Genomic DNA, 57,671 nt, shown 5'->3' with positions numbered 1-57,671 from the left:
GCGTGCTGAATGCTCCCGAGTCCACGCAGAAGGGTACCAGCTATGGCGCTCTCGTCGGGCGTGACAGCCTGCTCTCAAAGAGCCCTTGGGCGCGTCGCCTGAAGCAGGAAGCTGAGCAAGAGCGTGAGCTGGCTCGCTTCCTCCTCAGCCCTGATCATACGACCACGAGCGATCAGCTCCTCAAGCGTCTCGGCGACCTACAGACCTCCGACGGCCTGTGGGCGTGGTACCCAGGTATGGAGGGTAGCCTCTATACCACCGAGTACGTCCTGCGTACGCTGCTGCGCATGGCCGCCTACTCCGATCTGGAGTCCGCCCTGCGTCTGCGCCTCGAGGAGATGATCCGCCGAGGGATGAAGGCACTGGACAAGCAGGCCGTACGCGATCACGCTGAGCTCGTCAAGGCTAAGCGTGCGGGGAAGAGCGCCTACGTCTACACCGACGTCGACTACCTCTACCTCGCGGCGCTGGCGAAGACGCGCGGCCTGCGTGATGCCTCCGAAGAAGCCAAGAAGGCAGAGAGCTACTTCCTCCGCGAGCTACGCACCAATCTCCGTGATATGCCGCTGGACGACAAGCCTCGTGCAGCGCTTATCTTCCTCCGTGCAGGGGAGAAGAAGCTCGCCATGGAGCTCGTCGAGAGCATCCGTGACTACCTCGTCGAGGATGAGACGGGCCTCTTCTTCGCCCGCCTGCAGTCAGGGAGCTATTCGTGGATCAGCCGTGCACTGCCCGCTGCCGTCGAGACGCTGGAGCTCTTCTCCGACCCCTCCATCATGGATATCGAGCGTATCAGCGGTATCAAGCGCTGGATCGTCGCTCAGAAGCGCACCAACTCATGGGGGCGTGACCTCCCGACGGCCGAAGCCGTCTACGGCCTCACGCTCGGCGATCCTATCGCTCATGAGCTGGATAAGGACGCACAGGCACGCATCGATCTGCCCGTCGTAGGGGGTGAAGCCATCCGCCTCGAGGGTGACCGCCTGCAGGTGAAGATGCCCTTCACGAGTACCGTCCACCCCGACACCGTCCTGACGCTCTCGCAGTCGCAGCCTGCCGTCCTCTGGGGGAGTGCTACGGCGACCTACACCCTGCCCACGGCAGAGGTAGAGGCACGTGGCAAGCAAATCCAGATCACGCGTGAGACCTTCCTCCTGCGTCGAGGGAGCAAGGGCGACGAACTCCTACCGCTCGCCGAAGGGCAGGAGCTGCGTGTCGGTGACCGCCTCCGTACGCGTCTCACGATCCGCCTCGAGCAGTCCCTCGACTTCGTCCAAGTCATCGACCCCCGCCCTGGCTTCACGGAGCCCATCATCCAGAAGCCCGGCTATGAGTGGGGCGAAGGCACGGGCTACTACGTCGAGCCGAAGGACACGGAGACGAACTTCTACATCGACCACCTCAACCGCGGTACGTACCTCCTCAGCTACGACCAGTATGTGGCACGTGCTGGCCGCTTCGCTGGCACCGTCGCCCGCATCGTCTCGTGCTATGCACCAGACTACAGTGCGCACACGGCAGCCGGTATCGTGACGAGCGTCCTACCTCTCAAGAAGTAATTTCCCCCGCCGAATCGCTAAGCCCCCCACAAGCTCACTTATGCGAGCTTGTGGGGGGCTTTCTTTATGCTCTACGAAGGGGGGAGAGCGACCAGTAGTGGTTCGTGCTCCGACCAGTAGTGGTTGCATATAGTGACCAGTACTGCTTCGCTTCGTGACCAGTACTGGTTTGCTTGCGGACCACTACTGGTTTCTACCACCCTCCACTACGGGTGCGCACCCCCGATATCGTGATGCAGTACCTTTTCACTATCTTTGCAGTACAGACCTTACGGGGATGACCTGGCTTTGACAGCATGAAGAAGTGGTTTGTAAGCATGTAGTGCAAGGCTTGTGAGCACTCTAATCTCACAGAGCAAAAATTCAACTGGCGAAAATAACTACGCTCTCGCTGCGTAACCGAATAGAGTAGGTTCGACGCTTCATCACGACGACAGACTGTTGTGACGAGACATCACTCAGGTAGCCGTTCTCACCGAGGCGACTTGATCATAGTGGTGCCGGAAAATCGGAGACTGGCCCAATGCTTGCCCTTGGCTTGGGAGTGTATTTAGAGGGATAAGGCACTGCCTATGGTAGCCTCAGTCGCGGGCGGTGCACGAAAACCTAAAGTGAGGATAAACATGTAGAAAGCAGATTAGTTCCATGTTTGGACCGGGGTTCGAACCCCCGCATCTCCACTCATTAAGGATCCGATCAGGCGACAATGGTGGCAACCGCCCCGTTGTCGCCTGATTTCTTTGTATAGACTACCTTTGTCAGAGGTACACTCACTTCTTACTAATCCGTTGCCCCACAAAGTGCCCCACATATATGAACCGATCGCTACACCGTGCGCTCTATAGCTGCGCCCTTCTCCTCCTTACCCTGATGATGACTCAGACTGCTGCCCTTGCCCTCCCCTCCGATACGCTGACCCTTAGCCGTGGCTGGACCTTCAGCGAGCACGGCAGCTCCGAGGTGCATCCTGCGACGGTGCCTGGTGTCGTGCAGCAGGATCTCATCCGCCTGGGCAAGCTCCCCGATCCCTATTACCGCCTCGCTGAGGACTCTATCCAGTGGGTCGGTGAGCGTGACTGGGACTATGCTTGCACCTTCGCCCTCAGCCCCGAGCAGCTCCAGCGTCCGTCGATTCACCTCCTCTTCGAGGGGCTGGATACCTACGCTTCGGTCTATCTCAATGGGCAGAAGATCCTCGAGGCGGGGAATATGTTCGTAGCGCACGAAGTCGATATCCGCCCGTATGTGAAGGCCTCGAATCGCCTGGAGGTGCGCTTCCGTTCGCCTCTCACCGCTGCCCTCCCGCTCTACGAAGCTGCGGGCATCAACTACCCCGCGGACAACGACCATGCGGAGAAGCATCTCTCGGTCTTCACCCGCAAGGCACCCTATCACTACGGCTGGGACTGGGGCGAGCGCATGATCACCATCGGCATCTGGCGCCCTGTACGAGTGCTCCTGCGTGGGGCGACCTTCTTCGCTGAGCGCCCCGTCGTGACCTATCACCCCGAGCGAAGCCTGCCCATCGAGGTGCGCCTCCCCGAGGGTGCTGTCCGAGGGAGCGAAGCGACGCACCTCAGCTACCGCCTCTATGACGCTACGGGGCGACTGGTCTTCGAGCGTACGGCACCTCTTGCCGACTTCATCACCCCGACTGAGCGTGGGGGCTTGCACGCTCTGGCTAATCCCCAGCTGTGGTGGCCCAATGGCTTAGGGAAGCCCTACCGCTATAAGGCACGCTTTGAGCTCCTCGAAGGCGAGCGTGGCCGTGTGCTTGACGTGGCGCAGTGCGCTGTCGGGCTACGAACGATTGAGCTGGTGCGTGAGAAGGATAAGGACGGGCAGAGCTTCTTCTTCCGTGTCAATGGTCAGCCGCTCTTCGCTAAGGGCGCGAACTATATCCCCGGCACCTTGCTTCTCCCGACCCGCACGGAGGCCGATCGCAAGCAGCTCTTCGACGACGTCGCTGGCTCGCACTTCAACATGCTCCGCGTGTGGGGTGGGGGGACGTACGAGGAAGATGCCTTCTACGACGAAGCAGATGCACGTGGTATCCTCATCTGGCAGGACTTCATGTTCGCCTGCACCGCCTATCCTGGAGATAGCGCCTTCCTGAAGAATGTCCACAGTGAGCTGGTGTACAACATCCGCCGTCTGCGTCAGCACCCCTCGGTGGCGACGTGGTGTGGCAATAATGAGATCCGCGAGGCGCTGAAGTACTGGGGCTGGGCAAAGCGCTATCCGAAGGAGGTGTATGAGAAGTTCTGGCGCGACTACGAAGCCCTCTTCTGCAAGCTCATCCCCGAGACGCTGCGTGAGGAAGACCCCCTGCGTCCCTATATCGAGAGCAGTCCCGACACGGTGAACTGGGGTCGCCCACAGGAGATGGGACTCGGTGAAAGCCACTACTGGGGCGTATGGTACGGCCGTCAGCCCTTTGAGATCCTGCGTGAGCGCATGCCCCGCTTCATGAGCGAATTTGGTGTGCAGTCCTTCCCCATGCTCCCGAGCATCAGCCGCTTTGCCCGCCCTGAGACGGACTACGATCTCGAGAGCGACGTGATGAAGGCGCATCAGAAGAGCAGCATCGGCAATGATGTCATCCTCCACTACATCCGTCAGAACTATCCCGAGCCCCGTGACTTCGCGGACTTCGTCTACCTCTCGCAGGTGATGCAGGGGCGTGGTATCGCCCTCGGCATCCGTGCTCAGCGTGCCGCAGCGCCCTTCTGTATGGGCAGCCTTTACTGGCAGCTCAATGACGCTTGGCCTGCTGTCTCTTGGTCGAGCATCGACTACTATGGCGAGTGGAAGGGCTTGCAGTACGAGGCTAAGCGTGCCTTTGCACCCATCATCCTCGTCCCCGACACAGCACAGGGCAAGATGCTACTCACCTACGACCCACTACCTCGCCAGCGTCAGGTAAGTCTCACCGCTGAGGTGCGTGACTTCTCGGGTCGCCTCGTAAGACGGCATACCTTCGCCCCCGAGACGCTCCCAGCGCGCCAAGTCGGTCGCCTTGAGGTCGCACTTCCGATGGAGAAGCTCTTCACGAGTGATGCCGAGCGCAAGGGAGCCTTCGTACACTACGAGCTGCGTGATGCACGGACGAAGGCGCTCATCACCGAGCTCACCGACTACGCTGCCCGCACCAAGGAGCTGCGCCTACCTCGCACGAAGGCAGGGGACTTCACGCTCAAGACGACCCGACGTGCTGGTACGCTCTTCATCGAGATCCAGAGCAAGACGCTCCTGAAGGACGCTTACATCGACCTTGGGGAGACGGGCTGGCAGCTCTCGGATAACTTTCTCGACATCCTCCCAGGTCGTCGCTACCGCCTGCGTGCTACGCGCCGTCAGAACGCCCCTGCTCGCACGACGACAGCCCTTCCCACCGTCACCCTCCGCTCCATCACGACGGTAGAGTAGGGAGGACTTCCCCGCTCAATCCTTGCTGGGAGGAAGCGTGTAGACGAGTTGGGCCCGCGTGCCATGACGCATAAGCAGGCCTTCTTCGGCGAAGGAGCGCAGCTCGGCAGAGGCTGCTGTGTGGGAGAGCGAGACGAGTTGCTTGTATTCCTTGACGCGGAGGACGCCGTGCTCGCGCAGGAAGGCTTGCGCCACGGTAAGTCGTTCGCTCTGCCCTGTGTGGGGGCTTGCGTAGACTTGGCGCTTCTGTCGGCTCAGGCGGCAGGCTTCTCCCGTGGCATGAAGGAAGGATTTGTCGGGGCGGAAGGCTATCCCAGCGACGCGAAGGCTCACGGCGTTGCGGTGCCCTTCGGCTTCTATCTCGGGCGTGACGTCCTTGCGATAGCCGAGCTTGGCACGGAAGGAGCCGAGCCCTTCGATGCGGACTGCGTAGCCAGCGGCGATACTGTCGCTCATGGCGTCGATGAGCAGGCCGACCATTCCTTCGACTTCGGCGGCGGCGAAGGTCGTGCCACGCGCGATTTGCTCTGCCAGATCCCGAAGGTTTGTCGTGCCCTCAATGAGGATGCGAGGGGAATGAAGCCGCTTCCCACGCCCGAAGGCCTTCGGCAGCTCTCTCATGATGTACTTTGCCATACGCTGTGTTTTAGAAGGTAATGTCCTGATGAAGGCGGGGCGAAATGCTCTGCGCCGAGGTGCTTTGCCTGTCGGATGCCCCACTTCCCAGCTGAGGAGGTGGGGCTTAATGCTTTATGGTGTAAGGCGTTTGTCGGCGAAATAACTCCCGTTCTTCCGTATCAAAAGTACATAACTCTTCGCAAGAAAACTATGATCCCTCCGAAGAAAAATCGCGCCGTCGCTCGTCGTCCCATACGCCGACGGCCGATACCGTGCACGCCGACGACCGAAGGCGCATAAGCCGACGGGCGAGGGCTAAGCTATTTCTCAGCACTCTTCCAACTTTTCGCCAGAGACCTTCGGACTTTTTCTAAGCTGTTTGAGCTCTTTTCTTCAGCTCTTTTCTTGCTCTTTTTGAGGTTGTTTCCCCCTCATTCTACCCACTACCTCCCCCTCGGAGAAGGCATTGCCCGCGCCTTCTCTGTCTCCTTCGTCAGGGGAAGTCCCGTCTTAGGCTCGGCGAAGCGATCCACTTGGCCCGCCTGCTATCCTTACGATTACACCGAAGAGGCGTATCTTTGTGCGGCTTTGTCCCCCTAAAAGATTACAGATGAACAAGAATATCACTCGCATCGCCCTCACCGGCGGCCCTTGCGCAGGTAAGACCACCGCCCTGGCGCAGATCATCGAGCACTTCAGTGACCTCGGTTACCTCGTCTACGCACTCCCCGAGACGCCTACGCTCTTTAGCAATGCGTCGATCAACTTTGGCACGCCCGACCGCCAGTACTTCTACAACATCGAGAAGGCCGTGATGAAGTACCAGCTGCAGATGGAGGATACCTTCCTCGAGCTCGCACATACTGCTCCGCATCCTGTGCTGATTATCTCCGATAGAGGGACGATGGACATCTCGAACTATATCGAGCGCACAATGTGGCAGGCCCTTCTCGACGAGCTGGGACTCTCGGAGATCAAGCTCCGTGACGCGCGCTACGACGCCGTCATCCATATGGTCACCGCAGCACAAGGCGCGGAGGAATTCTACACGCTGGAGAACAACGCTTCGCGCCACGAGACCGTAGAGGAGGCTCGTGACCTCGATGCTCGCATCCTCAAGGCTTGGACGGGACACCCCCATCTGCATATCGTGGAGAACAATGTGGACTTTCAGGAGAAGATCCGCCACGTCCTGCAAGCCATCCATGAGACGCTGGGCGACGATCCCGCTACCTTCACCGATATCCGCCGTCGCTTCCTCGTGCAGGTGCGCGGTGAGATCCCCTTCGGCGTAGAGACCGACCTTTATCAAGCATATATTGATATGGAAGACGGCTCGAGTGTCCGCATCCGTAAGCGCGGTCTGCGTGGCAACTACGTGTACTTCATGACGCGCAAGAGCCCCATCGAATCGCAGTCCATCATCACCGAGCGCCAGATCGGCCCCGACGAATATATCTCTTACCTCAACTCCATCCCCTCGCCTGACGACGTACTCGTGCACAAGCTCCGTCGCAACTTCGTCTGGGCAAAGCAGTACTTCGAGGTGGATGACTTCATCGAGCCCAAGCGCGACTACCAGGTCCTCGAGATCTCGTGCGCACCAGATCAGGAGGTGAAGTTCCCTCCCTTCATCGAGGTCATCAAGGAGGTCACAGGCGATCCCGTCTACGGACGCTTATAGTCCTTCGCCACTTCCCCATAGGCCATCGGCCCCGCAAGACGAGCGTCTTGCGGGGCCGATGTGGTATCAGATGGGTAGGAGGTGCGCCTTAGCAGCAGTAGAGGCTGGCCGCTAAGAAGAGTGTCAGGGCGAGCGTCAGCAGGAGTGTCGTCGGGACGACGATCCAGCGACTCTGACCATACTGCTGGCAGGCGATGAGAGAGAGGATGAGGGAGAGGACGAGTGGCAGGATCACTGCGGCGATGGCGACACCCATACTCTGGCCCAAGAAGAGCTGATTCATCATCTGCATCGAGAGCGAGATGAAGAATGCCAGCAGCGTGAGGGTGAAGATCACCATCAGCGTGAGGAGGGTTGGTTTGGGGTACACGATAGCTGAGGTATTGCGGCGGGCGTTGGTGCTTACAGCAGCGTGCGTCTGTCGGGTGTAGGGAGTGTGTGTGGCTCCCGGATTCAGTTCGATGCCAGGGTCTCTACCCATTGGCTAAGCAAATGTACAAGTATTTTTCTCGACAAGCCCCCACACGTGCGGAGCTAAGTCCCCGAAGGTAGAGCTCGCTCCCCCAGAGCTGAGGCGTGCTGAGGCTATGATGACTACTGGTATTGGCGTATCTTTGTATAGGCTGGAGTGGGCCAAGAGACCTTAGCCCCAGCCGAATTTACCCCTCTTCTCTCCCAGCCAATGGACAACAAACTTACCCTCGGGGAGGCGCAGCGCCTCGTCGACGAATGGATACAGAACTATGGTGTGCGCTACTTCGCACCCCTGACGAATATGGCTATCCTCACCGAGGAGGTCGGCGAAGTGGCTCGCCTGATGTCTCGTCTCTACGGCGAGCAGAGCTTCAAGAAGAGCGACGAAGACCATAACCTCGGCGACGAACTTGCTGACGTGCTGTGGGTCGTCCTCTGCATAGCCAACCAGACGGGCGTCGACCTCGAGGCAGCTCTCAAGGCGAATATCGAGAAGAAGACCCAACGGGACAGCGAGCGCCACCGCACCAATCCCAAGCTCGTCCCCGACACCCACCCCGAGACTCAACCATAATACCCACATACTGATGGCAGAAACAAATCAAACTAAGTACACCGAGGCATTCGGTGCCTTCGCCCCTGCTCTCACTGTCGAGGAGCTCGACAGCCGTATCGCCAAGATCCTCAAGGAGCGCTTCGAGAAGAACAATACCCGTGAGGTCAAGAAGTTCCTCCACTCGACGATCGACCTGACGACGCTCTCCGGTACCGATACCGAGGAGAAGGTCGCTCAGCTCGTCGCCTCTGTCAATGACTTCGAGGGTACGGAAGACGTCCCCTCCGTCGCAGCTATCTGCGTCTATCCGAACTTCGTCAAGACCGTCCGTGAGGTCCTCACTGCCGAAGGCGTGCAAGTAGCCTGCGTCAGCGGCTGCTTTCCTGCTTCGCAGAGCTTCCCTGAGGTGAAGATTGCTGAGACGGCACTGGCTATCGCTGCTGGTGCTGACGAGATCGACATCGTCCTCAACCTCGGCGCCTTCCTCGCTGGTGACTACCTCGAGGCTTCGACGGAGATCGAGGAGCAGAAGGCTACGGCTCGTGGCGCACACCTCAAGGTTATCCTCGAGACGGGCGCCCTGCGTGATCCCGAGCTGATCCGTCGTGCCAGCATCCTCGCACTCTTCTCGGGAGCTGACTTCCTCAAGACATCGACGGGGAAGGAGTTCCCTGGTGCCGACCTGCGTGCTGCCTACATCCTCTGCTCGGTGCTGCGTGAGTACCGCGAGAAGTACGGCGAAGTGCGTGGCGTGAAGTTCAGCGGCGGTATTCGCTCAGCCGAAGAAGCTGTGAAGTACTACTGCCTCGTCGAGGCTCTCCTCGGGGAGGAATGGCTGGACAACCGTCTCTTCCGCATCGGGGCAAGTAGCCTCGTGGGGAACCTCCAGCAGGAGATCCTCGGCTAAGCAGCCCTATCATTACCTCTAATATCGCACACAGGCTACCCCGACTCCGCACGAGCGGAGGGGGTAGCCTGTCGCGGTATGTAGGGCATTTTTTGTACGTTTGCCTACCGATAAGCATTTGACAATCCCACCACTTATGGCATTCAATACCTCCTCCTCCGAGGGCTCATTCCTTGGGCGCTACCTGCAGCGCCTCTATAGTCTGCGCTTCTTTGCGCTCCTACTCTTCCTGCTCCAGACGTGGGCTGCGGGAGATTACTACGTAGGGCAAGGGCGCTTGCCTTATTCGGGCGAAGCCATTTACCAGACGCTGAGCCTCCTGACTTGGAGCTCTATCCCTACGCTCATCATCGCGCTCTTCCCCTATCGCTGGCTGAGAAGGGTGCTGCAGGGCCTCACGATCTTTGCCTATAGCTACCTGCTCCTCTTTGAGTCCTTCCTCGTCTTCTCCTATAGTTCGCTCTATACCGACAGCATCGCGCTGAATATCCTGGCGACCAACCCAGGGGAAGCCTCTGCCTTCTTGGAGAACCTCAACTATAAGGTCTTCCTCCTCCCGCTCCTGGTGCTTCTCGTACTCTTTGCCCTCACCTATGCGCTCACACGCCGCTGGGGGAAGGAAGTGGGTACGTCGCTACGCCGTGGCCTCCTCTTCTGTGGGATGCTCGTGACACTGCCCATCTCGTGCTTTGTCGTGCGTCCTGCGCAGCTCTCCACGATGAGCTACCTCTATATGGCGCCCGTCGAGCGTATCTATATCGGTACGACGAGCTGTATCGCCGATGCGGAGCTACTGGCTAAGTACAGCGCGAATGCACGCAACTTCGATGTGGGTGCTATCGAGCATACACGTGATATGAAGGGCGTCACCGTCGTGGTCGTCCTCGGCGAATCTATGCGACGCAACTATATGCACTGCTACGGCTATCCACTGGAGAATACCCCTAAGCAGGACTCACTTGTCAAGACGGGCGACCTCGTCCTCTTCTCTGACGCTATCTCTTCGGCAGCCTGGACGACGGGCTCGATCTCACAGAGCATGAGCTTCTACACCCTCGAGGGCCCTGAGAAGGAGTGGTACAAATACCCCGCACTGCCCCTCGTACTCTCGAAGGCAGGCTACTATACCTACTGGGTCAGCAATCAGGAGAAGCAGGGTACGGGTATCCAGCCTATCCCCACGCTCGCCTCTACGTCCGACAGCACACGCTTCGTGCGCATCCGCACGGCTGGCGACTGGAATGCCTCTCCTGATAGCGATATCCTCCCGCTGCTCTTTGACCGCACGAAGACTCCCGCAGGGAAGGATCTCTTTGAGGTCGTGCACCTGATGGGCTCGCATACCCCCTATTCCGATCGCTACATCCACGAGAAGGCGCCCTTCACCGTAGACAACCTGCCGAAGACGCTCCCCAACGGGAAGCCAACTCCTACCGATGCCAAGCGCCGTGGCATCATCTGCGACTATGTGAACTCGATCCACTACAACGACCAGATCGTCGCACAGATCTTCCAGCGCTACAGCCAGACGCCCGCCATCGTCATCTACCTCTCCGACCACGGGCAGGCCGTCTTCGAGAATCCCGAGCGCCCCGACTACTACGAGCATGAGGTGTCACAGGCTGGGCTGATGATCCCCCTTATGGTGTACGCTTCGCCTGCGCTGCGCAAGGAGCACCCCGAGGTCTACGAGCAGATCGTAGCGGCGAAGGATCGTAAGATTATGACCGACCTCTTGGCGAACTCCATCTGTGGTCTCCTGGGCGTCAAGACGAAGTACTACAACGCACGTCAGGACTTCTTCTCCAGTGAGTACGACAATGCCCGCCGACGCCTGGTGCAGGCATACGACGGGCAGATGCGTGAGTTCTAAGTCTGGTGCGAGTGGGTGTGCCCTTAGAAGTCTAAGAGGCGGTAGCGCTTGCGCACCTCCGGCATCGACATACGCTCCTGATAGTGCCACCACTCTTTGTCATAAGGGCGCAGGCCCTCGGCTCCTAAGAGTCGCTTCATCAGCGCCCTATTCGTAGGGACCTCTGGGGCAAAGACGCCCTTCTTCACTAAAGCCCCTTCATCTCCGAGGTGAGCCTCCTCACCGAAGTGATCGAAGGGGCTTCCCATATCCAGCGGTTTGCCAGCGGCATCCACGATGGTGAGGTCCACCGCTACGCCGTAGTTGTGGCGTCCACCACGCTCGGGGGCGGCGACGTAGATCTTCTTCGGCGTGCCAGCTACGGCCTGATACATACGGCGCTGTACGCTCTGTGGGCGTGCGGCATCATAGATGAGGAAGGCATAGCCGGGCTTCTCACGCTCGAGAGCCTGCTGGGCACGGGCAAGTGCGCGTGCCAGATTGGGGTGGAGGTAAGCCTTGCGTAGCGAGCCGTACATATTCGCCCCGATGAAGTTGTCGCGCGTAGCGTACTTCAGCTCGACACGGATGCGGGGGGCGAGGCTGGTGACCTCGACGAGGCCATAGGCCTGCATAAGGGAGTCGAGGTTGCGAGCCGAGAGGCTCGTCGTAGTGAGGAGGAAGAGGGTGAGTAGGAGGCGATACATTGCTAAGTCTATGAGGGGGGAAATGCGACCAGTACTGGTCGGTGAAGTAACCAGTATAGGTCAGCGATCGGACCAGTACTGGTAACTAATAGTGATCAGTACTGGTCGAAGCAGTGACCAGTAGTGGTCGAAATTGTCCCCTCTATGAGACGCTGATTAGCAGCACTCTATGTGGGGATGTCGGGTGCAAAGATAAGAGGAAGCCCCGAGAGTCACGAGCGGACTCTCGGGGCTTCCCCTATGATGTAGTCGTCAGGTGCGGCTTACTTCTCGAGGAGCTCGAGGGTAGAGAGCTTGTAGACGACGGAGGCCTGGATCATCTGCTGGGCCTGCTCAGCAGCACCCATCTGAAGTGATTCGCCATAAGCCTGGTTGTAGTATTCGCGTGCCTGCTTGTAGTCCTTCAGCTCGCGGTAGGAGTCCCCGACCATGACGAGGAAGTTGATCTTATTCATCAGGGTCGTTTCGTTGGGGATAGCCTTCTGGAGCCAAGCGATAGCCTGCTTGTGGTCAGCGGCCGTGAGCTTCTTGCCTGCAGCGTTGTAGAGGGACTGAGCAGCGATACCGTAGTCAGCAGCGTTAGCGTCTTCGCCGAGGCCATTGAGGTAGCTGGACATGAGCTTGATGTACTGGGGCACGTCCTTATTCTTGTAGATAGCGAAGAGTGCACCGTAGTAGTCGACGGACTTCTGGTAGGGCGTGACGGTCTTGAACTTGATCACGTCGTAGGCCTTCTTGTAGTCTGTGCGGATCTTCTCGAGGTACGTCTTGTAGGACTCGTCGCCCTTCTTGACGAGGTCGAGCATGCGCTCATCGTTCTTCTCGATGACGTAGTAGGCAGCGGGCTCACCGACAGCAGCGATCCATGCGTCGAGGTTGGAGTTGATGTACTCGACGACACGTGCTACTTCGTCAGCGTCATCACCACCGAGGTTGCTGATGATCAGGTAATCCTTCTTGTTGATGAGGCTGTTGTCAGCCATCTTCTTCGCGAGGTAGTCCTTGTAGAGCTTACGGACACGTACGACCCACTTCTCAGCGTCCATGCCGTCCTGCGTGGTGAGGAAGCGTGGGGCGATGGTCAGCAGCTCCTGCTGGATCTTTAGATCGTTGGGCTGTGCGCGGTGCTCCTTGTAGAGCTCTTCGAAGCCCTTGACCTCACCGATAGCGGTCTTACCCATCTCGAGCAGCTCTTCGGCCTTCATAAAGCCGACGTTGATCTGGATAGCCTTGCCGTCGGGAGCGATGATCCCGAGGGTAGGGAAGGCCTCGACCTTGTACTTCTTAGCGATCTCGACGTTCTCGGGAGCCTCGGCATCCATCTGGAGGTTGACGAACTTCTCGTTGAAGAACTTCCCGACCTCGGGCTGGGTGAAGATGGTCTTCTCCATCTTCTTACAGGGCACACACCAGGTAGCGTAGAAGTCTACGAAGAGGGGCTTATTCTGGCGCTGAGCTTCAGCGAGGGCTTCGGCGAAAGTCCCCTTGAAGAAGCGTATGCCAGCCTCCTGAGCGGAGACGAAGGAGAAAGCGAGGAGAGCTACGACCAGAGAGGTCACATACTTGAGGTATCTCATAGGGAGCGTGTATTAGGCAGCGTCTTGGATAATGAAGGTGAAGAGGCCACGGAGCTCACGGCTGTAGCCTTCGTTGTAGACCCGTAGATTGACGGTATAGCGCCCATTGGGGAGGTTCTGCACCGCGGTGGGGAAGAGGTTGATGGTACCGCCATTGACGGTGATCGTACCTTTCTTGACGGCGGCAGCGAACTTCTCGGCATCGCCCCCATCAGCGACATCGACGCTGAGGAACTCATAGTTCACGGGGTTCGTGCCCGAGACCCCCTGGATACGCTGGGAGGTCCAGGGGGCGGGATAGGTCTGGGTCAAGCTGTGGGGATCGTCATCGTCGACCGTGCGGTAGACGTTGAGTTCCTTAGCGGAGAATGTGGCGTGCGTCGCATCGAGGTAGCCCACGGCCATCTTGCGGCAAGAGGGCAGCGCAAGGGCGAGGATCACGAGGAGCAGGCCATATATAGATCTTGCAGTCATCGGATGAAAAGGGTTTAGAAGTCCGTAGGCGTGAAGTCGTACTGGAGCGAGTGGACGACGCCCGTACGTGTCTGGATATCGTGCGAAGCGATATCACGCGAGATGCTGGTCGTGGGGGAGACGATGTGCAGGCGGTTCGCCCCTGAGCCCGCTACCCCTGCATAGGTGTCGCGGAAGGTGTAGAGCCAGAGCTGCTTGCCCGAGGCCATCGTGTAGGTCTTACCACCCGTACCGATGGTGCTCCCGTCGGCGGCCTTACGCCCAGCGGGGAAGTCCTCGAGGAGGAGCTTCTCCTGTGGGATGACGCAGTCGAGGATGATGCTGCGGCACGTAGCCACGCTCATACGGTCGATGAGCTTCATCGTCTCCTCGTCGGTGAGCGTGCTGGGGTCGACGGCATCAGCGGGAGAGGTGCCGTCCGCATTGATACCATAGGTGCGGTAGAGGTAGCGGCGGATGCTGTGGTTCGTGATCCCGAGGAAGGTGATGTTCGGGCCATACTGCGTGTTCGTCCCCTGGAAGAGATCTTCGAGGCCGGCACGCTTGGTCATATAGACGAGGTAGCTCCAGTTGTAGCTATCAGTCTGGAAGTACTCCCACATCGTCGTGTCGTGGTAGGACGTAGCCTTGCCCGTCTCGATGAAGTCATACTTCGTACACGAGGAGAAGAGACTGAGGACGAGTAGTGCGAGCAGATATATTGGATGCTTGATCGTACGCATAACGGATAGATCTTAGAGGGTACTACATGTAGCGGAACCAGTAGGGACGCTGCAGGATGAGGCCGTTGATGACCTTACCATCCTTGTCGCGCTGGGCGCTCGATGGGATAGGCAGGCAGAGGGCACCACCAGCGATATCCGCCGTGGAGAGCGTGGGGAACTTACCCGTGAGCTCGGTCTTGACGTAGCCGTTGCGCAGGATATCGTAGTAGCGGGTATCGTTCTCAAGGATGAACTCACGCTCGCGCTCACGGAAGATGGCCTTCTTCAGGTCGCTCTCACCCGAGGCGGGATAGGTCTTCGCACCGGCACGTGAGCGGATCTTATTGAGGTCCGAGATCGCCATGGAGGTGTCGCCCAGCTTATTCGCACACTCGGCGCGAAGCAGGTAGACATCTGCCAGACGCCAGTAGACGTAGTTGGCATTGATGCTGAGGAAGCTCTTGCCAGACTCAGCGCTCTGGTCGATAGCGAAGACTGCGTTGCGGAACTTGTAGGGCACAGCGTAGTTCACGCCCGATACCGTGTGGTCGGTATTGAACTCATAGAAGAAGGCCGTACGGCGCGCGTCATTCGCATCGGGATAGAGCTTCTGGATGGTGGACTTCTTCAGGCGGAAGGAAGCCTGTGCCAGATCCCCTTCGGTGAGCGTGCTGTTGACGGGCCACGTAGCGAAGAGGTTGGCGACTTCGTTCTTAGAGGTCGACTCATTGCCACGGCTCTTATCGTAGACGAGGGTGAAGATCTCCTCGGGGTTCGTAGCACTGGGGTCAGAGAGGAGCTGACAGAGTTCCTCGGGAGTCGAGACAAGGCTGTAGGTACCGACTTCGCCGTTGATGACCTTAGAGGCATACTCGACGCTCTTGCGGTAGGCCTCAGTAGCGTCTACCGAAGACTCGCCGTAGAGCTCGGCCATGCTGCCCTTCCAGGCATAGAGGTGTGCCAGAAGCGTGGCGCTATTGCCCTTGCTGCCGTACTGCTTGGAGGCGGGTACGCTACCGGAAGTCGTGCGGAGCTTGTCGTAGGTAGGCAGGAGCTCGAAGGCCTTGAGGGCATGCTCGATACCTGCGTCGATGACCTGCTGCTGCGTAGAGAGGCCGTAGGTCTTCAGGTCCTTAGCGTTCTCCGTGATGACCGCCTGACCATAGGCGCGGGAGAGCATGAAGTAGCCGAAGCCGAGAGCGAAGTGTGCCTGACCAGCGTGGTAGGCGTAGCGCTCTTCGGAGAGGCCTTCGGTCTTGTCGATGTTATCCAGCAGGAGGTTCGCCTCGAAGATCATACGATAGACGTATTCCCAGTCGGCGGAAGCCTGGATGATACTACGAGGATTACCCTCGCGGAGCTGCCCATCATCCTGCGTCTCGTCTGCAAGGAGGCCGACCTTCGTCAGAGGCGTGAAGGCGTCCATGCAGTTGTCGAGGTAGAAGTGGATGGTGGTCGTCGTCGTATTGAGCTCAGCCTCTGTGGAGAATGCATTGCTATAAGTGATGGCATTCTCGGGCGTCAGGTCCAGCTTACAGGAGGAAGCCAGGAGCGTGAGCGCCAGGGCGGGAAGGATATAGCGTTTCATTAGAACTTCAGATTGAGACCAAGTGTAAGCTTGCGGTTGAGGGGGTACATACGGCCCGTGTCCTTACCCGTAGCAGGGTCGACGATCTCGGGGTCAAGCCCAGAGTAGTTCGTCAAGAGGAGGAGGTTCTCACCAGCGAAGTAGATACGCACATCCTTCATGCGGAGGCGCTTCGTCCACGTTTCGGGGAGAGAGTAGGAGAGGCTCAGCTGCTTGAGGCGGAGGTAGCTCACACGCTCGATGTTGGTATCGATGTCGCCATCGAACTGACCCGTGTAGCCGTCATCAGCGAACTCGAGTGAGGGATACTCGGTCTTGTCGCCAGGGTTCTGCCAGAAGGTAGCGCGGGAGAAGTCGTTCATCACGACGCCGAACTTCTTATTGAAGAGGAAGGCACCGTTCTTCACCATATTCATCATGCGCTGGTCGATCGTATAGGTCAGCAGCACATTCAGAGCGAGACGCTTGTAGGTGAAGGTATTCGTGATACCCCCGTAGGCCTTGGGCAGTGCGCTACCAGCGTAGTAGATGTCTTCGCTGTTGATGTAGCCGTCGCCGTTCTGGTCCTTGATCTTACGACCACCGACACGCAGTGGGTAAGCGAGCGAACCGAAGGAGAGGGGTACACGCAGACCCGTCTGGTCGTAGTAGTAGGGGATAGCAGACTCGTCCTGTACGAGGCCTTCATCCTTGTAGGTATAGATACCATAGATGGGGCGGCCGAGTACCTTGTCGCCGAGGTCCTTGCCGTCGTAAGAGGCGAGGAAGCGGTTCCAGTTGCGAGCGATATTGAAGCGGAGGTTCCAAGAGAAGTCCTTGCGGCGCACGAGGTCAGCCGAGAGGTCCAGCTCAAGACCTTCGTTGGAGATAGCCGAAGCGTTCGTCCAGGTCGTCTTCGAGATGAAGAAGTTACCTGGGGTGGGCACCTGCATCAGCAGGTCATAGGAGTGCTTGTAGTAGTAGTCTACCTTGACCTTGAAGCGGTAGTTGAAGAGGTCGAGGTCAAGACCGAGGTCATACTGGTCGCTCTTCTCCCACGTCAGGTGGCTATTGGCCATAGCGCTGGGCTGGAGACCGGGCTGACCGAGGAAGGAGTTCGACTCTTCCATCAGACCGTGGGCGAGGTAGGCTTCCTGGAACTTCTGACCGCTCTTACCCCATGAGGCACGGATCTTACCGAAGCTGAGGAACCAGAAGTCCTTCATGAACTGCTCCTTGGAGAAGGCCCATGCAGCACCGAGAGAGGGGAAGGCTGCCCAGCGGACATCACGGCCGAAGACCGACGAGCCGTCGTAGCGGAGTGAAGCCTCGAGCATGTAGCGCTTGTCGAAGTTGTAGGCGACACGGCCGAGATAGCTGAGCATGATCTGCTCCTGACGGTCGGTCGTCACGCGCTGGAGGTATTCGTCACGGCCCTCTACGTTGCGAGCCTGTGGCCAGCCATCACCGATCTCATAGATCTTGTTGGTAGGACCACCAGCAGCCTTACCCTTGATGTTCTCCATCAGGTCGTAGGTCGTGGTCATCCCTGCCATGAGGTCGAAGTTGTGACGGTCACGCAGGTTGAAGCGGTAGGAGAGGATGTTCTCCCACTGGATCATGGCGACCATCGAGCGAGAGGCTTCGACGGAAGAGAGGTTGTTACTGTTGAGGTAGGAGGGGCGGAAGACGTGGTTGTTAGAGAAGTACGCGTCACCCGAAGCGGAAGTGGCGAACTTCAGCCCTGCGATGGGGGTGTAGTCGATACCGACGGAGAGACGGGCATTGAACATCCCATTGCGGGCACGTACATCACGGATCTTCTGCAGGGTGAGCTGCTCAGCGATAGAGCCACGACCTGGGTAGACCGTAGGCGTTTCCTTCGGGTCGACGTCGAGCCCCTGGATGTTGGAGCCGCTGATAGCTTGCTGCTTGTTGTAAGCGAGGTTGAGGCGCGTGAAGGCGTTGACCTTAGGCGTGAGGCGCAGGTCAAGGTTCGAGAGGAAGCTGAGGCGCTTGAAGCCCGAGTTGATCTGGATACCGCGCTCGTCATAGAGACCCGTGCTGACGAGGTAGCGCACGTTGTCGTTCCCCCCAGAGGCATAGAAGTCACCCGAGGTCACGCGACCTACCTGGAAGATGTACTTCCACCAGTTCGTGTCATTGTTATAGAAGGCATTCAGCGAGTCCTGTGCGGAGGCAGGGGGCTGGTTGTCCTTTGTCAGTACATTCCCGTTACCCCAGAAGTAGTCGTAAGCCCCGTCGAGGGTAGGTTCCCAGCCGTAGGATTCTCCGTAGCGGCGGGGGAGGATGTAGCGGTTGGTCGTATAGTCGTTGTGGCCGATACGCTGGTGCTGTGCGAGGATGTTGTGCACACGGCGCTCACCATGGCCACGCATCTGCAGAGGCGTGGAGGGGAGGAAGGAGACGGACTGCGAGAAGTTCAGACCGAACTCTGCCTTGCCTGACTTACCCTTCTTCGTCGTGATGAGCACGACCCCGTTACCCGAGCGGGAGCCGTAGAGCGAAGCGGAGGCAGCGTCCTTCAGTACTTCGACCGACTCGATGGTCGAGGGGTCAAGACCTGCCAGGGCATTGATACCACCGGTAGACTCAGCAGAGACCTTCGAGAGGGGTACCCCGTCGACGACGAAGAGAGGTGAGCCGTCGTTGATACCCTGGTCGTTGAGCGAGCTGATACCGCGGATATTGATACGCGTACCGCCACCACCAGGTGAGCCCGACTGGTTCGTCACCGACAGCCCCGACATCTGCCCCTGCAGGAGGGACTGGAGGCTGGGTGCGGGAGCGTCCTTGAGCTGGTCAGCCTTGATCGAGCTGACGGCCCCGACGAGCTCCTGCGTATTGCGTCGGCCGTAGGCGATGACGGTGACACCGTCGAGGGACTTGACGTTCTCCTTCAGGACGACCGTCACGGGCTGTCCTGCGGTGAAGGTGGCACTATTGTCGTAGTAGCCGACGTAGCTTATCTGGAGCTCGCCAGAGGCCTTGTCGGTATTGATGGTGAAGGCGCCATCGATGCCCGTCTGGGCGCCGAGCTTCGTGCCCTTGATGCGGACGCTTGCGCCTATGATGCCTTCGCCACGAGAGTCCTTGACGACCCCTGTGACTTGGCCCTTAGCGGTAGCCTGCTGCTGGGGGCGGAAGATACGGATGGTCTTGCCGTCGACGGCATAGATGAATGGAGTGCCCTTGAGCAGGCCTTCGACCGCCTTCTCGGGAGTTACCTCGTCGAAGGAGACGGTGGCTTTGTAGCCTGCGGTACGAAGCTCAGGCTCGTACTCAATCTTGTAGCCTGAGTTCTGGGCGATGAAGTCGAGGATAGAGGCGATGTCCTTGTCTTTGAAGGAGACCGAGACGGTCGGCGTCGCAGGGGTCTGGCTCCAGCCCTCAGTGGGGGTGGAGAGTCCCAGCGCACACAGGCAAAGCCCGAGGGCCAGACGCCGGCGTATTCTTAATGGTTGTCGCATGGAGGATAGGTATAGGTATGACTTATCTATCGAGGTGTAGGGATATATCAGAGGCGCTGCGGTGTATGTGGTGCTGACGCAGCGACTCTCAGAGCCCGTGAGAGAGGGCCCTGAGAGTCTACTGTCGGAGTCAGCTGTGCTTGCGCATATTGATATGTATAGCGAGGGGGCTTAGTGCTCCCAGGTCTTTGCTTCGGGGGCGAGGCTCTTGACGACGATGTCACGGCGCTTGCCTTCGTCGAGGAGCTTCTTCAGCAGGGAGGAGACGTCCTGAGCTGTGACTTCGGAAACCTTGACCTCCTGACCAGTAGCGGTCTTCTTGGAGAGGTCGGGGGTCTTGCCTGTCTCAGCGTAGGCATTCAGGAGGGCGATCCATACGCCGAGGCCCATGCCGTCACCGGCTTCCTTCGCCTCAGCCTCTTCGTCGAGGACCTGAGGGATGTGGACCTTCTTATACTCGTCGCGGTCGATCTGACCTGCTGCGATGGAGCGGAGGATCTCATAGGTGCGGGCCTTGAGGTGGTCGGCCTTAGCACGTGAGGTGATGAAGTGGATCGAGAGACTCGTGCTGGCTACAGGGTCGTCGGTGTAGTTCGTCTTGACGGCGATGCTGTAGGTACCCTGCTCCTTCTCACGAAGCTCATCGAAGAGGCGGTTCTGCAGGAGGGGCTCCAGCAGGCCGAGGGCGATGCGCTCGCGGTCGGTGAGCTTCTTATCTCCGAGGAAGGAGAGCTCTACTTCGCCCAGATCCCCCTCAGTGTCGACCTCGAAGGTACGCTCGATGACACGCTCACGGGAGCTGTGGTCACGGATCGTGTAGGTGCGACGTGGTGCCTTGGGGTTGCCAGGCAGGGCTGCCAGATAGGTCGTGACGATGCGCTTAGCTTCGGCTTCGCTGATGTCACCGACGAGGCAGCCTGTCAGCTGTGAAGCGTCACCGAAGTGCTCTGCGTAGAGGCGGGGCAGGTCGCTCAGCTTCATCTTATCGTAGAAGGCGTTGTCCTCACGAGGGTTGGCCTCGGTGATGGGGTTCAGCAGTTCGCTGATCTCGCGGTCAACGGCTTCGCGACCCTGCTGGGGCTTTGAGTCGTAGATGTAGCGCTTACGCTGGAGCCACTTGTCGAAGATCTGCTGATCGAAGCGCTGCTTATTCAGTACGAGGTAGAGGTAGGAGAAGAGGTCGTCTACGCCGTCCGTCTTACTACGCGCCTGCATCCCATCGATGTACTCGGTGATGGAGAGGTTGACCTCCATGGGGCGGTTGCGCAGCCACTGGGCGAGCTGGTTGCGGTCGTACTTATAGAGACCTGAGGCCATGATGAGGCTCTGCATAGCCGAGAAGGAGGGGAGGTCGGCTGGCTTGACGATGGACTGACCACCCTTAGCCGAAGCGAGGAAGAGGACTTCGCCCTTGAGCTCCTTAGCCAGATTCTTATAGATGACCTTCATGCCATTGGAGAGCGTCCACTCGGTAGCGTCGAGTGAAGGGATCTTCTTCTCACGAGTGATCTTCCCTGCGGGGAGCTTGAAGTCGATGAGCTTCGTGATAGGTGCAGGCTCACTGCTTTCGGCAGCCTGTACGGGAGTATTGTGAGCTGCCAGCTCCTTGAGGAACTCCTGCTCGCCGATAGCTGGTACGGAGGGGCTATTGGTATAGGCGACGAAGGCGAGGTTGCGGTCTCCCATCGCACGCTGCTTGAGCCAAGCACGCAGGTCGTCAGCCTCCAGCTCGACGAGTGCCTCGAGGTTGTCCTCGAGCTGCTGGCGGAATTCGCGTATCGGCGTACCGTAGAGGTAGTTGTTGCGGTAGATGTCGATGAAGTTCTGTGGCGTACCGAGGCCCTTGTCATCGCTCAGCACTTCCTTCATGCCATCATAGAGCTTCTGCTTCTCGGCCTCGAAGGCATCATCGCTGAAGAAGCCATAGGGCATCTGAGCTCGAGCGGCGAGGATCTGCTGGAGGGCAGTCTTGTCCTGACCCGAGTAGGGTACGAAGTCCCATGCGAACTGCCCATAGCCACGTACCAGTGGTGAGTAGCTCACCGAGGCAGCGACATAGGCTTCCTCACCACGGTTGCGCAGGCGAGCGAAGTACTGTGGAGCCAGGGTGTTGAAGAGCTGCCCGAGGAGGTAGTCCTTCGTAGCCTCTGTCGTGGGGCGGTTCGTGGGGGTAGCTACACGCTGGTAGAGCCCGTAGGAGTGTGAGCGGTTCTCCTTATCGGTGAAGCGATAGTAGAGGGGCTGCTCATTGTCGTCGATCGCATAGGGAGGGCGTGCCTTAGCATTGCGAGGTGCGGGGAGCGAAGCGAAGAGCTTCTGCACCTTCTGCTCATAGGCGGCGGGGTCGATATCCCCGACGATCATCACGCACTGCAGGTCGGGGCGGTACCACGTCTTGTAGAAGGCCTGGATATCGGGATACTTGAAGGTCTTCAGGACGTCGAGGCTACCGATGACATTGCGCTTGGAGTACTGCGAGCCATTGTAGATGACGCCGGCGATACTATCGCTGAGACGCTTGTCAATGCCGCCACGCTGGCGCCACTCTTCGATGATGATACCGCGCTGCTTCTCCGTGTCCTTCTCGGTGATGGAGATGCCACTGCACCAGTCCTTGAGGATGAGGAGGACGGAGTCGGTGAGGCCCTTCTCAGCCGTGGGGACATCCATGATGCTGTAGCGCGTGTCGTCCGTGCCCGTGCGTGCGTCGAAGCTGTACAGCCCACGCGTGCGCAGGTAGTTCATCACGCCACCAGGGAAGTGCTCGGTGGCTTCGAAGGCCATGTGCTCGAGGTAGTGGGCAAGACCATTCTGCTTGTCGTCCTCGAGGATCGCCCCGACATTCTGTAGGAGGAAGAAGTGTGCCGTACCCTCGGAGGCACCCGCATCACGGCTGATGTAGTACGTCAGCCCGTTGGGGAGACGGCCTGTGCGGAGGGTAGATACTTGTGCGGATAGTTGGGTGTAAGAAAGCCCTCCCAAGGCAGCTGCTATCAGGAGGCTTTTCGCGAGTCGAGTCGCGCGTGGTGTCTTAGTCGTCATCACGTATTGGGGTCTATTGATCAGGTTACGTTAGTATAGTATAGTGGGAGGACGCTCCTCCCCCGAGTTCAGAGTAAGGCGCTTTCCCGCCACTCATAAAACGCTCCAAATGTACATAAAGTGCCCCAATACTCGTACTAAGGCGCACTAATATGGTATGAGATGCGATAAACAGAGGCTATCGGCGCGCTACGAAGAAGCGCTGCATCAGCTCGCGCGCCTCGTCGGCAAGCAGTCCTCCGCGTATCTTGGCACGACGGGGGAAGAGGTCGGGCGCATAGTGTCGGTAGCCGAACTTCTCCTCTCCTGCACCATAAATAATCTCCCCTAAGCGGGCCCAGAAGAGAGCCCCAGCGCACATCACGCAGGGCTCCACTGTCACATAGAGCTGACAGTCGGGGAGGAACTTACTACCCATATACTCCGTGGCGGCTGTCACCGCCAGCACCTCGGCATGGGCTGTGGGGTCACTGAGGCGCTCGACCTCGTTGTGCGCTCGGGCGATGATCTGCCCGCGGCAGACGACGACAGCACCGATGGGTACTTCGCCCGCTTCGTAGGCCAAGGCCGCCTCAGCGAGGGCCTGGCGCATGAAGTATTCGTCAGAGTAGGGGAGGATGGTACTCATCACTGCATCTCAGCTTCGTCGAAGAGGAAGGGCGCATTGCGCTCATGCTCCGTGATGACCTCGGCCATGATGACCTCGCGCATCCAGCCCGTGCGGCTCGCGATACGTCGGCTCTCACAGTGGTCGATGATCGCCTTGTACTCCCGCTCGTTGAGGGTGAGCGTGAGGCGGTGCGTACGTCGGAGGCGTGGGCGTGGGGGCAAGGCCCGTTTCTTAGCCATGGCGTGCTGAGAGGAGGCGTGCTATTGGGGGATGATGACGTGCAGCGAGTGGGGGCACAGCTTGATGTCGATGGTGGTACCCAGCTCGAGGGGCTCACCGTCGATATGTACGGCGCCTGCTGTGGGGCGCTCGATACGGAGCGACTTGATGCGCTCGGTCTCGTAGTGCTTGTTGCCAGCGAGCTTGCCGAGCATGAGGTCACCTAAGACCACAGCTGCCTCGAGGACGGGGAAGGGGCGTATGATCGCCAGATCCAGCAGGCCGTCCGACAGGTCTGCCTCGGGAGCGATGTAGGCATTGTTCCCGTACTGCGTGGCGTTCGCCACGACGAGGACGAAGGCCTCCGTCTCGAGGGTGCGCTCACCGTCGTTGATGTCGAGGCGATAGGTCTCGGGCTTGAAGGAGCGGTACTCCTCGATCATGGTGCGCAGGTAGGTCACGGGGCCACGTGTGGAGGCCTCGGCGAAGGACCTACTGACGGCAGCGTCGAAGCCCATCCCGCAGGTGCAGAAGAAGGGGCGTCCGTTGAGCTCGCAGCTGTCGATGGCGATACGGCGACCGCTGACGAGCTGCTGGATGACCTGATCGCTCTTCATCGAGAGGCCGAGCGAGCGTGCCAGGCCATTGCCCGAGCCCTTCGGTACGATGCCGAGAGCCGTCTGGCTCCCGACGAGGCCGCGTGCGACCTCATTGACCGTGCCATCACCTCCGACGGCTATGACGTGGTCGTAGCCTTCGCTGGCGGCACGTCGGGCAAGCTCTTCGGCGTGCCCTGCGGCCTTGGTGTAGGTGAGGAAGAGCTCGTACTCCGATGCGTTGTAGGCTTGGCCTAAGAGATCGGGGATATTCTTCTTCGACCCCGTACCAGAGATGGGGTTGATGATGGCAAGGACTTTCTTCATCGTACGGGGTGATTAGCTAAGCGCTGGAAGGCGAGCTCCTCGTACTTCGTGCCGGGGCGCCCGTAGTTGGCGAAGGGGAGGATGCTGATACCGCCGCGTGGGGTGAAGTCCCCGACGACCTCGATGTATCGTGGATCCATAAGCTCGATGAGGTCCTTCATGATGATATTCACGCAGTCCTCATGGAAAGCCCCGTGGTTGCGGAAGCTGAAGAGATAGAGCTTAAGGCTCTTACTCTCGACCATGCGTACATCGGGGATGTAGTTGATGTAGATCGTCGCATAGTCGGGCTGTGCCGTGATGGGACAGAGGCTGGTGAACTCGGGGCAGTGGAAGCGCACCCAGTAGTCGTTGCCCTGATGCTTGTTAGTGAAGGCCTCCAGTACCTCAGGAGCGTAGTCCTGGCTGTACTGGGTGGTCTTTGATCCGAGGAGGGAGAGTTCGTTCTCTCCGTCACGTATGCTGGCCATAGGGTCGTCTGTGATGATGGGTTAGTAGGCGCGGGCGAAGAGGACACGCTGAGCCGAAGGCTTGCCGGTGACCATGCACTTGCCTGGAGTCTTGTCGCCCTCGAGGGGGATACAGCGGATCGTAGCCTTCGTCTCGGCCTTGATCTTCTCTTCGGTCTCGGGGGTACCGTCCCAGTGGGCGAGGATGAAGCCACCTTCCTCGATCTTCTCCTTGAATTCCTCATAGGTGTCGACCGTGATGGTGTGGCTCTCGCGGTAGTCGAGCGCCTTCTGGTAGATGTTCTGCTGGATCTCGTCGAGGAGCTGAGCGATGTGATCGGCGATGCCGTCGAAGGCGCAGGTCTCCTTGGTGAGCGTGTCACGGCGAGCGACTTCTACGGTACCGTTCTCGAGGTCACGGCCACCGAGGGCCAGGCGTACGGGTACGCCCTTGAGCTCGTATTCGGAGAACTTCCATCCGGGCTTCTTGTTGTCTGCGTCGTCGTAGCGCACACGGATGCCGCGCTTCTTCAGCTCGGCGATGAGGGGCTCGACGTGGCGGCCGATCTCGTCACGCTGCTCGAGCGTCTTGTAGATGGGGACGATGACGACCTGATGAGGGGCGAGCGTTGGGGGGAGGACAAGACCGTTGTCATCGGAGTGGCTCATGATGAGCGCACCCATCAGACGGGTCGATACGCCCCATGAGGTAGCCCATACGAGCTCCTGCTGGCCTTCCTTGTTGGTGAAGGTGACGTCGAAGGCCTTGGCGAAGTTCTGCCCAAGGAAGTGTGACGTACCGCTCTGCAGTGCCTTACCATCCTGCATCAGGGCCTCGATGGTGTAGGTCTCTACGGCACCGGCGAAGCGCTCGTTGGCGCTCTTCACACCGACATGCACGGGGATAGCGAGGAAGTCGCGGGCGAAGTCGGCATAGACATTGACCATGCGTACGGCTTCTTCTTCGGCCTCCTCACGGGTAGCGTGGGCGGTGTGACCTTCCTGCCAGAGGAACTCAGCGGTGCGCAGGAAGAGGCGTGTGCGCATCTCCCAGCGTACGACGTTCGCCCACTGGTTGCAGAGGATGGGCAGGTCACGGTAGGACTGGATCCAGCCCTTGTACGTATTCCAGATAATGGTCTCGGAGGTAGGGCGCACGATGAGCTCTTCCTCGAGCTTGGCCTCAGGGTCGACGACGACGCCCCCGTCGGGGCTGGTCTTCAGGCGGTAGTGGGTGACGACGGCACACTCCTTAGCGAAGCCCTCGACGTGGTCGGCTTCCTTACTGAGGAAGCTCTTCGGGATGAAGAGGGGGAAGTATGCGTTGTAGTGACCTGTTTCCTTAAACATGTCATCGAGCTGGCGCTGCATGCGCTCCCAGATAGCATAGCCGTAGGGCTTGATGACCATACAGCCGCGCACGGCGGCGCTCTCAGCTAAGTCTGCCTTGATGACGAGATCCTGATACCACTGGGAGTAATCCACGCGGCGGGGAGTCAGTTCCTTGAGTTCTTTTGCCATTATGATTATGTGTCGTTATCTATCTCTATGTTTATGAGTTCACAAAGATACGAAAACCAAGGGAGTGGCGGCGGGTAGCGCTCTGTGTCTCACCAGAGGTCAAACCACCTGCGAGGGGGTATGCTATAGCTGACGAGCCAAGCATACCCCCTCACGGGATCAAGTGGAGGACGGATCGGTGTGGGTGTACGCCTATCGCCCTAATGGGTTGGTGAAGACAAGGCCTACGCTGGGATAGACCCCGACATTCGTATTCTTCCCGAGGATGCTCCCTGTGTAGGCATCGGGGCTAAATGTCCCTCGCCAGCCGAAGGTGCTATAGGTGCTCAGCCCTACCTGCAAGCCGATAGCATGATACTGCGATAGGCGGTAGCCCAGTGTCAGGCGGTAGGTGAGCCCTATCCCCCAGGCATTCGCCTTGGTCTCAGCGCGGCTCCCCCATGCTTGTGCTAATCCGTGGGTGTAGGTGACGCCCACGCTGAGACTATTTCGCAGGAGGAAGCTCTGCCTATTGAGTGGGCTTACCTTCGCCCAAGCCAGCCCCACATAGCTCTGCTGGATACGCGTCTCTGCGGATAAGTCAGCGAGTGACCTGCGCCACTGCAAGCCCTGTGCTTCTAAGCCGATGGCCTCCCCTGGCTTGTACTGTAGGAGGACTTGTGCATGTAGGGCGGGACGTAAGCCAAAGTATTCGGACTGATACTTTAAGCCGAAGGGAGAGACATTCATCCCCGTGTTCCACACGGTGGAGAGACCGATCTCGGTCGTCAGGGTAGGCTTCTGTGGCTCTTGAGCTGCTGCGGAGGTCGCTACTACAGACGTAGCGAGGAGCACTCCAGCTAATCTCTTGAAGTTAGTCATAGGGAGTACGAGCTTTCTCATAGGATTGAGTACTATTAGGGTTGGTGGTGAGGTCGCCTTAGGGTGCATAGTCCCATCGGTGTGTGCCGTAGGGATTGGGTGTTCGTATGACTTGTTAACGGCAGGCGGTGCTTGCTTCTCATGGTCCTTCTGGTGGGTGACCTCATAGCGCCTTCAGGAAAGGGAAGTAGTGTATCGTCTGAGAGCGAAGGTAGAGATTTTTCTCACGCAAACGATGGGGGATAGGGTGGAGGTGTGGATTCTCGCCTTTCGGCGGGGTCTGTGGTGTGGCGGAGAAAGCCCTCCCTTTGATACGGCTGTGAGGGGAGAAGTGATGCTGTAATTGGCTTGAAGCAAGCGAGAAAAAGTTGCGGAGGAGTAGGGGAAAAGTTGCAAAGTACTACGCCTATTCTTTCGTCTACGTGCGAGGACTTAAAGACTACGTGCCGAGATGATAGGATTTACGTGCCTAGCCCTAAAATCCACGTGCGTAGACAGCGGAATAGGTGTAGTGCTTTGGGAGAAGTTCTCGCAGCGCTCCAGAGAAGTGCCGTGCTACTTCGCGCCTTTTCCTCTGCTCCCTTGGAGGACTACCTGGTATAGCTCCTCGGAAGGGGGCTGTATGGCTCCCTCGTCGCACCCCTATGGGAGGGTGGTCTGTCGTCGTGGAGTGAGGAGTCAGGGCATAGGGTGGTTTTCGTATCTTTGTAGTTATAATAGATCTACCAATCATTTACTCACCTAAAAAAGCAGAAGAAATATGTCAGAGATAAAGAAGCTACGTGCCGCTGTCGTCGGCTACGGGAACATCGGCCGCTATACCATCGAAGCCCTCGAGGCTGCACCCGACTTTGAGATCGCAGGTGTCGTGCGTCGTGACCCCTCGAATGTCCCCTACGAACTCCGTCCCTACCGCGTCGTCAGCCGCATCGAGGAGCTGGAGGACGTCGATGTAGCTATCCTCTGTACCCCTACGCGTCTGGTAGAGGCCACCGCTCAGCAGATCCTCCCACTGGGCATCCACACGGTCGACAGCTTCGATATCCACACCGATATCCTGCAGCTGCGTAAGAACCTCGGCGAGACCGCTCGTGCTCACGGTGCCGTCTCCGTCATCGCCTCGGGCTGGGACCCAGGGAGTGACTCGGTCGTCCGCACGCTGATGGAGGCTATCGTCCCCAAGGGGATCACCTATACCAACTTCGGCCCAGGCATGAGCATGGGTCACACCGTCGCCGTGAAGGCCGTCGCAGGGGTGCACAAGGCCCTCTCGATGACGATCCCCACGGGCACGGGTATCCACCGCCGTATGGTCTACATCGAGCTGGAGCCTGGCTACAAGGCCGAGGAGGTCATCCAGGCGATCAAGTCGGATGCGTACTTCGTCCATGACGAGACGCACGTCACCGTCGTCGATGACGTCGATCAGCTCATCGACATGGGCCACGGCGTACACATGACTCGCAAGGGCGTCTCGGGCACCACGCAGAATCAGCTCCTCGAGTTCAACATGAAGATCAATAACCCCGCTCTCACCGCTCAGATCCTCGTCGCCGTAGCACGTGCTACGCGCCGTCTGGCTCCTGGCTGCTACACGATGCAGGAGATCCCAGTCATCGACCTGCTCCCTGGTGAGCGCGAGCACTGGATCGGCAAGCTCTGCTAATCCATCATTTCCCCTCTCTCTCAAGCCCTTTAGCCTATGCTTAGTGCCATCACTTGGGACGTCGATCCCGTCATCATAGATATCTTCGGCCGCGGTATCCGCTGGTACGGCCTCCTCTTCGCCCTCGGGCTCCTCATCCTCGGCCCGATGATCGAGGAGCGTATCTGGAAGCGTGAGCGCCTGCCGGAGGCGTGGATGAACTCCCTCTATATCTATGTCGTCCTCGGCACCGTCATCGGGGCGCGACTGGGGCACGTCCTCTTCTACAATCCCTCCTACTACCTCGCCCACCCTGGGGATATCCTCAAGGTATGGGAAGGTGGCTTGGCGAGCCACGGGGGGACCATCGGGATCATCCTCGCCGTATGGATCTACTCGCGCCGTGTGACGAAGAAGTCCATCCTCTGGACGCTCGACCGTCTGGCTGTCCCCACGGGGCTGGCTGCGGCACTCATCCGTATGGGGAATCTGATGAATAGCGAGATCTTCGGCCGCCCGACCGATGCGCCTTGGGGCTTCATTTTCCCTCGCGCCTCGGAGTTCGCTGGCTACGCTGAGCGCGGTATGGCGATCCCCGCCTGCCACCCGACACAGATCTACGAAGCGCTGGCTTACCTCCTCGTCTTTGCCCTGTGTATGTACCTCTACTGGGTGCGTGACGCTGCTCGCCGCTACTCGGGCCTCATCCTCGGCTACTTCCTGACGGGCGTCTTCGGCTTCCGCTTCATCGTCGAGAGCATCAAGAACGTGCAGGAGGCTTGGGAGGTCAATATGGTCGCCAGCTACGGTATCAATATGGGGCAACTGCTTAGCATCCCCTTCGTCGTGGCAGGCATCGCACTCATCGTCTACGCCTACCGCCATCCGCTCAGCCCTGAGCCCTTAGACAAAAAGAAAAGCTAACAACATAGAGGCGCTCCCCGAGTCCTGACGACTGCGGGGGAGCGCCCCTTCCTTGTCTTATCCATACTACTACACCCTATCACTACACTACGGACTATGTACCAAGTACCTCAGATCACTGACTCCGTCTACTACGTCGGCGTGAACGACCGCATGAAAGAGCGCTTTGAGAACGTCTGGTCGATCCCCTCGGGCGTGGCTTACAACGCCTATCTCATCGTAGACGAGAAGACGACCCTCATCGATACGGTCGACGTCTGCTACTCGGATATCTTCTTCCACAAGCTCGACCTCATCCTGCAGGGCCGTCCCGTGGATTATCTGATCATCAACCACATGGAGCCTGACCATGGTGGCTCGATCGGTCTCCTGCGTCAGCGCTACCCCGATATGCAGATCGTGGGGAACAAGAAGACCTTCGATATGCTCAGTGGTTTCCATGGCATCACGACAGGCCTCCACGAGGTCAAGAGTGGCGATGCGCTGCGTATCGGTAGCCATGAGTTCTCCTTCCTGATGGCTCCTATGGTACACTGGCCTGAGGTGATGTTCACCTATGAGCAGTCCAACCGCCTCCTCTTCTCTGCTGATGCCTTCGGCTCCTTCGGTGCGCTGAGTGGTCATATCTTCGATAGCCACCTCACCGACCGCCAGTCCTACCTCGATGAGATGGTGCGCTACTACGCCTGCGTCGTCGGTAAGTACGGCCCCTTCGTCAAGAAGGCGCTGGCCAATATCGACAAGCAGGGCCTCGATATCGAGTATGTATGCCCCTCGCACGGCGTCGTCTGGACGCGTGAGGGCTTCGCTGATGCACGCCGTCTCTACGACCGCCTCTCGAGTAACGAGACCGAGGAGGGGGTCGTCATCCTCTACGGCTCGATGTACGGCAATACCGAGCAGCTGGCCGACATCCTCGCGCAGAGCCTCGCTGCCTCAGGCGTGAAGTCCATCGTCTGTCACAACGTCACCAAGAGCGACCCCTCGGTCATCCTGCGTGATGTCTTCCGCTACCGTGGCCTCATCATCGGTAGCCCCACCTACTGCGGTGAGCTCTTCTCTCCCATAGAGAACCTCATGAACCTCATCCGCATCCGCGACGTCAAGGACCGCATCTATGCGGCCTTTGGCTCCTATGCGTGGGCTCCCGCAGCCCTCAAGCGCCTCCGTCCCTTCGCCGAAGAGATGAAGTGGGAGGCTGTCGGTGAGGGCTTCGAGCTGAAGATGGCGGACCTTCCCTCCGTCATCGGCGCAGCTTGGGACCTCGGCACGCAGATGGCCGAGCGCCTCAAGGCTTAGTCCCCCCCCTAATTCCAATTTGCATATCAATCCATCAAATTTCTAAACACAGATCGCATGCGTCTAATCATCCAGCCCGACTATGTGGGCATCTCCCAGTGGGCAGCGGACTATGTAGTCCAGAAGATCAATGCTGCCGCTCCTACGGCTGCTAAGCCCTTCGTACTTGGTCTGCCCACAGGCTCCTCGCCCCTCGGCATGTATCGTGCCCTGGTGGCTGCTCATCAGGCCGGGCGTGTATCCTTCGAGCACGTCGTCACCTTCAACATGGATGAGTACGTAGGTATCCCCCAGGATCATCCCGAGAGCTACCACACCTTTATGTGGAAGAACTTCTTCAGCCACATCGACATCAAGAAGGAGAACGTACACATCCTCAATGGTAATGCCACCGACCTCGAGGCCGAGTGCGCAGCCTACGAGGAAGCGATCCTCGCCGCTGGTGGTATCGACCTCTTCCTCGGCGGTATTGGTCCCGACGGGCACATCGCCTTCAATGAGCCAGGCTCTTCGCTCTCCTCACGCACCCGTATGAAGACCCTCACCACCGATACCATCATCGCCAACAGCCGCTTCTTCGATGGCGACGTGAACAAGGTGCCTAAGACGGCCCTCACCGTCGGGGTCGGTACCGTCATGGCTGCCCGTGAGGTGCTGATCCTCGTTAACGGTCACGGCAAGGCTCGTGCCCTGCAGCAGGCTGTCGAAGGCTGTGTGAACCAGATGTGGACGATCACCGCTCTGCAGCTCCACCCCAAGGGCATCATCGTTTGTGACGAAGCTGCCTGCATCGAGCTCAAGGTCGGTACGTACAACTACTTCAAGGATATCGAGCGCCTCTAAGGCTCTCGCTCCCCCTAAGCAAACGGCCTCACGCCCCACGACTCTCCTCGGAGTAGTCGTGGGGCGTGAGGCCTTTTGCGTGCTGTCGTGGCGCCTTAGACGCGGCGGCAGCGGATGAGTACGTGCGAACCGTCGGAGGCTGTCGTGCCGAAGAGGGTCTGCTCAGCGCTGTCCTTGATGCGGAGCTTAGCGCGCAGGGCTTCGGGGCGCAGGGGGAAGTTACGGCAGGTGATCTGCGCTGCACCGATCTCTCGTCCGAGTGCCTTGAGCTGGGACGAAGCGAAGGGATAGACCGCCTCGATAGCGAAGACGCGCCCAGGGAAGGGCACTTCGGGCAGCGTGTCTGCCGTGTAGAGGTGGCTATTGAGGTGCAGGGCTTCGAGGCCGTAGACGGCGCCGATACTGCGGTAGAGCCCCGTCTTCATCAGGGCCGCGTGAGGCTCGAAGAGGTAGGCGCGTGGGCTCACGGCATAGCGTAGCTGGGCGCTCTCCTCGTAGTGTAGGGCTTCGGGGAGGATGAAAGCGGGTGTAGGCTGTGTGGGATGGAGGTCTTGAGCGACGAAGGTCACCGCCTCGGGCTTCGCTTCGCTCGTAGCCTCAGCGAGGTCGATGAGGAGGAGAAGCTCCTTGGCTTCGCCACGCACGGAGACGACGTGTAGCTCCCGCACGCCAGCGACCGAGCGGAGCGTATGCACCACATCAAGCATCGGGGAGAGCTTGACGAGAAGGCGGGGGAAGGGGAGGGAGAGCTCATGATAAAGGGTGTGAAGCTCGGGGAGGAGCGTGTGTAGGCTGGGCTCGCAGTCCTCGATGGCGTAGACTCTACGCGTCGTGTCCTCGCCCTCTCTGCGGGCGGGATCGAGGTAGATGAGGGTAGGCTGGTGCGTGGTGATGAGCTCCCGTAGCTGAGGGATCGACTCGCCGTGGATGAGGCTTAGCTTTGCCTCGGGGAGTAGGCGAGGGAGGTTCGCACGTGCTGCTGCGACGAGATCGGCCTGTCGCTCGACGTAGACCCCTTGCCCCGTGACGCTCGTGAGTGCCCAGAAGTCCACGCCGAAGCCCCCCGTAAGATCGATGAGGCGGTCGGTAGGCGTGGCGAAGCGTGCCTTATAGCGGGCGGCTTCTTCGCTCGAGCACTGCTCCAGCGTCAGTGATGAGGGAAGGAAAACCCCAGCCGTGTGCCAGCTGGGGAGCTTCCTTCGGAGGGCTGACTCTGCCGTCAGCTGCAGGGCAAGCGCAGTGCGCTCCTCGCGAGAGAGTGATCCTTTGCCGAGGAGGATCCTATCGGGGGATGTGCCCCGATAGGTCTCCTGCAGCGAGAGGATATGGTGTATGAAGTCGAGCTGTAGCGACACGACGGGTGGCTACTTCGTGACTTGGATGCGGATCTTAGCCGTGGGCAGACCCTTCGCTGAGACGGAGAGGATAGCTTCGCCAGCCTTCTCACCGCTCTGTACGAGGGCTACGAGCTGACCACTGAAGGCGTGGTGCTGGGGCAGGTGGAAGGCATCGAGTGAGGCGGGATTGCCCGACGCCGCAGCGCGGAAGGAGCCTGCGCCCGTGACCTTGAACTGCAGGAGGCGTGCGTCATCAGGGATGAGGTTGCCGTCCTTGTCTACGACACGTACCGTGACGAAGGCGATATCCTTGCCGTCGGCAGTGATGCTCGTGCGGTCAGCGATGAGCTCAAGGTGATGGGGACGACCAGCGGTGCGGACGACCTGCTCGGCGACAGCCTTACCAGACTTGTCGTAGGCAACGACCTTGACTTCACCTGGCTCGTATTTCGTGTCCATCCACATCAGGCGGTAGCGCTTCTGGCGGGTGAAGGCCTCTTGGCTCTCCTTGTTCTCCGTAGCGTCGATGGTGATGCTGGTATCCTTCTTCTGGCGACCCTGGCTCTTGCCGTTGATGAAGAGCTCAGCCTCGGGGTGGTTGGTGTACACGAAGATGGGGGTTACCTGGCCTTCGCGCCCAGGCCACGTCCAGTGGGGGAGGATGTGAAGCGTCTCAGCGTCCTTGTTCCAGTGGCTGCGGTAGAGATAGAAGCGATCCTTGGGGATACCTGCCAGGTCGATAGCACCGAAGAGCGAGGAGTGGCTGGGCCATTCGCTGTAGTAGGGGGTAGGCTCACCGAGGTAATCGATACCCGTCCAGATGAATTCGCCCATGCTCCAGCTGAGGTCATCCTGACGGATGAAGTCATCCTCGGGGAGGTTGCTCCAGCCGCAGTGCTCGACGTCGTAGCCCGAAGACTGATGGTCGGGGTACTTCGCCATGCTCTTGCGTACGACGGGGAACTTATACACACCGCGCGAGCTCACCGTGGAGCAGGTCTCGGAGCCGAGGAGGAAGCCCTGCGGCAGGACCTTGTGTGCGGTGTCGTAGAGGAAGGGACGGTAGTTGAAGCCCGGGATATCAAGGGTACCAGCCATACCGCTCTTCAGCACGCCGAGGGGATTGTCCATGCCGTTGGTGACGGGGCGCGTGGGGTCTTCGCGGTGGCAGATCTCCTGCAGGCGGTAGGCGAGCTTAGCACCTTCGAGGCTGGGCTGCTCGGGGACTTCGTTCCCGATGCTCCACATGATGACCGAGGGGCTGTTGCGGAACTGGTGGATGAGGTTCGTGAGGTCACGCTCATGCCACTCGTTGAAGTCCAGGTTGTAGCCGTTGGGCACCTTGGGCTGGGCCCATGAGTCGAAGCTCTCGGCCATCAGAGGCATACCCATCTCGTCGCAGAGACGGACGAACTCAGGTGCGGGCATGTTGTGTGAGGTGCGGATGGCATTGACGCCCATGTCCTGCATCTGGCGGATCTGGCGGCGCATAGCAGCCTCGTTGACAGCGGCACCGAGAGGGCCAAGGTCGTGGTGGAGGCAAGCGCCTTGGAACTTCAGCTTACGGCCGTTGAGGAAGAAGCCTTCGCCCGCCTTCAGCTCGATGGAGCGGATACCGAAGGTCGTGGTATCGCGGTCGAGTACACGTCCGCCATCGCTTAGCTCGACGACATACTTGTAGAGGTGAGGCTGGTCGATGTCCCAGAGCTGGGGGCTCTGGAGCTCGAAGCCCGTATGGCAGAGGTGTTCAGCACTAGAGCTCTGGATCTCCTCTTCGCACTGTGCGACGACCTTGCCAGCAGGGGAGAGGAGCTGGGTCGTCACCTGCAGAGGACGGCCAGCGAGCGAGCTCATCCCTGCGATGCGTGTACGGACATCCACATAGGCGTGGCTTGCCTTGGCTGTGGGGGTCTGGATCTGTGTGCCCCAGAGAGGGACGTAGACGGGGGAGGTGATGGTGAGGTGCACGTTGCGGTAGAGCCCTGCGCCAGGGTACCAGCGGCTGCTCTCGTGCTTGTTCTCCAGGCGGACAGCAAGCGTGTTGCTTGCGCCGGGACGAACGTATGGGGTGATGTCGAAGGCAAACGTGTTGTAGCCATAGGGCCAGTAGCCGACCTCCTTGCCGTTGACGTAGACGCGGGCGTGGCTCATCGCGCCATCGAAGCGGAGGAAGACACGGCGGTCACCGAGGTCTTGAGGGATGTCCAAGCTGCGGCGGTACCAGCCAACCCCTACGAAGGGAAGGCCACCGGTACGACCAGCATGCTCCATAGCTTCCTTCTGACCATCCTGTGCGATAGCCAGATGCTGCTTGTCGTTCTCAAAGCTAAAGGGCCCGTAGATCGCCCAGTCGTGGGGGACGGTGACACGGCTCCACTTGCTGTCGTTGTAGTCGGGGGTGGAGAAGGAAGCCTGGTCCTGGCGGGTGAAGCGCCACCCCTTCTCGAGGAGGAGCTCAGAGCGCTGGGCCTGTAGCTGGTGGCTGAGGGCGGCACATAGCGCAAGGGTACATGCGGATAGTCGCTTCATGTGAGATGAGTATCTGTATTTCTATATAATAATGTACATGGAGAGAAGATGCGCCCAGAGTGGGCACGATCTCAAAAGTCAAAGATAAGCAAAAAGCCCCGACCCCACCGCCCGTATGCCCTGCGGCTAAAAGCAGAGAGCTCCGCCATCCTGTCGGATAGCGGAGCTCTACTTCTGAGGTTCCTGGCGGAATCGAACCGCCGTAAACGGTTTTGCAGACCGGTGCCTAACCACTCGGCCAAGGAACCCTGTGTGGTTTGCGCTTGCAAAGTAACTAAATTCCTCTCACATACACAAGCCTGTGGCGCCGAGTCCTGTGCTCGGGGCGGTATAAAAAGCAAGATGCGCATCTCAGAGAGACGCGCATCTTATAGCTTGCTTAGTCAGCGTAGAGCGGAAGACGGGGCTCAAACCCGCGACCCTTAGCTTGGAAGGCTAATGCTCTATCAACTGAGCTACTTCCGCATTCCTGATGACGGAAAGGAGTGGGCAGTGATGGATTCGAACCACCGAAGGCGTAAGCCAGCTGAGTTACAGTCAGCCCCATTTGGCCACTCTGGTAACTGCCCTTACCTGTTCTTTGCAGTGCAAAGGTACAAACTATTTCTGAACTGTGCAAATGGGACGGCACATCTTCAGTGCGGTCTCCGCTGCTTCGGCTCCCTTGTTGCCCAAGCGACCGCCTGCTCGCTCCTCAGCCTGCTCCATCGTTTCGGTCGTCAGGACGCCGAAGATGACGGGTGCAGGAGTCGTGCGGAAGCCAGTGATAGTCATGTTCAGCTGGGATATGCCGAAGGTCACACCCTGACAGATGTAGTCGAAGTGAGGGGTATCCCCACGGACGACACAGCCGATAGCGATGACGGCATCCACACCGTCGTTCAGCAAGCGAGCCGAAGCGTTGACGAGCTCGAAGGCCCCTGGTACACGGAAGACCGTGATCTTCTTTACCTCTTGCTTGCGGAGCACTTCGAGAGCGCCCTCGAGCAGGGGTTCAGTGATGTTGTTGTTCCACTCCGCTACAGCGATGCCGATGTGTAGCCCTTCCCCAGAGGGGACGGGGCTGTAGTGGAGGGATTGGATATGGTCTATCGTAGACATAGTCTATGTGCGAGCGGACTACTTGCCCTGAGCCTGAGCACGCAGGAGGTCAGCCTCTACGCTTTCTGCTTCGGGGGTGGTGTAGTACTTCGTCTTGACCTCGTTGTAGAGGGCGATAGCCTTGTCGTACTTGCCGAGCTTCTCGTAGACGTGACCAGCCTTGATGAGGCAGCTGGGAGAGATCGCATCGCTGGAAGCAGCCTTAGCAGCAGCTTCGTAGCTCTTGACAGCTTCTTCGAGCTTGCCGAGCTGTACGAGGCAGTCACCGATCATGCGCTGTACCGAGGGAGCGACGACGGTCTCATCAGCGGAGAACTTCTTCAGCTCAGCCAGTGCTTCCTGATACTTACCCTGGTCATAGAGGCAGATACCGCTATAGGCGTGAGCGAGGTTCGCTGCGTCCGTACCGGAGAAGTTCTTGGCGATAGCTTCGAAGCCTGGCGCACCAGCACCCTGACCCTTGAGGGCGAGGCTGTCCTGCCCAGCGATGAAGCTGTCTTCAGCTACGAACATCTGTGCGGTAGCCTTCTCAGCCTTAGGGACTTGGACGAAGCGGTGGTAAGCGAAGATGCCGAGAGCGACGATGACGACAGCCGCTACTGCGATGATGATCTTCTTGCCGTGGCGCTCGAAGAAGAGTTCACCCTTCAGTACCTTCTCATCGATGGTGTCGAGGGCGTCGTGCTCTGGGAGCTCGTGATGTGACATACGTATTTATCTTATTTGTTGTTGGTTATTCCGCTATATCAGTGGGGCAAAGATACGACTTTTCATGCAACCTGACACGCCCCACCCAGAGCCCTGCAGCTCGCTGGGAGTGCGGGGCTCTGGGTGGCTCTATACATTATAATATATAGGGGGGGGCTTACTGCAGCAGGGCCTCCATCTCGGCTGCCTTCTCCTCGAGGCACTCGAGGTAGCGGAGCTGAGCGCGTGTGCGCTGGAGGTTGTGCTTGGGAGAGTGGATCTTGAAGTAGGTGTCTCCGTTGAGGTAGTCGACGAGGAAGCGCACCGTCTGCATATAGGTCATCAGGCGACCACCGTAGGCGATGAGGCTACGCTCGGTGGGCGTGAGGAACTTACCCGCTGTGGAGAGGTAGCCCTCGACGAAGGCCTTGTATATCTCCATGTTCACGCCGATCTTCGAGAGGTCTGCTTCATCTTCGGGAGCGAAGTTCACGCCCGTACGGATGAAGTCACCCACGTCGCTGAGGATGAAGCCTGGCATGACGGTATCCCAGTCGACGACGCAGAGTACAGCACCCGACTTATCGAAGAGGACGTTGTCGACCTTCGTGTCGCAGTGGATGGTGCGCTTGGGGAGCTTGCCCTCAGCGTAGAGCTTCTCCTGGAGGAGCATCGAGTCAGCACGGCGGTCGATCTCAGCGAGGATGTCCTGCACTTCGGCGACGCGGCCAGCGGCATCCTGAGCGATAGCGTCGCGGAGCTGCTGCAGGCGGAAGGGCATGCTGTGGAAGTTCTCAATGGTCTCACCAAGACGACCCTCGGGGATGACGGAGAGGATTTCTTCGAACTGACCGAAGGCGGCACCAGCATAGCGGGCGGCCTTGGGGGTGAGCTCGCTCATGCTCATGCTCTCGGGGATGAAGCGGCAGACGCGCCAGTAGTTCTCCCCGTCGTGGTAGTAGTTCTTCTCGGGCTCCTCGAGGTTGGGGTAGAAGTAGAGGTACTTACGCTCTGCTTCGGGATCACCTTCGGCTTCGAGGCGCTCACGCATCGTGTCGGATACGATAGCGACATTGCGCTGCAGGACTTCGATGCGGGGGAAGACGAGGTGGTTCACACGCTGCAGGATCCAGCGTGGTGTCCCTTCACGGTCAGAGACTACGTAGGTGTCGTTGATATGGCCATTGCCAAAAGGCTTCATCTCCCCGATCTCAGCAGTGGAGATGAACTTGCTGATAATATGCTCCATATTAGGATGATTCATTTGTAGGTAACGACAAAGATATACAAAAAGCCTATCCCCACGCCAGCGGACTGACGTGGGGATAGATGTATTTAGGCGAGGTCTCAGCGACCTCTACCCTTAGCGGGTGGCTCGCTCTTAGAAGCGGAGGCCTACGCCGGCGAAGAACGAAGCGTTCTTATAGCTGGTGTTAGCGATGTTGTTCTTGAGGGCATTGACCATACCGATGTCGGTACCGACACGGAGGTAGACCTTGCTGAATTCAAGAGCGGCAGAGGCGTTCAGACCCATATCGAAGCGCTTGTAGATGCCGGCCTTGAAGGCATCGAGCTTACCCGTGGTAGAGAGACCGTAGGCGAAGTAGGGGCCAGCTTCGACAGATACAGCGAAGTTCTCGCTGAAAGGTACGCGGATACCGAGGTCTACGGGTACGCTGATGTAGTTGAGACCGTAGCCATCTTCAGAGATGTACTTGAAGCCTTCCTGGCGGAACGTCACCCCAGGAGCGAGGTAGACGCCAGAGGCGAGCCCGACTTCGGCAGCAAGGCCGGCGCGGAAGCCCAAGCGGACTTTAGATTCGGGGGTGGCACCTACTACCTTATGGACGCCACTTGCGAAGTTAGCGCCTACTTCGATACGAGGATGGACTTCTGTCTGAGCTTGAGCGGAGAGGACGCCTGCAACGAGAGCGAAGGCGGCGAAAAATAGCTTCTTCATATTCGTGTCTATTTGTGTGGTGAATTACGGCACTATAGCGACAGAGTATAGTGGGCCGTAGGATTAAAGATAAATGTGCTTCATATCGCGTATATACAAAGGTACAAAAAAAGCCTATTCCCTCAAAAAGCCTATCCCCACGCCAGCGGACTGACGTGGGGATAGGTGTATTTAGGCCAGGTCTTTTGCGACCGGTGCCCTTAGCGGATGGCTCGCTCTTAGAAGCGGTAACCTACGCCAGCGAAGAACGAAGCGTTCTTGTAGCTGGTGTTAGCGATGGGGTCCTTGAGAGCGTTGACCAGACCGATATCGGTACCGAGACGGAGGTAAACCTTGCTGTATTCGATAGCAGCAGAAGCGTTCAGGCCCATGTCGAAGCGCTTGTAAGCACCAGTCTTGAAGGCATCGAGCTTACCCGTGGTAGAGAGACCGTAGGCGAACGAAGGACCAGCTTCTACAGATACAGCGAGGTTGTCGCCGAGACCTACGCGGATACCGAGGTCAACGGGTACGCTGATGTAGTTGAGGCCGTAGCCATTGCCGTTGTCATACTTGTAGCCTTCCTGACGGAACGTTACACCAGGAGCGAGGTAGACACCAGAAGCGAGTTCGATTTCGGCAGCAACGCTGGCGCGGAAGCCGGTGCGGACCTTAGAGTCAGCGGTGACGCTACCTACCTTGCTGATACCACGAGCAAAGTTAGCACCTACTTCGATACGAGGGTTGATGGCCGTCTGAGCCTGAGCAGAGAGCACGCCTGCAACGAGAGCGAAGGCGGCAAAAAATAGCTTCTTCATATTCGTTTCTTTCTATGTTAGAGACCACGGCAACATGCCGAAGTCGAGCTGCAAAATTAGAGATATTTAACGAATGTGCAAATATTCTTCAATTATTCAGCCTCGGATAAAACGCATCCTGATGCTGGTATCGTATATATGGGAAGTCGCTGGAGGAGCTTTTCTGCCGAGAAAAGAGCACCCTATGTAGCGTGCGTGTGTATGCACCTTTGCGAGGGGTGAAAAGTGACCAGTACTGGTCGCCGATCGGAGTAGTACTGGTCAGCGCGCGAACCAGTACTGGTCACTGATGCGTAGTAGTACTGGTCGGATGAATGACCAGTACTGGTTGCTTTTCGCCTCCCCTTATCTGCTGGTTTTAGAGTGTGCTTCGTATGGGTAGAGTTATATAGGATGGTGAAGAAAGCTATATAGCTTTGGAACAATTTCTATATAGCTTTCGGTGCGAAGCTATATAGCATTGTGCAGTGACCTATATTCGGTTGTTGCTCCGCGTAGGGATAAAAGTTATGGACGAGTGGTAGATAACTTTGGACTACGTACGTGGCTCTAATATCTACGTACGTGGATATTTGGACTGACGTGCCTGGTCTTTAAGACTACGTGCGTAGGCAGAGGAAAAGCACTACGTGAAGGCGCTTTTTTCTTCACGAGAATGGTACTTTTCCTTCCGCTGGATAAGAAAAATACTCGCTATAAGGTGAAGGGCTTGTGTATCTCTTCGGTGAGGTATATAGGGGAGCTATATTGACGATCAGTCGCTTATGCCTCGATATGGTAGCCGTGCGCTGGGCCGGAAAGGGCTCGAAGGGCAGAATTTGAGTACCTTTGTTTGGGTGCTTATACATCCGTGGAGGTGGTTAGCTTGGGCTTCGGTGATAGAGAAGCCCCTTTCTGTGAGCCCTATTGTCGGGCTGCAGAGCGACTTCCTCCACCCATAGAGCACCACCTTTCCGTAGGAACCCTCCGCCGGCGAGTCCTTCGCCTCTCGGAGTGTCTCCGATACATTATATATATATAGGGAGAGCAGATGTCAAAGCGTGGCCTTGCTCCCCCGCAAGCGAAACGATAATCAATGGACTATAAGACCACAACGGCCAATCTCGGCTGCTGTGCGATGACCCCCGGAGGCTGTGAAGGCTGTGACAGGAACCAGATGAGCTCCTATGACTGGCTGAACGATATCCCCGAGTCACTGCAGAGCTCCGACTTGGTCGAAGTGCAATTCAAGAATACCCGCAAGGGCTACTATCTCAATACTGAGCGAATCGACCTCTATAAAGGCGATATCGTCGCCGTCGAATCGACGACGGGTCACGACATCGGCGAGGTGACCCTCACTGGTAAGCTCGCTGAGCTGGCGATGAAGAACCATCGCTATCGCCCCGACAAGGGTGAGTTCCTCCACGTCTACCGCGTCGCCCGCCCTGGTGACCTCGAGCGCTGGGAGGAAGCCAAGCGCCGTGAAGAGCCGACGATGATCCAGGCTCGACAGATCGCCTCTTCGCTGGGCCTCGATATGAAGATCGGGGACGTCGAATATCAGGGCGATGGCAACAAGGCGATCTTCTACTACATCGCTGACGGGCGTGTGGACTTCCGCCAGCTCATCCGTGTGCTCGCAGATACCTTCCACGTACGCATCGAGATGAAGCAGATCGGCGCTCGCCAAGAGGCTGGTCGCATCGGGGGTATCGGCCCCTGTGGCCGTCAGCTCTGCTGCTCCTCGTGGATGACGACCTTCTCCTCGGTGAGTACGGGGGCTGCCCGTGTACAGGATATCACGATGAATCCGCAGAAGCTCACGGGGCAGTGTGGGAAGATCAAATGCTGTATGAACTTCGAGGTCAATGCCTATGCCGAAGCTCAGCGCAGCCTGCCCGACCGTGAGGTCGTCCTCGAGACCAGCTCCGACAGCTACTATCACTTCAAGACCGACCACTTCCAGCGTCAGGTCACCTATAGCACGGTGCGCAATGCGCCGGTACGTCTGGTGACGATCTCCGCCGAGCGCGCCTTTGAGGTCATCAGCCTCAACCGCCGTGGCGAGCGCCCCGAGCACCTCGAGGCCGATGCAGGCGAAGAGCGTCGCTCCTCGCGCTCCAGCGATATCCTTGCCGACAACAGTCTGACGCGCTTCGACAGAGAGCGCCGTGGTGGTCGCCGTGGTGGCGACTCTCGTGGTGGCCGTCGTAGCGGTGACCAAGGCGCTCGCCGTGAGCGCTCGGCTCGCCCCAGTGATGAGGCGGGTAGGGGTAATAGCGGAGAGCGTCCACAGGTACGGCAGTTCCGTAGCCCTCGCACTCCTCGCACGGAGTCCACAGGTGAGGGTGGGCAGCAACGTATCCGCCGTCCACGTCCCGAGACCTCAGCCGAAGACAAGGGATAGATGCGCACCCCTTCACTACATTATTATATAGGGCGTCCACTACGGCGTGCACTCCTCGGCCTCTCCCTCCTACTCCCCCTCGTGGGGTGTCAGCAGGAGACGGGTGGAGCGAGGGATTACTATGCCTTCGAGCAGCCCGCTGGTGGCGTGTGGAAGCCCCGCACGACCTATAGCTTTGATCTCCTCTTCCCCGATCGCACGACGACCTTCACTGGTGAGATCGTCCTGCGTATGGATAGCCGTCTCGACCGCCCTCGAGCGCGTATGGAGGTAAGGCTCCGACAGGATGAGACGATCCTGCGACGCGACACACTGCAGGTAGACTTCGCTGCGACGGCTGGAGATTGGAAGCGCCCAGGGGCGCTGTACCACGAGTTCGTCCTGCCTTTGGCACGCCCTTTGCAAGCTCCTTACACTGGCCTCTTCTCTCTGGAGGTGCGTCCGCTGGATACCATCCCCCTCAGTGGGGTGGCTGCTATCGGGCTACACACCGCAGAGCTACGGGCCGAGTAGTAGCTGTAATTTAGATATAGGCGGTAGGGGAATATGCCCCGACGACCGCCTCCATACCTCTACACATAGAATGAGCAAACAAAATAAATCTGACGAAATGTCACCCGAAGAACTGCAAGCACTGTCCCTGCCCATATTGGGTACCTACGAGGAGGATGAGACCTTCGCACTTAAGCCCGAGGAGCAGGCCAAGGAGTTCCCCCTCATTGCCCTGCGCAATATGTCCATCTTACCTGGTACGGTGGTGCCCATCCTCGTGGGCCGCAGGAAGTCGATGCAGGTCATCCGACAGTCAGAGATACGTGAGCGCTGCTTCGGTGTCGTCACCCAGCGTGACGCCAATGTCGAGGATCCCCAGCTCAGCGACCTCTTCACGGTAGGTACTATCGTCGAGGTCTCCCAGATCGTCGAGCTGCCCACGGGTGAGCTCTCTGCCATCCTTCGTGGTCGTCAGCGCTTCAGTCTCCAGCACCTGACCATGGACGATCCCTATCTCATGGGGCGTGTCCACCTGCTCGAGGATAGCCTCCCCGCAGCGGATAAGGAAGAGGAGTACAAGGTGACGGTGGAGCTCATTCATGAGCGCCTCTTAGGGCTCTTGGATCGTCTGGCGCCGAATGCACCCAATGGCTTCCGCGACACGATCCGTGGGCTGAAGAATCGCGCTTATATCGTTCATCTGGCAGGCTCACTCCTCCAGCTCAGCATGGAGGATCGTCAGAAGCTCCTCGAGATGGATAGTATCTACGACCGTGCGGTCTATGTGCTCGGTCGTCTGCATGACCAGATCTCCGAGTCCTCGCTGCGTGAGGAGATCCTCAACCGCACGCGCCGTGAGATGGATCAGCAGCAGCGTGAGTACTTCCTCCAGCAGCAGATGCGTACCATCCAGGAGGAGCTCGGCACTGGCCCCAGCGCCGATGACGAGATCGAAGAGCTTCGCAAGAAGGGCAAGGAAAAGCTCTGGAGCGAAGCCGTCGCTGAGATCTATGAGAAGGAGCTTCGCAAGGCCGAGCGCCTCAATCCGCAGAGCCCCGACTTCTCGATCCAGATGCAGTATCTGCGCACGATCCTCGAGCTGCCTTGGGGTGTCTTCAGTCAGGATAACTTCGACCTCAAGGGCGCGAAGGAGATCCTTGACCGCGAGCACTATGGCCTCGACCGCGTCAAGGAGCGTATCCTCGAGCACCTGGCGGTACTGAAGCTCAAGGGCGATATGAAGTCCCCCATCCTCTGCCTCTATGGCCCTCCAGGGGTAGGTAAGACCTCCCTCGGGCGTAGCATCGCAGAGAGCCTCGGACGTAAGTACGTGCGTATCTCCCTCGGTGGGGTGCATGATGAGGCTGAGATCCGCGGTCACCGTCGTACCTACATCGGTGCGATGAGCGGGCGTATCATACAGAGCCTGCAGAAGGCTGGCACGTCGAACCCCGTCTTCGTCCTCGACGAGATCGACAAGCTCGCTGACGACCACAAGGGCGACCCCGCATCGGCTCTCTTGGAAGTCCTCGACCCCGAGCAGAATACCGCCTTCCACGATAACTATCTCGACATCGACTACGACCTCTCGAAGGTCCTCTTCATCGCTACGGCGAATAATATCTCTGCCATCCCCTCCGCCCTGCGTGACCGTATGGAGCTCATCGAAGTCACGGGCTACATCGCAGAGGAGAAGCTGAAGATCGCCGAGCAGCACCTCGTACCCAAGGAAGCCAAGGAGCACGGGCTCAAGGTGGAGGATATCCACTTCGCCCCCGGTGCTCTCGATCTCATCATCGAGGAGTACACTCGTGAGAGCGGCGTGCGCTCCCTGACGAAGCAGATCGCTGCTGTCATGCGTAAGCTCGCTTGGGCTACCGCAGCCGAGGAGCAGCTCCCCGAGTCCATCACCCCCGAGCTCGTACGTGAGTACCTCGGCAAGACCGTCTATTCGCGCGACAAGTATCAGGGCAACGAGCACGCAGGTGTCGTCGTCGGTCTGGCCTGGACCAGCGTCGGTGGGGAGATCCTCTTCGTCGAGAGCAGCCTTCAGCCAGGGCAGTCGGGTAAGCTCATCCTCACCGGTAGCCTCGGTGATGTGATGAAGGAGTCCGCTACCATTGCCCTCAGCTATATCCGCGCTCACGCTACCCAGCTCGGCGTCGACCTCGAGGCGCTCAAGGATCAAGAGATCCACATCCACGTACCCGAGGGCGCTATTCCCAAGGATGGCCCCAGCGCAGGTATCACGATGGTCACCTCGCTTGTCTCCGCTATGACCCGCCGCCGTGTGCGTGCCCACCTGGCGATGACCGGGGAGATCACCCTGCGTGGTAAGGTCCTGCCCGTCGGTGGTATCAAGGAGAAGATCCTCGCTGCTAAGCGCTCAGGCATCACGGATATCATCCTCTGCCGTGAGAACGAGAAGGATATCCTTGAGATCAACGAGCATTATCTCGAGGGGCTGAACTTCCACTATGTGGACGAGATCACCGAGGTCCTTGACTTCGCTCTGCTCGACGAAATCGTGGATAAGGCAAAGTAGACTAACTTTGTAGCTCTATGGAAGCCCGTATCAATAGCACCGAGCAGGAGTGCCGTACCATCCTCCGTACCTGTCGGGAGCTCTTCGCGAAGAAGCTCCACGACTACGGTGCGGCGTGGCGTATCCTCCGCCCAGAGTCCCTCACAGATCAGATCTATATCAAGGCTGAGCGCATCCGTGGTATCCAGATGCGCGGGCATGCTGCCGTCGACGAGGGCATCGAGCCTGAGTTCATCGGCATCGTCAACTACGGGCTCATCGGTATGATCCAGCTCGAGCGTGGCGCTGTCTCCAGCCCAGATATGAGCGTGGAGGAGGCCCTCGAGGCTTATGATCGCTGTGCAGAGAAGACCCTGCAGCTCATGCTCGCCAAGAACCACGATTACGGTGAGGTGTGGCGCAATATGCGGGTGACCTCTATGACCGACCTCATCCTCTCGAAGATCCATCGCACCAAGCAGATCGAGGATCTGCAGGGCGAGACCTTCGTCTCGGAGGGTGTCGAAGCTAACTATATGGATATGGTGAACTACGCCATCTTCTGCCTCATCAAGCTTACCCTCCCCGCAGCGTGATCCATGTGCGTCATACCCTCGCCGAAGTAGCCCGCGTCATCGTGGGGCTCGTCTTCGTGGGCTCTGGCCTTCTGAAGGCCGTCGATCCCGTGGGTACCGCGCTGAAGATCTCGCAGTATCTCACCCCGATTCTCAGCCCTGCTTCAGCGGGCGCCGAGACCATCACGCTGGCGCTATCCTTCGTGCTGTGTGGCTCCGAGTTCCTGCTCGGGGCTTTCCTGCTTATGGGGGTGTATCGCAAGTTCTGCGCTCGTCTCTCCGTGCTCTTCATGCTGGTGATGACGGCCGTGACGCTCTACACGCTCATCGCTAACCCCATCTCCGACTGTGGTTGCTTCGGTGATGCGATCCAGCTGACCCACCTGGAGAGCTTCCTCAAGAACGTCGTTCTCCTCCCGCTCTCCATCCTCGTCCTGCGCGATGCCCGAGCGCTGCGCCACCTCTATTCGCGCCGTGAGCGCTGGGTGCCTGCTGTGCTCTCTGTCGTCGGGATCATCTACTTCATGGCGGAGAACTACCGTCACCTGCCTTACATTGACTTCCGTCCCTATGCCGTAGGGACGAACCTCCGTGAGGCCATCGCAAAGGAAGAAGCCTCTCTGCAGCGTGTACTCCTCGGCGCTACGAAGTACATCTACTCGAAGGACGGCAAGACGAAGGCTTTCGAAGCCTCGGCCCTCCCCGATAGCACGTGGACCTTTGTCGAGGCACGTCAGGCAGCAGACCTGGCAAGCTATAAGCCTCGCTACGACTTCAATCCCATCGATAGTCTGGGTGAGCCTGCCGTCTCGACGCTCCTCGACTCCGAGGGGATCACGCTCCTTCTCCTCTCTCCCTCATGGCGTACGGCGAGCCAAGCCGTGCTTGATGAGATCAGCGAACTCCACGAAGAGGCCAGCCGCTTAGGCTATCCCTTCTATGGCGTCACCGCCTCGACGAGCGAAGAGATAGCTCAGTGGCGTTATCTTACAGGAGCCTCCTATCCGATGCTCCAGCTCGATGCCACTCCGATACGTACCATCATCCGCTCACAGCCAGGGCTCGTCGTCCTGCGTGACGGTAAGATCATCGATAAGCGCGCCTACGCTGACTTCCCCTCCGTCGAGGGCGTCAGCACTTACCTCCGTAGTCTGCCCCAGATGCAGCCTCACGGCCCCTCTGCGACGCGCACCTACCTCCTCTGGGCGTGGGCTGCACTGCAGCTCTTAGCCTTCCTCCGCTTTTGGGCGAGAAAGCTCCACCTCACCGTCCATCTGCACATCAAGAAGCGTTTACATTTAACCAAATAATCCTCTTTATCAAAGTAACAATGAGAAAGAATATCGTCGCCGGTAACTGGAAGATGAACAAGACCCTCAGCGAAGGGATCTCCTTCATCGGCGAACTCAAGGCTGCCCTCGCTGGCAAGTCCCTCCACTGTGACGTCATCATCGGTGCCCCCTTCATCCACCTCGCATCTATCGCTAAGGAAGCTGAAGGTAGCCCCGTAGCTATCGCTGCTGAGAACTGCGCTGACAAGGCTGAAGGTGCTTACACGGGTGAAGTCTCTGCTGCACAGGTCGCTTCGACGGGTGCGCGCTACGTCATCCTCGGCCACTCTGAGCGTCGTGCTTACTACCACGAAGATGGTGCTATCCTCACGGATAAGGTACGTCTGGCTCTCGCTGAAGGCCTCGCTCCTATCTTCTGCATCGGCGAAGTCAAGGAAGAGCGCGAAGCTGGCAAGCACTTCGAAGTCGTAGAGCAGCAGCTCGAAGAAGCCGTATTCTCTCTCTCTGCTGAAGACTTCGGTAAGGTCGTCCTCGCTTACGAACCCGTCTGGGCTATCGGTACGGGCCTCACCGCTTCCTCGGCTCAGGCTCAGGAGATCCACGCTCACATCCGTAGCCTCATCGCTAAGAAGTACGGTGCTCAGGTCGCTGAAGACTGCACGATCCTCTACGGTGGTAGCTGCAATGCTGCTAACGCTAAGGAACTCTTCTCTCAGCCCGACGTCGACGGTGGTCTCATCGGTGGCGCTTCACTCAGCGTAGAGAAGTTCCTCCCCATCATCGAAGCGTTCAACTAACGCTCCCTCCCTCTTTAGCCACCCCTTCCCTGCGAGGGGGTGGCTAACTCCTTTCCTCACACGCTCCCCAACCCCTCAGCGAAACTCCTATGCTCAGACGCATTCAGCTCACGCTTGCGCTCCTCGTCACGTGCCTCACCTTCGCCGCGACTCTCTCGGCGCAGACCGCACCTGAGAAGCTAAGACCACGCAATATCCTCGAAGCCCTCGAGCAGATCAATCCCGGTGAGGGCTTCGTGACGATCATCCAAGACCCCGACCTCCGTGGTGTCATCGGTAGCGCTCCCGCTCCACGTGGCTCCTCGGTGCTGGCTCGTGATGGCAACTACTCCATCCTCTACGGCTACCGTGTCCAGGTCTTCAACAGCAACCTCCCCAATGCTAAGAGCGAGGCTTATGCTCGTGCCGAAGCTATTCGCCGCGTCGCCCCCACGCTCAGTAGCTACATCACCTTCCGCGCTCCCTTCTGGCGCCTGACCGTCGGTAACTTCACCTCGCAGGAAGAGGCTCGCTCGGCTCGCGCTCGCCTTATGGTCGCTCTGCCCGCTTGGGGCCGTGAGTCCTATGTAGTCCGTGAGAAGGTCCGCATCCTCAACTACACCGAACCCCATGCCTCAGAAGAATAGCCTCCCCGATCCCTCGACACTCACCTTCGTCTCTGAGAGCGAAGAGGCTACCGAAGCTGCTCTGCGCCACCACTACCACGAGATCCTCCGCCTGCTGGGCGAAGATCCCGAGCGTGAGGGCCTGGTGAAGACACCCGAGCGCGTCGCTAAGGCTATGCGCTTCCTCACCTCTGGTGCGCACAAAGACCCGAAGGAGATCCTCCGCTCGGCGATGTTCCGTGAGGAGTATCGCCAGATGGTCATCGTCAAGGATATCGACTTCTACTCGCTCTGTGAGCACCACATGCTGCCCTTCTTCGGTAAGGTCCACATCGGGTATATCCCCAACGGCTACATCACGGGCCTCTCAAAGCTCCCCCGCATCGTCGACGTCTTCGCTCGTCGCCTGCAGGTACAGGAGCGTCTGACGACGCAGATCAAGGACTGCATCCAAGAGGCACTCAATCCCCTCGGCGTCATCGTCGTCATCGAGGCACAGCACATGTGCATGCAGATGCGTGGCGTAGAGAAGCAGAATTCCTTCACCACGACCAGTGACTTCACCGGTGCCTTCCGCGAAGCTAAGACGCGTGAGGAATTCATGCAGCTCATCACGCACAGCCGCCGCTAAGGTATAGCCCCCTGTAGCATCTCCTATATAATATAGGTACGCTAAAAGCGCTCGCCCCAGCGATCCCGTATGGATCGCTGGGGCGAGCGCTTTTGTAGTAGTGTATGTGTGCGAGCGGCTTTTACTTCGAGGGCTCTGCGAAGCGGCGTGAGCGAGCGAGCATACAGGCACCGATGAGCCCTGCGCGGTCGCCGAGCGTAGCCGTGCGGATCTGCGTATCGCGCGTCACGACGCTCATCGAATAGATACGTACCGAGGCCTCGACCTGCTGGGTGAGGTAGCCGGAGGCATCAGCAAGGCTACCTCCGATGATGACGAGCTCGGGGTTGAAGACGTTGATGAGGTTCGCTACCTGCTTACCGAGCTCACGGCCCAGCTCGCTGAGGACCTGCAGGCAGAGCATATCCTCCTGAGCGCAGGCGCTGATGAGGTCAGACATGCGAAGCTCACGGCCCGAGTGGACGATGGACGAGAGGACGGAGCTCTCACCAGCGCGGATGCGCTCCTGGATCTTACGGCACATAGCCTGACCGCTGACCTCGGTCTCGAGACAACCCTTCTTACCGCAGTGGCAGAGGATCTGGTTGTCGAAGACGGAGATATGGCCGAATTCTCCAGAGAAGCCCGACTTACCGAAGTAGATCTGCTTGTCCTGGATGATACCGAGACCGAGACCCCAGCTGATATTCACGTAGAGGACGGAGTTGACCTCCATATCCTTGGTGCAGCCCGCAGTGAATTCCCCGAAGGCCATACCGCGCGTGTCGTTGTCGATCGAGACGCGCAGGGCGAGCTTGCTACTGAGGATCTCGGAGAGCGGACGGTCGCCGAAGAAGTTGAAGAGGCTATAGCTGTGCCCCGTGACGGGGTTGATGCGCCCAGGGAGGTTGACGTTGATGTTCAGGATCTCCTTGGGCTGGATGCCGTGGCGTGTGATGAAGCCACGGATCTCACGGCAGATCGTCTCGAGGGCCTCGGGGGTGTTCTCGAGCGTGTAGGGCAGGTCATAGTCAGCGCATATCAGCTCGCTCTGCAGGTTGATCAGGCCGATGTGCATACCTGAGCGCTTGATGTCTACGCCGATGAAGTAGCCCCCGTCGGGGTTGAGCCCGAAGAGTAGGGGGAAGCGCCCGACGCCGATCTCCAGCTTACCTTGGCTCTGGATGCAGCCTCCGTCTTGGAGGTCTTGGAGGATCTTAGAAGCTGTGGGGACGCTGACGTATAGCTCCTTGGCTATGTCCGTCATCGTGGCCGTCTTGTTGCGCAGCAGGTAATTGATCACACGGAGCTTGTGCAGCCCCTTCTTTGTCTCCTGGCTGAGGTCGTCAAGTAGTTTGGGTGTCATGTGGAGTCTGGTACTGAGGTGAGCTATTTAGGCTTCGCCTTTAGGTGGCGTAGATCCCTGAGACTTGCGGCGGTTGTTGGGGCGCTTCTTCTTGTGTGCACCCTGAGCTGCGCCTTCGCCCTTGGGGGTGTCGGTCTTACCTTCGGGGCGCTGGCCCTGCTGGGAGCTGCGGCCACGTCCGCGACCTCCGCCCTTGTTGCCTTGCCCCCCACGGGGAGAAGAGCCACCGCGGCCACCGCGCTCGGGGCGACGGCTGGGGTCGTAGGCAGGTGTGGGGCCGAAGGCCTCATCTACTGGGATCTTATAGATTTCCTTTTCGAGGAACTCTTCAATGCGTCCGAAGCCAGGCTGTTCCTTCTCGCTGACGAAGGTGATCGCCAGCCCCTCATCGTTGCCACCACGGGCAGTACGACCGATGCGGTGTACATAGTCCTCGGGGTCGTGGGGGATGTCGTAGTTGATCACCATGCGGATGTTATCGATATCGATACCGCGCGCCACGACGTCGGTGGCGACGAGCAGATCGATATTGCCCGACTTAAAGTTCTTCATGACCTCTTCGCGCTTCTCCTGCGTCAGGTCGGAGTGCATCTGCTCGACGCGGATGTCCAGGCGGGAGAGCGTGGCTGCGAGCTCCTTGACCTTGAGCTTGGAGCTGGAGAAGATGATCGTGCGTGTAGGGGGTGTTTCGCGGAAGAGCTGCGTCAGGATGGGCAGCTTCTGGCGCTCATAGCAGACATAGGCGGACTGCACGATGCTCTCGGGTGGGCGGGAGATAGCCAGCTCGACCTCGGCAGGATTGTGCAGGATCGTGCGGGCGAACTTCTTGATCTTCGGTGGCATCGTCGCCGAGAACATCACGCGCTGGCAGTCCTTCGGCAGCGCATTATTGATCTGCATGATGTCCTCCTGGAAGCCCATATCGAGCATGCGGTCAGCCTCGTCGAGCACGAAGTACGTCACTCCCGAGAGGTCTGCCTGCTGGAGGTTCATCAGGGCCAGGAGACGCCCTGGCGTGGCGATGACGATCTCTGCCCCGAGAGCCATACCACGGCGCTGCTGCTCCCAGGCGATCCCGTCCGTACCGCCGTAGATAGCTACTGAGGAGACGGGGAGGAAGTAGGCAAAGCCCTCGACCTGCTGCTCGATCTGGATGGCGAGCTCACGGGTCGGAGCCATGATGACGGCGTTGACCTTCTTAGGGTCGCCCTCGCCACGGCTCAGTCGGTTGATGATGGGTAGGAGATAGGCCGCCGTCTTACCTGTGCCTGTCTGGGCACAAGCGATCATGTCGCGGCGTTCGAGGAGAAGGGGGATGGTGGCCTCTTGTACGGGTGTGGTCTCGAAGAAGTTCATCGCTTCGAGCCCATCCAGCACTTCGTCCTCAAGATCTAGTTCGTCGAAATACATTGATGCTGCTATGTTGAGTTAGAGGCAAATATATAGCTTTTCCCCCAATATCTTAATAAGTCTACGCCCCATCCTAAAATATTATCCCGAAAAAGCCCCGTATTTCTAAAAGTCCTTCGCGGTGCCTTCCCTCTGCCAGCGCCATTAGGGCGCTCTATGTGGGGTAAGGATCGTCCCTCATCCCCATAGAAGCGTCGCGGGGTACCCCTATTGAGGTACCCCGCGATAGCTCCTTTGTTGAAGCTACTCTTACTGCCCTTATAGCGGCAGTGAGCTATGGCTGCTGGAGTAGCTTCTCCGTAGTGAAGATGCTCACTATGCGCCCCTTCTCGAAGAGAACTAAGTTGAAGTGCTCCTCGTCGGTTGAGCGCCCCGTGAGATCCTTGACGAAGGCTTCGTAGAAGCTGTCGTGCCACTTCGTCCCGTAGTGCGTGTAGTCGATACTTAGGATAGGCTCGGTGCGCTTCAGAAGTCCAGGCGTGAGGTCAATAGCTACATAGTAGGGCTCTGCACCGATCTTATGCGCATACGCCCCTATGGTACTCAGGGGAAGACACGCGCTTGAGGTGCAGCCGTCGGTAAAGATGTAGACCAAGGCCTTGGGCTTGGAGGCGAGTGCAGCTCGGAGTTCGGCGCCATTGACGCAGAGGATCTTCCCCTCTCGATGTACCCTATCGAGGGTTCTGTCGAGGTTACGAAGCTTATTCCTTGAGAAGACGATCCTTGCCCGCTCTTCGCGGTCTAAGTACTGGTAGCCTGATGTGAGCCCGTAGACTTGGAGGTACCCCGTGAGATAGAGGCCGCCTGCTGCGATGACGAGGATGGCAAGTGCTACCCCAATGCCACAGAGTATTCGCTTCACTGTTCGATGCATGAGAGGAAGAAAATTTAATGTCAGTTGGGCTATCTAAGAAGGTGATGAAGTTCGTGCTCGCTCTCCATAGTATCAAACCCGTTGGATGAAGATTATACCACTCCCAGCAGCATATACCGATGTGGTATTCCGCTACGAATGTACAAAATAATGGGCGTGGAATAGCTGCGTCGTGTAGAGCTATATAGTATGGCGAAGAAAGCTATATATCTTTGGCCTGATTCCTATATAGCTTTCGGTGCGAAGCTATATAGCTTTCTCTTGATTCCTATATAGCTTTTGTGAAGTGATCTATATGAGGTTGTTGCTCCGCGCAGGGATAAAAGTTCCGGACGAGTGGTAGATAAGTTTGGACTACGTGCGTGGACGATAAATCTCCGTACGTGGATATTTGGATTTGCGTGCCTGGTCTTTAAGACTACGTACATAGATAAGGGAAAACCACTACGGGAAGGTGCTTTTTCTTCACGAGAACGATGCTTTTTCCTTCGCTGGATAAGAGGAATACTTGCGATAGGGTGAAGGGCTTGCGTATCACTTCGGAGAGGCATATCGGGGAGGGGCTTAGGTGGTGAAGAGAGGGGGCGTCGTGGAGTGATGGTGCTGGGGAGGCTAAGGGACGGAGATTGCGTACCTTTGGGGGAAGAAACGACTTACATATATATGATACTTACCGATGACTGGTTCACCAGCGTGAGCCATACCGAGGGTGGGGCGATAGTCCTCCTGACCGTCCGCAAGGGCCTCACTCAGTTCTTCGAGAGCGGCAAGCTCCGTGTGCGTGTGGATATCGCATGGCCTTACACCGCCGAGCCCGACGGGATGCCCGACGAAGAGACCGCACGCCTCATCGAGGATATCGAGCCCAAGCTCCGCCGCATCATGGAGAAGGATAAGCTCGCCATCCTTACGGGGAACTATACCGGCGGTGGGCAGAAGGACTGGACCTTCTACACACGCCACCTCCCTTCCTTCGGCGAGCGTCTGAATGAATGCCTCGCGCCTTATCCTACGCTTCCGCTTGAGATCCACTGCGAAGAGGACCCCGACTGGAGCGACTACCACGAGATGCTGGCGCTCGAGACCGACGACTCAGACGAAGACTAAGCGATGGAGCAGCTCTTCCGCCCCGCCTCAGCGCCTACCGATCGCCTTGTCCTCTACTTCAATGGCTGGGCACTCAGCCCCATTGCCGTAGAGCACCTCGGCCTCCCCGAGGGGCAGGATCTCCTGCTTCTCTGGGACTACCGCACCGATGCGCTTGACTTCGACTTCTCGCCCTATCGGGAGATTCGCCTCGTCGCTTGGTCGATGGGTATCTGGGCAGCCGATCGCTTCTTCGCTAAGCACGAAGAGCTCCGCAGTCGTGTCGTCTCGGGTACGGCGCTTGCTGGTACGGGCTACCAAGTCGATGATGCCGTGGGTATCCCCGAAGCTTTCTTCCACAAGACCCTTGAGGGGCTGACGGAGGAGAATCGTGAGCGCTTCGACCGACACATGCTCGGTGGTAAGACCTACCGCCACCTCTATGAGGAGGTGCGCCAGCGCTCTACGGAGGCGCTCTATGATGAGTTCATCCGCCCCTTCACCGTCGATCGCGATCAGCCCCGCCCACTGCCTAAGCCTGCAGCCTTCGGCCTGTGGAGCAAAGCCTTCATCGGCGAAGATGACCGCGTCGTCCCCCCGACGAACCAAGAGAACTACTGGCGCATCCAGGGCGTGCCTTTCACGCACCTCCCCAAGACGCCGCACTACCTCCTCGGCCACTTCCGCCGCTGGGAGGAGCTCTGGTAGCCCAATTCCCTTACCCCACAAACGGTATGAGCCGCCCTCTGCACTGCTGGCAGAGGGCGGCTCATTTGCTTATCGTGCCTCAGCTACTAAGCGCCGTGGAACTCGTATTCGGCCTGGATGTCGATCGTCAGGTGCGTGAAGAGCGTCTCGATGAGCTGGTCGGTGACCTCGAGGGCTGAGCGAAGGACGTGGTCGGAGAAGGCTTGCAGGAGGTCGCGTGCGTGCAAGGGCTGCGTCTGGTAGATAGCCAGATACTGCTCTTCCATCTCGCGCTGACGCTGGTCGGTCTCAGCTTCGAAGTCGGCGTAGACCTTCTTGATGATGGGGGCATAGCGGTTGTAGTCGACCATACCGAGCGCCTGGACCTTGCGGAACTTCCAGTAGGCGGACTCGTGTGAAGACTCGTTCGTCCCCTTCGTGTAAGCCTTGGGGTAGGAGCGGATGCCTTCGTAGAGGGGGAGGAAGACGCTGAGGTCAGCCATCCCAAGCGCCACATAGTTGACGCAGCCGATAGCCTGAGGAAGCTCGGGGCGTACCTGTAGGAGGTGGGTCTGTGTGGTGCGGAAGATGGAGACGGGGCGGTAGACCTCCTTGGGGTTCTGATGGAGGTAGGGGTCGTGGTCCGTACCGTCGTAGTGGAAGCGGAAGAGCTGTCTGAGGCGGCTGATGGAGATGGGCTCGGCAGCTTGGGCGAAGACGGGGAAGGTGTTCTTCGTCACGTCGTTCTTGATCGATGGGCTCAGCTGTGCCTGCAGGCCCCATACGCGGGGATAGTTGTAGGTCGTGTCGAGCTTGACATCACGGATATAAGCCTCGTGGAAGTCAAATTCGCCACGTGTGGGATCGTACAAGCCGTGCTGGATGGCGAACTCAATGAGGTCGTCCGAAGCCAGATAGTTCGCGTGATCCTTGGGGTCGTACTTTCGGAAGCGGCTCTGGTTCCCCGTGACGAAGTACTGATCTTCGGGGATGCGGGTGGCGAGCCAGCGGTGTCCCGAGGCGGTCTCAAGGTACCAGATCTCGTGGCTGTCGACGAAGCCGACGCCGAAGCCTTCGGCCACCCCGTGCATCTCGATGAGCGAGCCGAGGCGTTCGACACCTTCGCGAGCGGAGTGGATGTAGGGCAGGACGATGTTGAAGACGGAGTTCTCAGCGACGCCGTCGGGTACGAGGGGGTCGGCTTCGAGGGCGCGGTCGCTACTGAAGATACTTTCGGTAGCACTCATGCCGACGCCGACGCTGTTGAAGCCAGCACTTCCCCAGTGACCGTGGAGGTGGTAGGGGGCAAGGGCGGAGTAGCCAAGGGCGCGCTTGGGGAGGTCGCAGCGGAAGGGGCTGTCGAGAGCAACGAAGCGCTCGGGACCATGGTCGGTGTCTTCGTAGATCTCAAGGTTCTTCGCCAGGACGGCGTTCCAGTCCTCGCTACGTGCGACGATCATAGAGCCGTCGGAGGTGTGCTGGCGTCCGACGATGATGGTGGTACATTCGGATGGGTAGTCCGTGTGTAGCTGCTGTGGTTGGGTCTTCTGTCTCATGACTCTTTGTTTTTCGGTTAGGAACAGCGGGCAACTTGCGTTGTCAAATGGTACTGCAATGTTACGACTTTTTGGCTGACAGTGCAATACCTACCGATAGGTATTTGCTTCTCTGTGGGGACTTTTCGTGGAGAAGAGGGTGTGCGGAGACCTCCGAAAGGTGGGTGCATCTGCTATGAGGGGGCGGTGTGAACCTATATAGGTCGTCGGGTTGACCTATATTGGTCCGACGACGAAGCTATATAGGTCGCGATGACGACCTATATAGGATGGCGAAGAAAGCTATATAGCTTTGCTTGGATTCCTATATAGCTTTGAGAAGTGACCTCTATTAGGTTGTTGCTCCACGTAGGGATAAAAGTTGCGGACGAGTGGCAAATAAGTTTGGATTACGTACGTGGCTCTAATATCTACGTACGTGGATATTTGGATTTACGTGCCTGGTCTTTAAGACTACGGACATAGACAGAGGAAAAGCACTACGTAAAGGCGCTTTTCCCTTCACGCGAACGATGCTTTTCCCTCCGCTGGATAAAAGAGGTATACGCGCGATAAGGCGAAGGGCTTGTGTGTCTCTTCGGAGTGGCATATCGGGGAGCTGGGCACGCGGTACCTTAGCACTCTAAATAGAGTACAGGGCTCGCGGCAACAGTCTCATCCGTAGAGATCGGCGGATGAAGACCTCGCAGTGTATGCTCCGTCCTCCGCTTAGGTGTGGAGTGAGGTGTATTGGGAGGAAGAAATACCTCACCTACTTCTTAGTGTGAGTACATATAATGTACGCGCGCGAAATGGTGGGGAAAGCGCCTTGTCGTCGTATGAATTTATGTGTGTATTTGGAAGTTTGGGTGATTTTTCCCTACCTTTGCACTCGCAAAAGAAACGAACGGCCTAGCGGTGACGCGGGTGGTTTGGCTTTAAGAGATCTTTGAGATAATTGATATTGACAAACAGAAGTGTAGTAACAAACGTTTAGGGAAATGAAGACCTAGCCGTCAATTACGACCTTTACTTAGGTAGAGATACACTAATAAATCTGAAGCAAGAATCATTTCGGAGCAA

Annotated in this window: 46 protein-coding genes, 3 tRNA genes and 1 other RNA gene (1 of these 50 running past the window's edge); 21 read left to right on the top strand and 29 right to left on the bottom strand. The window is 58.4% G+C overall.

What is annotated here, in order from left to right; translation table 11 throughout:
• The 3 genes from IEX77_RS03800 to IEX77_RS03790 all read left to right on the top strand — a co-directional run.
• Window positions 1-1,559, top strand: the end of a protein-coding gene (locus IEX77_RS03800) for an MG2 domain-containing protein (RefSeq protein WP_188807796.1). It extends 4,243 nt beyond the left edge of the window; 1,559 of the gene's 5,802 nt are visible here — the last part of the coding sequence; the start codon falls outside the window, past its left edge; the stop codon is at window positions 1,557-1,559.
• 273 nt (window positions 1,560-1,832) lie between these two features.
• Window positions 1,833-2,242, top strand: a transfer-messenger RNA (tmRNA) gene (gene ssrA / locus IEX77_RS03795).
• Between the two features lie 130 nt (window positions 2,243-2,372).
• The gene (locus tag IEX77_RS03790) at window positions 2,373-4,988 is read left to right on the top strand and encodes a glycoside hydrolase family 2 protein (RefSeq protein ID WP_188807795.1); all 2,616 of its coding nucleotides are present in this window, start codon (window positions 2,373-2,375) and stop codon (window positions 4,986-4,988) included.
• Between the two features lie 15 nt (window positions 4,989-5,003).
• Here IEX77_RS03790 and IEX77_RS03785 read toward each other — a convergent pair whose 3' ends face one another.
• A complete protein-coding gene (locus IEX77_RS03785; RefSeq protein ID WP_188807794.1) occupies window positions 5,004-5,624 on the bottom strand; it encodes an HU family DNA-binding protein in 621 nt (206 codons plus the stop codon).
• A gap of 592 nt (window positions 5,625-6,216) precedes the next feature.
• On the opposite strand from IEX77_RS03785, the gene IEX77_RS03780 reads away from it, so the two are divergent.
• Window positions 6,217-7,290 carry an AAA family ATPase gene (locus IEX77_RS03780; protein WP_188807793.1) on the top strand — a complete coding sequence of 358 codons (1,074 nt, stop codon included), beginning with the start codon at window positions 6,217-6,219 and terminating at the stop codon, window positions 7,288-7,290.
• 88 nt (window positions 7,291-7,378) lie between these two features.
• Here the strand turns inward: IEX77_RS03780 and IEX77_RS03775 are convergent, their stop codons facing one another.
• Window positions 7,379-7,771, bottom strand: a complete 393-nt coding sequence (locus IEX77_RS03775; RefSeq protein ID WP_188807792.1) for a hypothetical protein — start codon at window positions 7,769-7,771, stop codon at window positions 7,379-7,381.
• Between the two features lie 201 nt (window positions 7,772-7,972).
• Between IEX77_RS03775 and IEX77_RS03770 the strand changes: the two genes are divergently transcribed.
• The 3 genes from IEX77_RS03770 (at window position 7,973) to IEX77_RS03760 (ending at window position 11,100) form a co-directional block, all read left to right on the top strand.
• The gene (locus IEX77_RS03770) at window positions 7,973-8,338 is read left to right on the top strand and encodes a nucleotide pyrophosphohydrolase (protein ID WP_188807791.1); all 366 of its coding nucleotides are present in this window, start codon (window positions 7,973-7,975) and stop codon (window positions 8,336-8,338) included.
• A gap of 13 nt (window positions 8,339-8,351) precedes the next feature.
• A complete protein-coding gene (gene deoC, locus IEX77_RS03765; protein ID WP_188807790.1) occupies window positions 8,352-9,227 on the top strand; it encodes a deoxyribose-phosphate aldolase in 876 nt (291 codons plus the stop codon).
• A gap of 136 nt (window positions 9,228-9,363) precedes the next feature.
• The gene (locus IEX77_RS03760; RefSeq protein WP_188807789.1) at window positions 9,364-11,100 is read left to right on the top strand and encodes a phosphoethanolamine transferase; all 1,737 of its coding nucleotides are present in this window, start codon (window positions 9,364-9,366) and stop codon (window positions 11,098-11,100) included.
• Between the two features lie 23 nt (window positions 11,101-11,123).
• Here IEX77_RS03760 and IEX77_RS03755 read toward each other — a convergent pair whose 3' ends face one another.
• The 13 genes from IEX77_RS03755 to IEX77_RS03695 all read right to left on the bottom strand — a co-directional run bounded on the left by IEX77_RS03755 (window position 11,124) and on the right by IEX77_RS03695 (window position 27,245).
• Entirely contained in the window at window positions 11,124-11,786 is a 663-nt protein-coding gene (locus tag IEX77_RS03755) for a M15 family metallopeptidase (protein ID WP_188807788.1), read from the bottom strand.
• A 263-nt stretch (window positions 11,787-12,049) separates the two neighbouring features.
• Complete coding sequence (locus IEX77_RS03750) at window positions 12,050-13,363, bottom strand: thioredoxin fold domain-containing protein (RefSeq protein ID WP_044115095.1); 1,314 nt, start codon at window positions 13,361-13,363, stop codon at window positions 12,050-12,052.
• 12 nt (window positions 13,364-13,375) lie between these two features.
• A complete protein-coding gene (locus IEX77_RS03745; RefSeq protein ID WP_188807787.1) occupies window positions 13,376-13,837 on the bottom strand; it encodes a hypothetical protein in 462 nt (153 codons plus the stop codon).
• Window positions 13,838-13,851: 14 nt separating this feature from the next.
• Window positions 13,852-14,559, bottom strand: coding sequence for a fasciclin (locus IEX77_RS03740; protein ID WP_188807786.1), 708 nt, complete (start codon window positions 14,557-14,559; stop codon window positions 13,852-13,854).
• Window positions 14,560-14,581: 22 nt separating this feature from the next.
• Window positions 14,582-16,129, bottom strand: coding sequence for a RagB/SusD family nutrient uptake outer membrane protein (locus IEX77_RS03735; protein WP_188807785.1), 1,548 nt, complete (start codon window positions 16,127-16,129; stop codon window positions 14,582-14,584).
• A complete protein-coding gene (locus IEX77_RS03730) occupies window positions 16,129-19,599 on the bottom strand; it encodes a SusC/RagA family TonB-linked outer membrane protein (protein ID WP_188807784.1) in 3,471 nt (1,156 codons plus the stop codon). Before IEX77_RS03730 ends, IEX77_RS03735 begins: the two co-directional genes overlap by 1 nt.
• 171 nt (window positions 19,600-19,770) lie before the next feature.
• A complete protein-coding gene (locus IEX77_RS03725; protein WP_229770788.1) occupies window positions 19,771-22,641 on the bottom strand; it encodes a M16 family metallopeptidase in 2,871 nt (956 codons plus the stop codon).
• Between the two features lie 178 nt (window positions 22,642-22,819).
• Window positions 22,820-23,269, bottom strand: coding sequence for a nucleoside deaminase (locus IEX77_RS03720; protein WP_188807783.1), 450 nt, complete (start codon window positions 23,267-23,269; stop codon window positions 22,820-22,822).
• Window positions 23,269-23,490 carry a hypothetical protein gene (locus IEX77_RS03715; protein WP_044123917.1) on the bottom strand — a complete coding sequence of 74 codons (222 nt, stop codon included), beginning with the start codon at window positions 23,488-23,490 and terminating at the stop codon, window positions 23,269-23,271. Before IEX77_RS03715 ends, IEX77_RS03720 begins: the two co-directional genes overlap by 1 nt.
• Window positions 23,491-23,511: 21 nt before the next feature.
• Entirely contained in the window at window positions 23,512-24,393 is an 882-nt protein-coding gene (locus IEX77_RS03710) for a diacylglycerol/lipid kinase family protein (RefSeq protein ID WP_188807782.1), read from the bottom strand.
• On the bottom strand, window positions 24,390-24,863 hold the full coding sequence (gene queF / locus IEX77_RS03705) for a preQ(1) synthase (RefSeq protein ID WP_009432540.1): 474 nt from the start codon (window positions 24,861-24,863) through the stop codon (window positions 24,390-24,392). Before queF ends, IEX77_RS03710 begins: the two co-directional genes overlap by 4 nt.
• A gap of 21 nt (window positions 24,864-24,884) precedes the next feature.
• Window positions 24,885-26,363, bottom strand: a complete 1,479-nt coding sequence (proS, locus tag IEX77_RS03700) for a proline--tRNA ligase (protein ID WP_188807781.1) — start codon at window positions 26,361-26,363, stop codon at window positions 24,885-24,887.
• 192 nt (window positions 26,364-26,555) lie between these two features.
• Window positions 26,556-27,245 (bottom strand): hypothetical protein, encoded by a 690-nt coding sequence (locus IEX77_RS03695; protein ID WP_188807780.1) that lies wholly within the window; start codon window positions 27,243-27,245, stop codon window positions 26,556-26,558.
• 748 nt (window positions 27,246-27,993) lie between these two features.
• Here IEX77_RS03695 and IEX77_RS03690 point away from each other — a divergent pair.
• The 4 genes from IEX77_RS03690 (at window position 27,994) to nagB (ending at window position 31,935) form a co-directional block, all read left to right on the top strand.
• Window positions 27,994-28,890, top strand: a complete 897-nt coding sequence (locus IEX77_RS03690) for a diaminopimelate dehydrogenase (RefSeq protein WP_188808017.1) — start codon at window positions 27,994-27,996, stop codon at window positions 28,888-28,890.
• Window positions 28,891-28,926: 36 nt separating this feature from the next.
• Entirely contained in the window at window positions 28,927-29,793 is an 867-nt protein-coding gene (lgt, locus tag IEX77_RS03685; RefSeq protein ID WP_188807779.1) for a prolipoprotein diacylglyceryl transferase, read from the top strand.
• Window positions 29,794-29,889: 96 nt separating this feature from the next.
• Entirely contained in the window at window positions 29,890-31,092 is a 1,203-nt protein-coding gene (locus tag IEX77_RS03680; RefSeq protein ID WP_188807778.1) for an FprA family A-type flavoprotein, read from the top strand.
• Window positions 31,093-31,149: 57 nt separating this feature from the next.
• Window positions 31,150-31,935 (top strand): glucosamine-6-phosphate deaminase, encoded by a 786-nt coding sequence (nagB, locus tag IEX77_RS03675; RefSeq protein ID WP_188807777.1) that lies wholly within the window; start codon window positions 31,150-31,152, stop codon window positions 31,933-31,935.
• A gap of 95 nt (window positions 31,936-32,030) precedes the next feature.
• On the opposite strand, the gene IEX77_RS03670 is transcribed toward nagB, so the two are convergent.
• The 10 genes from IEX77_RS03670 to IEX77_RS03625 all read right to left on the bottom strand — a co-directional run bounded on the left by IEX77_RS03670 (window position 32,031) and on the right by IEX77_RS03625 (window position 40,346).
• Window positions 32,031-33,290 carry a THUMP-like domain-containing protein gene (locus IEX77_RS03670; protein WP_188807776.1) on the bottom strand — a complete coding sequence of 420 codons (1,260 nt, stop codon included), beginning with the start codon at window positions 33,288-33,290 and terminating at the stop codon, window positions 32,031-32,033.
• Window positions 33,291-33,299: 9 nt separating this feature from the next.
• Window positions 33,300-35,801 carry a glycoside hydrolase family 2 TIM barrel-domain containing protein gene (locus IEX77_RS03665; RefSeq protein WP_188807775.1) on the bottom strand — a complete coding sequence of 834 codons (2,502 nt, stop codon included), beginning with the start codon at window positions 35,799-35,801 and terminating at the stop codon, window positions 33,300-33,302.
• 177 nt (window positions 35,802-35,978) lie between these two features.
• Window positions 35,979-36,049, bottom strand: a tRNA-Cys gene (locus tag IEX77_RS03660).
• Between the two features lie 144 nt (window positions 36,050-36,193).
• Window positions 36,194-36,266, bottom strand: a tRNA-Gly gene (locus tag IEX77_RS03655).
• A 21-nt stretch (window positions 36,267-36,287) separates the two neighbouring features.
• Window positions 36,288-36,370: transfer RNA gene (locus tag IEX77_RS03650), tRNA-Tyr, on the bottom strand.
• 31 nt (window positions 36,371-36,401) lie between these two features.
• A complete protein-coding gene (ribH, locus tag IEX77_RS03645; protein ID WP_044115112.1) occupies window positions 36,402-36,902 on the bottom strand; it encodes a 6,7-dimethyl-8-ribityllumazine synthase in 501 nt (166 codons plus the stop codon).
• An 18-nt stretch (window positions 36,903-36,920) separates the two neighbouring features.
• Window positions 36,921-37,610: a tetratricopeptide repeat protein gene (locus IEX77_RS03640; RefSeq protein ID WP_188807774.1), complete on the bottom strand. Its 690-nt coding sequence runs from the start codon at window positions 37,608-37,610 to the stop codon at window positions 36,921-36,923.
• A gap of 157 nt (window positions 37,611-37,767) precedes the next feature.
• Window positions 37,768-38,853, bottom strand: coding sequence for a phosphotransferase enzyme family protein (locus tag IEX77_RS03635; RefSeq protein ID WP_229770787.1), 1,086 nt, complete (start codon window positions 38,851-38,853; stop codon window positions 37,768-37,770).
• A 117-nt stretch (window positions 38,854-38,970) separates the two neighbouring features.
• Entirely contained in the window at window positions 38,971-39,549 is a 579-nt protein-coding gene (locus IEX77_RS03630) for an outer membrane beta-barrel protein (protein WP_188807773.1), read from the bottom strand.
• Window positions 39,550-39,767: 218 nt separating this feature from the next.
• Window positions 39,768-40,346 (bottom strand): outer membrane beta-barrel protein, encoded by a 579-nt coding sequence (locus IEX77_RS03625; RefSeq protein ID WP_188807772.1) that lies wholly within the window; start codon window positions 40,344-40,346, stop codon window positions 39,768-39,770.
• A 1,075-nt stretch (window positions 40,347-41,421) separates the two neighbouring features.
• Between IEX77_RS03625 and IEX77_RS03620 the strand changes: the two genes are divergently transcribed.
• The 8 genes from IEX77_RS03620 (at window position 41,422) to folE (ending at window position 49,651) form a co-directional block, all read left to right on the top strand.
• Window positions 41,422-42,735, top strand: coding sequence for a PSP1 domain-containing protein (locus IEX77_RS03620; RefSeq protein ID WP_229770786.1), 1,314 nt, complete (start codon window positions 41,422-41,424; stop codon window positions 42,733-42,735).
• Window positions 42,736-43,248 carry a hypothetical protein gene (locus IEX77_RS03615; RefSeq protein WP_188807771.1) on the top strand — a complete coding sequence of 171 codons (513 nt, stop codon included), beginning with the start codon at window positions 42,736-42,738 and terminating at the stop codon, window positions 43,246-43,248.
• A 70-nt stretch (window positions 43,249-43,318) separates the two neighbouring features.
• On the top strand, window positions 43,319-45,772 hold the full coding sequence (gene lon, locus IEX77_RS03610; RefSeq protein ID WP_188807770.1) for an endopeptidase La: 2,454 nt from the start codon (window positions 43,319-43,321) through the stop codon (window positions 45,770-45,772).
• A 17-nt stretch (window positions 45,773-45,789) separates the two neighbouring features.
• The gene (locus IEX77_RS03605) at window positions 45,790-46,347 is read left to right on the top strand and encodes a DUF1599 domain-containing protein (RefSeq protein WP_188807769.1); all 558 of its coding nucleotides are present in this window, start codon (window positions 45,790-45,792) and stop codon (window positions 46,345-46,347) included.
• A gap of 5 nt (window positions 46,348-46,352) precedes the next feature.
• Window positions 46,353-47,636 carry a BT_3928 family protein gene (locus tag IEX77_RS03600; RefSeq protein WP_188807768.1) on the top strand — a complete coding sequence of 428 codons (1,284 nt, stop codon included), beginning with the start codon at window positions 46,353-46,355 and terminating at the stop codon, window positions 47,634-47,636.
• 20 nt (window positions 47,637-47,656) lie between these two features.
• A complete protein-coding gene (gene tpiA, locus IEX77_RS03595; RefSeq protein ID WP_188807767.1) occupies window positions 47,657-48,415 on the top strand; it encodes a triose-phosphate isomerase in 759 nt (252 codons plus the stop codon).
• An 89-nt stretch (window positions 48,416-48,504) separates the two neighbouring features.
• A complete protein-coding gene (locus IEX77_RS03590; RefSeq protein ID WP_009432617.1) occupies window positions 48,505-49,041 on the top strand; it encodes an SPOR domain-containing protein in 537 nt (178 codons plus the stop codon).
• Entirely contained in the window at window positions 49,025-49,651 is a 627-nt protein-coding gene (gene folE / locus IEX77_RS03585; RefSeq protein ID WP_009432600.1) for a GTP cyclohydrolase I FolE, read from the top strand. Before IEX77_RS03590 ends, folE begins: the two co-directional genes overlap by 17 nt.
• Before the next feature lie 121 nt (window positions 49,652-49,772).
• Here the strand turns inward: folE and IEX77_RS03580 are convergent, their stop codons facing one another.
• From IEX77_RS03580 to IEX77_RS03570, 3 genes are all read right to left on the bottom strand, one after another.
• The gene (locus tag IEX77_RS03580; protein ID WP_009433728.1) at window positions 49,773-50,996 is read right to left on the bottom strand and encodes an ROK family transcriptional regulator; all 1,224 of its coding nucleotides are present in this window, start codon (window positions 50,994-50,996) and stop codon (window positions 49,773-49,775) included.
• A gap of 27 nt (window positions 50,997-51,023) precedes the next feature.
• Window positions 51,024-52,406, bottom strand: coding sequence for a DEAD/DEAH box helicase (locus IEX77_RS03575; protein WP_188807766.1), 1,383 nt, complete (start codon window positions 52,404-52,406; stop codon window positions 51,024-51,026).
• A gap of 274 nt (window positions 52,407-52,680) precedes the next feature.
• On the bottom strand, window positions 52,681-53,268 hold the full coding sequence (locus tag IEX77_RS03570) for a hypothetical protein (RefSeq protein ID WP_188807765.1): 588 nt from the start codon (window positions 53,266-53,268) through the stop codon (window positions 52,681-52,683).
• Window positions 53,269-53,943: 675 nt separating this feature from the next.
• Between IEX77_RS03570 and IEX77_RS03565 the strand changes: the two genes are divergently transcribed.
• Together IEX77_RS03565 and IEX77_RS03560 are read left to right on the top strand one after the other, a co-directional pair.
• A complete protein-coding gene (locus IEX77_RS03565; protein ID WP_188807764.1) occupies window positions 53,944-54,387 on the top strand; it encodes a DUF695 domain-containing protein in 444 nt (147 codons plus the stop codon).
• A 3-nt stretch (window positions 54,388-54,390) separates the two neighbouring features.
• Window positions 54,391-55,074 (top strand): pimeloyl-ACP methyl esterase BioG family protein, encoded by a 684-nt coding sequence (locus IEX77_RS03560; protein WP_188807763.1) that lies wholly within the window; start codon window positions 54,391-54,393, stop codon window positions 55,072-55,074.
• Window positions 55,075-55,160: 86 nt separating this feature from the next.
• On the opposite strand, the gene IEX77_RS03555 is transcribed toward IEX77_RS03560, so the two are convergent.
• A complete protein-coding gene (locus IEX77_RS03555; RefSeq protein WP_188807762.1) occupies window positions 55,161-56,609 on the bottom strand; it encodes a C69 family dipeptidase in 1,449 nt (482 codons plus the stop codon).
• Window positions 56,610-57,671: the final 1,062 nt, after the last annotated feature.

The organism is Porphyromonas pasteri, from assembly GCF_014647755.1.
GTDB lineage: Bacteria > Bacteroidota > Bacteroidia > Bacteroidales > Porphyromonadaceae > Porphyromonas > Porphyromonas pasteri.
The sequence above is the reverse complement of the archived record's forward strand: the minus strand, read 5'-3'. Positions and strand labels throughout refer to the sequence as shown.

Bases quoted from the DNA above. Each gene is read 5' to 3' on its own strand.
- IEX77_RS03790 (WP_188807795.1), top strand. From the start codon at position 2,373: ATGAACCGATCGCTACACCGTGCGCTCTATAGCTGCGCCCTTCTCCTC.
- IEX77_RS03785 (WP_188807794.1), bottom strand. From the start codon at position 5,624: ATGGCAAAGTACATCATGAGAGAGCTGCCGAAGGCCTTCGGGCGTGGG.
- IEX77_RS03780 (WP_188807793.1), top strand. From the start codon at position 6,217: ATGAACAAGAATATCACTCGCATCGCCCTCACCGGCGGCCCTTGCGCA.
- IEX77_RS03775 (WP_188807792.1), bottom strand. From the start codon at position 7,771: ATGGGTAGAGACCCTGGCATCGAACTGAATCCGGGAGCCACACACACT.
- IEX77_RS03770 (WP_188807791.1), top strand. From the start codon at position 7,973: ATGGACAACAAACTTACCCTCGGGGAGGCGCAGCGCCTCGTCGACGAA.
- deoC (WP_188807790.1), top strand. From the start codon at position 8,352: ATGGCAGAAACAAATCAAACTAAGTACACCGAGGCATTCGGTGCCTTC.
- IEX77_RS03760 (WP_188807789.1), top strand. From the start codon at position 9,364: ATGGCATTCAATACCTCCTCCTCCGAGGGCTCATTCCTTGGGCGCTAC.
- IEX77_RS03755 (WP_188807788.1), bottom strand. From the start codon at position 11,786: ATGTATCGCCTCCTACTCACCCTCTTCCTCCTCACTACGACGAGCCTC.
- IEX77_RS03750 (WP_044115095.1), bottom strand. From the start codon at position 13,363: ATGAGATACCTCAAGTATGTGACCTCTCTGGTCGTAGCTCTCCTCGCT.
- IEX77_RS03745 (WP_188807787.1), bottom strand. From the start codon at position 13,837: ATGACTGCAAGATCTATATATGGCCTGCTCCTCGTGATCCTCGCCCTT.
- IEX77_RS03740 (WP_188807786.1), bottom strand. From the start codon at position 14,559: ATGCGTACGATCAAGCATCCAATATATCTGCTCGCACTACTCGTCCTC.
- IEX77_RS03735 (WP_188807785.1), bottom strand. From the start codon at position 16,129: ATGAAACGCTATATCCTTCCCGCCCTGGCGCTCACGCTCCTGGCTTCC.
- IEX77_RS03730 (WP_188807784.1), bottom strand. From the start codon at position 19,599: ATGCGACAACCATTAAGAATACGCCGGCGTCTGGCCCTCGGGCTTTGC.
- IEX77_RS03725 (WP_229770788.1), bottom strand. From the start codon at position 22,641: ATGACGACTAAGACACCACGCGCGACTCGACTCGCGAAAAGCCTCCTG.
- IEX77_RS03720 (WP_188807783.1), bottom strand. From the start codon at position 23,269: ATGAGTACCATCCTCCCCTACTCTGACGAATACTTCATGCGCCAGGCC.
- IEX77_RS03715 (WP_044123917.1), bottom strand. From the start codon at position 23,490: ATGGCTAAGAAACGGGCCTTGCCCCCACGCCCACGCCTCCGACGTACG.
- IEX77_RS03710 (WP_188807782.1), bottom strand. From the start codon at position 24,393: ATGAAGAAAGTCCTTGCCATCATCAACCCCATCTCTGGTACGGGGTCG.
- queF (WP_009432540.1), bottom strand. From the start codon at position 24,863: ATGGCCAGCATACGTGACGGAGAGAACGAACTCTCCCTCCTCGGATCA.
- proS (WP_188807781.1), bottom strand. From the start codon at position 26,363: ATGGCAAAAGAACTCAAGGAACTGACTCCCCGCCGCGTGGATTACTCC.
- IEX77_RS03695 (WP_188807780.1), bottom strand. From the start codon at position 27,245: ATGAGAAAGCTCGTACTCCCTATGACTAACTTCAAGAGATTAGCTGGA.
- lgt (WP_188807779.1), top strand. From the start codon at position 28,927: ATGCTTAGTGCCATCACTTGGGACGTCGATCCCGTCATCATAGATATC.
- IEX77_RS03680 (WP_188807778.1), top strand. From the start codon at position 29,890: ATGTACCAAGTACCTCAGATCACTGACTCCGTCTACTACGTCGGCGTG.
- nagB (WP_188807777.1), top strand. From the start codon at position 31,150: ATGCGTCTAATCATCCAGCCCGACTATGTGGGCATCTCCCAGTGGGCA.
- IEX77_RS03665 (WP_188807775.1), bottom strand. From the start codon at position 35,801: ATGAAGCGACTATCCGCATGTACCCTTGCGCTATGTGCCGCCCTCAGC.
- ribH (WP_044115112.1), bottom strand. From the start codon at position 36,902: ATGTCTACGATAGACCATATCCAATCCCTCCACTACAGCCCCGTCCCC.
- IEX77_RS03640 (WP_188807774.1), bottom strand. From the start codon at position 37,610: ATGTCACATCACGAGCTCCCAGAGCACGACGCCCTCGACACCATCGAT.
- IEX77_RS03635 (WP_229770787.1), bottom strand. From the start codon at position 38,853: ATGAATCATCCTAATATGGAGCATATTATCAGCAAGTTCATCTCCACT.
- IEX77_RS03630 (WP_188807773.1), bottom strand. From the start codon at position 39,549: ATGAAGAAGCTATTTTTCGCCGCCTTCGCTCTCGTTGCAGGCGTCCTC.
- IEX77_RS03625 (WP_188807772.1), bottom strand. From the start codon at position 40,346: ATGAAGAAGCTATTTTTTGCCGCCTTCGCTCTCGTTGCAGGCGTGCTC.
- IEX77_RS03620 (WP_229770786.1), top strand. From the start codon at position 41,422: ATGGACTATAAGACCACAACGGCCAATCTCGGCTGCTGTGCGATGACC.
- IEX77_RS03615 (WP_188807771.1), top strand. From the start codon at position 42,736: ATGCGCACCCCTTCACTACATTATTATATAGGGCGTCCACTACGGCGT.
- lon (WP_188807770.1), top strand. From the start codon at position 43,319: ATGAGCAAACAAAATAAATCTGACGAAATGTCACCCGAAGAACTGCAA.
- IEX77_RS03605 (WP_188807769.1), top strand. From the start codon at position 45,790: ATGGAAGCCCGTATCAATAGCACCGAGCAGGAGTGCCGTACCATCCTC.
- tpiA (WP_188807767.1), top strand. From the start codon at position 47,657: ATGAGAAAGAATATCGTCGCCGGTAACTGGAAGATGAACAAGACCCTC.
- IEX77_RS03590 (WP_009432617.1), top strand. From the start codon at position 48,505: ATGCTCAGACGCATTCAGCTCACGCTTGCGCTCCTCGTCACGTGCCTC.
- folE (WP_009432600.1), top strand. From the start codon at position 49,025: ATGCCTCAGAAGAATAGCCTCCCCGATCCCTCGACACTCACCTTCGTC.
- IEX77_RS03580 (WP_009433728.1), bottom strand. From the start codon at position 50,996: ATGACACCCAAACTACTTGACGACCTCAGCCAGGAGACAAAGAAGGGG.
- IEX77_RS03575 (WP_188807766.1), bottom strand. From the start codon at position 52,406: ATGTATTTCGACGAACTAGATCTTGAGGACGAAGTGCTGGATGGGCTC.
- IEX77_RS03565 (WP_188807764.1), top strand. From the start codon at position 53,944: ATGATACTTACCGATGACTGGTTCACCAGCGTGAGCCATACCGAGGGT.
- IEX77_RS03560 (WP_188807763.1), top strand. From the start codon at position 54,391: ATGGAGCAGCTCTTCCGCCCCGCCTCAGCGCCTACCGATCGCCTTGTC.
- IEX77_RS03555 (WP_188807762.1), bottom strand. From the start codon at position 56,609: ATGAGACAGAAGACCCAACCACAGCAGCTACACACGGACTACCCATCC.